Source organism: Pseudomonas mendocina (genome assembly GCF_900636545.1).
Lineage (GTDB): Bacteria > Pseudomonadota > Gammaproteobacteria > Pseudomonadales > Pseudomonadaceae > Aquipseudomonas > Aquipseudomonas mendocina.
Genome location: NZ_LR134290.1, coordinates 2,913,215 through 2,970,885, shown reverse-complemented (window position 1 = coordinate 2,970,885; position 57,671 = coordinate 2,913,215). Strand labels below are relative to the sequence as shown.

45 protein-coding genes, 4 tRNA genes and 3 rRNA genes (2 of these 52 running past the window's edge) are annotated in these 57,671 nt (G+C 61.3%); 40 read left to right on the top strand and 12 right to left on the bottom strand.

Annotated features, from left to right (window positions below; all coding sequences use genetic code 11):
* The 4 genes from EL191_RS13720 to exaA all read right to left on the bottom strand — a co-directional run.
* A protein-coding gene (locus EL191_RS13720; RefSeq protein WP_017363263.1) for a PQQ-dependent sugar dehydrogenase crosses the window boundary here: on the bottom strand, positions 1 to 724 show its 5' portion. 578 nt of this gene lie to the left of the window's left edge; 724 of the gene's 1,302 nt are visible here — the first part of the coding sequence; its start codon is at positions 722 to 724; the stop codon falls past the left edge of the window.
* Complete coding sequence (locus EL191_RS13715; protein WP_041981008.1) at positions 721 to 1,149, bottom strand: DUF2231 domain-containing protein; 429 nt, start codon at positions 1,147 to 1,149, stop codon at positions 721 to 723. Before EL191_RS13715 ends, EL191_RS13720 begins: the two co-directional genes overlap by 4 nt.
* Before the next feature lie 379 nt (positions 1,150 to 1,528).
* A complete protein-coding gene (locus tag EL191_RS13710; RefSeq protein ID WP_041981009.1) occupies positions 1,529 to 2,188 on the bottom strand; it encodes a pentapeptide repeat-containing protein in 660 nt (219 codons plus the stop codon).
* Between the two features lie 99 nt (positions 2,189 to 2,287).
* On the bottom strand, positions 2,288 to 4,150 hold the full coding sequence (gene exaA / locus EL191_RS13705; protein WP_017363266.1) for a quinoprotein ethanol dehydrogenase: 1,863 nt from the start codon (positions 4,148 to 4,150) through the stop codon (positions 2,288 to 2,290).
* Between the two features lie 329 nt (positions 4,151 to 4,479).
* On the opposite strand from exaA, the gene pedF reads away from it, so the two are divergent.
* The 4 genes from pedF (at position 4,480) to EL191_RS13685 (ending at position 7,676) form a co-directional block, all read left to right on the top strand.
* On the top strand, positions 4,480 to 4,899 hold the full coding sequence (gene pedF / locus EL191_RS13700; protein ID WP_017363267.1) for a cytochrome c-550 PedF: 420 nt from the start codon (positions 4,480 to 4,482) through the stop codon (positions 4,897 to 4,899).
* 147 nt (positions 4,900 to 5,046) lie between these two features.
* Positions 5,047 to 5,919, top strand: coding sequence for a substrate-binding periplasmic protein (locus tag EL191_RS13695; RefSeq protein ID WP_041981031.1), 873 nt, complete (start codon positions 5,047 to 5,049; stop codon positions 5,917 to 5,919).
* 21 nt (positions 5,920 to 5,940) lie between these two features.
* Positions 5,941 to 6,690, top strand: coding sequence for a quinoprotein dehydrogenase-associated SoxYZ-like carrier (locus EL191_RS13690; RefSeq protein WP_013716041.1), 750 nt, complete (start codon positions 5,941 to 5,943; stop codon positions 6,688 to 6,690).
* Between the two features lie 56 nt (positions 6,691 to 6,746).
* Positions 6,747 to 7,676 carry a quinoprotein relay system zinc metallohydrolase 1 gene (locus tag EL191_RS13685; protein WP_041981010.1) on the top strand — a complete coding sequence of 310 codons (930 nt, stop codon included), beginning with the start codon at positions 6,747 to 6,749 and terminating at the stop codon, positions 7,674 to 7,676.
* Between the two features lie 222 nt (positions 7,677 to 7,898).
* Here EL191_RS13685 and EL191_RS13680 read toward each other — a convergent pair whose 3' ends face one another.
* Positions 7,899 to 8,285 carry a hypothetical protein gene (locus EL191_RS13680; protein WP_013716039.1) on the bottom strand — a complete coding sequence of 129 codons (387 nt, stop codon included), beginning with the start codon at positions 8,283 to 8,285 and terminating at the stop codon, positions 7,899 to 7,901.
* Positions 8,286 to 8,384: 99 nt separating this feature from the next.
* Positions 8,385 to 9,617 carry an ABC transporter substrate-binding protein gene (locus tag EL191_RS13675; protein ID WP_080764316.1) on the bottom strand — a complete coding sequence of 411 codons (1,233 nt, stop codon included), beginning with the start codon at positions 9,615 to 9,617 and terminating at the stop codon, positions 8,385 to 8,387.
* Between the two features lie 248 nt (positions 9,618 to 9,865).
* Between EL191_RS13675 and EL191_RS13670 the strand changes: the two genes are divergently transcribed.
* The 12 genes from EL191_RS13670 to EL191_RS13615 all read left to right on the top strand — a co-directional run bounded on the left by EL191_RS13670 (position 9,866) and on the right by EL191_RS13615 (position 23,562).
* Complete coding sequence (locus EL191_RS13670) at positions 9,866 to 11,641, top strand: methanol/ethanol family PQQ-dependent dehydrogenase (RefSeq protein ID WP_041981012.1); 1,776 nt, start codon at positions 9,866 to 9,868, stop codon at positions 11,639 to 11,641.
* 328 nt (positions 11,642 to 11,969) lie between these two features.
* Complete coding sequence (exaC, locus tag EL191_RS13665) at positions 11,970 to 13,490, top strand: acetaldehyde dehydrogenase ExaC (RefSeq protein ID WP_013716036.1); 1,521 nt, start codon at positions 11,970 to 11,972, stop codon at positions 13,488 to 13,490.
* A 525-nt stretch (positions 13,491 to 14,015) separates the two neighbouring features.
* On the top strand, positions 14,016 to 14,087 hold the full coding sequence (gene pqqA / locus EL191_RS13660; RefSeq protein WP_003243383.1) for a pyrroloquinoline quinone precursor peptide PqqA: 72 nt from the start codon (positions 14,016 to 14,018) through the stop codon (positions 14,085 to 14,087).
* Between the two features lie 46 nt (positions 14,088 to 14,133).
* Positions 14,134 to 15,048, top strand: a complete 915-nt coding sequence (gene pqqB, locus EL191_RS13655) for a pyrroloquinoline quinone biosynthesis protein PqqB (protein WP_041981014.1) — start codon at positions 14,134 to 14,136, stop codon at positions 15,046 to 15,048.
* Positions 15,049 to 15,071: 23 nt separating this feature from the next.
* Complete coding sequence (gene pqqC, locus EL191_RS13650) at positions 15,072 to 15,824, top strand: pyrroloquinoline-quinone synthase PqqC (RefSeq protein ID WP_017363274.1); 753 nt, start codon at positions 15,072 to 15,074, stop codon at positions 15,822 to 15,824.
* Between the two features lie 85 nt (positions 15,825 to 15,909).
* Positions 15,910 to 16,191 carry a pyrroloquinoline quinone biosynthesis peptide chaperone PqqD gene (gene pqqD, locus EL191_RS13645; RefSeq protein WP_013716033.1) on the top strand — a complete coding sequence of 94 codons (282 nt, stop codon included), beginning with the start codon at positions 15,910 to 15,912 and terminating at the stop codon, positions 16,189 to 16,191.
* Entirely contained in the window at positions 16,163 to 17,317 is a 1,155-nt protein-coding gene (gene pqqE, locus EL191_RS13640; protein WP_041981015.1) for a pyrroloquinoline quinone biosynthesis protein PqqE, read from the top strand. Before pqqD ends, pqqE begins: the two co-directional genes overlap by 29 nt.
* Positions 17,305 to 19,188, top strand: coding sequence for an alpha/beta hydrolase family protein (locus tag EL191_RS13635; RefSeq protein WP_041981016.1), 1,884 nt, complete (start codon positions 17,305 to 17,307; stop codon positions 19,186 to 19,188). The genes pqqE and EL191_RS13635 overlap by 13 nt, the downstream gene beginning before the upstream one ends.
* A gap of 77 nt (positions 19,189 to 19,265) precedes the next feature.
* A complete protein-coding gene (gene ercA / locus EL191_RS13630; RefSeq protein ID WP_013716030.1) occupies positions 19,266 to 20,429 on the top strand; it encodes an alcohol dehydrogenase-like regulatory protein ErcA in 1,164 nt (387 codons plus the stop codon).
* Positions 20,413 to 22,137, top strand: coding sequence for a hybrid sensor histidine kinase/response regulator (locus EL191_RS13625; RefSeq protein WP_041981017.1), 1,725 nt, complete (start codon positions 20,413 to 20,415; stop codon positions 22,135 to 22,137). Before ercA ends, EL191_RS13625 begins: the two co-directional genes overlap by 17 nt.
* A gap of 79 nt (positions 22,138 to 22,216) precedes the next feature.
* The gene (locus EL191_RS13620; protein WP_013716028.1) at positions 22,217 to 22,624 is read left to right on the top strand and encodes a PA2779 family protein; all 408 of its coding nucleotides are present in this window, start codon (positions 22,217 to 22,219) and stop codon (positions 22,622 to 22,624) included.
* A 56-nt stretch (positions 22,625 to 22,680) separates the two neighbouring features.
* A complete protein-coding gene (locus tag EL191_RS13615; protein WP_041981018.1) occupies positions 22,681 to 23,562 on the top strand; it encodes a PA2778 family cysteine peptidase in 882 nt (293 codons plus the stop codon).
* Positions 23,563 to 23,608: 46 nt separating this feature from the next.
* Here the strand turns inward: EL191_RS13615 and EL191_RS13610 are convergent, their stop codons facing one another.
* Positions 23,609 to 24,892 carry an NAD(P)/FAD-dependent oxidoreductase gene (locus EL191_RS13610; RefSeq protein ID WP_041981019.1) on the bottom strand — a complete coding sequence of 428 codons (1,284 nt, stop codon included), beginning with the start codon at positions 24,890 to 24,892 and terminating at the stop codon, positions 23,609 to 23,611.
* Positions 24,893 to 25,076: 184 nt separating this feature from the next.
* Here EL191_RS13610 and EL191_RS13605 point away from each other — a divergent pair.
* The 10 genes from EL191_RS13605 to EL191_RS13560 all read left to right on the top strand — a co-directional run bounded on the left by EL191_RS13605 (position 25,077) and on the right by EL191_RS13560 (position 32,861).
* Positions 25,077 to 25,153 (top strand) — tRNA-Val (locus tag EL191_RS13605).
* A gap of 265 nt (positions 25,154 to 25,418) precedes the next feature.
* Positions 25,419 to 27,341 carry a threonine--tRNA ligase gene (gene thrS, locus EL191_RS13600; protein WP_017363280.1) on the top strand — a complete coding sequence of 641 codons (1,923 nt, stop codon included), beginning with the start codon at positions 25,419 to 25,421 and terminating at the stop codon, positions 27,339 to 27,341.
* A gap of 17 nt (positions 27,342 to 27,358) precedes the next feature.
* Entirely contained in the window at positions 27,359 to 27,892 is a 534-nt protein-coding gene (gene infC, locus EL191_RS13595) for a translation initiation factor IF-3 (protein WP_013716024.1), read from the top strand.
* A gap of 60 nt (positions 27,893 to 27,952) precedes the next feature.
* Positions 27,953 to 28,147: a 50S ribosomal protein L35 gene (rpmI, locus tag EL191_RS13590; RefSeq protein ID WP_003461222.1), complete on the top strand. Its 195-nt coding sequence runs from the start codon at positions 27,953 to 27,955 to the stop codon at positions 28,145 to 28,147.
* A gap of 29 nt (positions 28,148 to 28,176) precedes the next feature.
* On the top strand, positions 28,177 to 28,533 hold the full coding sequence (gene rplT, locus EL191_RS13585) for a 50S ribosomal protein L20 (RefSeq protein ID WP_013716023.1): 357 nt from the start codon (positions 28,177 to 28,179) through the stop codon (positions 28,531 to 28,533).
* Between the two features lie 96 nt (positions 28,534 to 28,629).
* On the top strand, positions 28,630 to 29,646 hold the full coding sequence (pheS, locus tag EL191_RS13580; RefSeq protein WP_017363281.1) for a phenylalanine--tRNA ligase subunit alpha: 1,017 nt from the start codon (positions 28,630 to 28,632) through the stop codon (positions 29,644 to 29,646).
* Between the two features lie 44 nt (positions 29,647 to 29,690).
* Positions 29,691 to 32,069, top strand: a complete 2,379-nt coding sequence (gene pheT / locus EL191_RS13575; protein WP_041981020.1) for a phenylalanine--tRNA ligase subunit beta — start codon at positions 29,691 to 29,693, stop codon at positions 32,067 to 32,069.
* Between the two features lie 3 nt (positions 32,070 to 32,072).
* Positions 32,073 to 32,375, top strand: coding sequence for an integration host factor subunit alpha (gene ihfA, locus EL191_RS13570; RefSeq protein WP_003243414.1), 303 nt, complete (start codon positions 32,073 to 32,075; stop codon positions 32,373 to 32,375).
* Entirely contained in the window at positions 32,356 to 32,712 is a 357-nt protein-coding gene (locus EL191_RS13565; protein WP_013716019.1) for a MerR family transcriptional regulator, read from the top strand. The genes ihfA and EL191_RS13565 overlap by 20 nt, the downstream gene beginning before the upstream one ends.
* A 72-nt stretch (positions 32,713 to 32,784) precedes the next feature.
* Positions 32,785 to 32,861 (top strand) — tRNA-Pro (locus EL191_RS13560).
* Positions 32,862 to 33,012: 151 nt separating this feature from the next.
* On the opposite strand, the gene EL191_RS13555 is transcribed toward EL191_RS13560, so the two are convergent.
* Positions 33,013 to 34,212 carry an MFS transporter gene (locus tag EL191_RS13555; RefSeq protein WP_080764317.1) on the bottom strand — a complete coding sequence of 400 codons (1,200 nt, stop codon included), beginning with the start codon at positions 34,210 to 34,212 and terminating at the stop codon, positions 33,013 to 33,015.
* A gap of 604 nt (positions 34,213 to 34,816) precedes the next feature.
* On the opposite strand from EL191_RS13555, the gene EL191_RS13550 reads away from it, so the two are divergent.
* From EL191_RS13550 to rrf, 10 genes are all read left to right on the top strand, one after another.
* Positions 34,817 to 35,671 carry a helix-turn-helix transcriptional regulator gene (locus EL191_RS13550; RefSeq protein ID WP_041981021.1) on the top strand — a complete coding sequence of 285 codons (855 nt, stop codon included), beginning with the start codon at positions 34,817 to 34,819 and terminating at the stop codon, positions 35,669 to 35,671.
* Between the two features lie 267 nt (positions 35,672 to 35,938).
* A complete protein-coding gene (locus EL191_RS13545) occupies positions 35,939 to 36,262 on the top strand; it encodes a ComEA family DNA-binding protein (protein ID WP_013715876.1) in 324 nt (107 codons plus the stop codon).
* 163 nt (positions 36,263 to 36,425) lie between these two features.
* Positions 36,426 to 39,842 (top strand): exodeoxyribonuclease V subunit gamma, encoded by a 3,417-nt coding sequence (recC, locus tag EL191_RS13540; protein ID WP_041981022.1) that lies wholly within the window; start codon positions 36,426 to 36,428, stop codon positions 39,840 to 39,842.
* Complete coding sequence (gene recB, locus EL191_RS13535) at positions 39,839 to 43,468, top strand: exodeoxyribonuclease V subunit beta (RefSeq protein WP_041981023.1); 3,630 nt, start codon at positions 39,839 to 39,841, stop codon at positions 43,466 to 43,468. The genes recC and recB overlap by 4 nt, the downstream gene beginning before the upstream one ends.
* Positions 43,465 to 45,495, top strand: a complete 2,031-nt coding sequence (recD, locus tag EL191_RS13530) for an exodeoxyribonuclease V subunit alpha (RefSeq protein ID WP_041981024.1) — start codon at positions 43,465 to 43,467, stop codon at positions 45,493 to 45,495. The genes recB and recD overlap by 4 nt, the downstream gene beginning before the upstream one ends.
* 566 nt (positions 45,496 to 46,061) lie before the next feature.
* Positions 46,062 to 47,598, top strand: a 16S ribosomal RNA gene (locus EL191_RS13520).
* An 85-nt stretch (positions 47,599 to 47,683) separates the two neighbouring features.
* Positions 47,684 to 47,760: transfer RNA gene (locus EL191_RS13515), tRNA-Ile, on the top strand.
* A gap of 22 nt (positions 47,761 to 47,782) precedes the next feature.
* Positions 47,783 to 47,858 (top strand) — tRNA-Ala (locus EL191_RS13510).
* Positions 47,859 to 48,114: 256 nt separating this feature from the next.
* A 23S ribosomal RNA gene (locus EL191_RS13505) occupies positions 48,115 to 51,007 on the top strand.
* Between the two features lie 149 nt (positions 51,008 to 51,156).
* A 5S ribosomal RNA gene (gene rrf / locus EL191_RS13500) occupies positions 51,157 to 51,272 on the top strand.
* Together the 16S, 23S and 5S rRNA genes with 2 tRNA genes alongside form the textbook arrangement of a ribosomal RNA operon.
* A 164-nt stretch (positions 51,273 to 51,436) precedes the next feature.
* Here the strand turns inward: rrf and queD are convergent.
* Together queD and EL191_RS13490 are read right to left on the bottom strand one after the other, a co-directional pair.
* Positions 51,437 to 51,793, bottom strand: a complete 357-nt coding sequence (gene queD, locus EL191_RS13495; RefSeq protein ID WP_003461315.1) for a 6-carboxytetrahydropterin synthase QueD — start codon at positions 51,791 to 51,793, stop codon at positions 51,437 to 51,439.
* Positions 51,794 to 51,910: 117 nt separating this feature from the next.
* Positions 51,911 to 52,990, bottom strand: a complete 1,080-nt coding sequence (locus tag EL191_RS13490; protein WP_041978790.1) for a patatin-like phospholipase family protein — start codon at positions 52,988 to 52,990, stop codon at positions 51,911 to 51,913.
* Between the two features lie 146 nt (positions 52,991 to 53,136).
* Here EL191_RS13490 and EL191_RS13485 point away from each other — a divergent pair, with 146 nt between their 5' ends.
* From EL191_RS13485 to EL191_RS13470, 4 genes are read left to right on the top strand one after another with little or no spacing between them, the layout of a single operon-like run.
* The gene (locus tag EL191_RS13485; protein WP_037005640.1) at positions 53,137 to 53,445 is read left to right on the top strand and encodes a PepSY domain-containing protein; all 309 of its coding nucleotides are present in this window, start codon (positions 53,137 to 53,139) and stop codon (positions 53,443 to 53,445) included.
* A complete protein-coding gene (locus EL191_RS13480; protein WP_017362922.1) occupies positions 53,445 to 53,759 on the top strand; it encodes a PepSY domain-containing protein in 315 nt (104 codons plus the stop codon). Before EL191_RS13485 ends, EL191_RS13480 begins: the two co-directional genes overlap by 1 nt.
* Complete coding sequence (locus EL191_RS13475) at positions 53,759 to 54,427, top strand: response regulator transcription factor (protein WP_041978794.1); 669 nt, start codon at positions 53,759 to 53,761, stop codon at positions 54,425 to 54,427. Before EL191_RS13480 ends, EL191_RS13475 begins: the two co-directional genes overlap by 1 nt.
* Positions 54,424 to 55,737: an ATP-binding protein gene (locus EL191_RS13470; protein ID WP_017362924.1), complete on the top strand. Its 1,314-nt coding sequence runs from the start codon at positions 54,424 to 54,426 to the stop codon at positions 55,735 to 55,737. The genes EL191_RS13475 and EL191_RS13470 overlap by 4 nt, the downstream gene beginning before the upstream one ends.
* 135 nt (positions 55,738 to 55,872) lie before the next feature.
* Here the strand turns inward: EL191_RS13470 and EL191_RS13465 are convergent, their stop codons facing one another.
* Both EL191_RS13465 and EL191_RS13460 read right to left on the bottom strand, forming a co-directional pair.
* Positions 55,873 to 56,469 (bottom strand): NADPH-dependent FMN reductase, encoded by a 597-nt coding sequence (locus tag EL191_RS13465; RefSeq protein ID WP_041978796.1) that lies wholly within the window; start codon positions 56,467 to 56,469, stop codon positions 55,873 to 55,875.
* Between the two features lie 86 nt (positions 56,470 to 56,555).
* Positions 56,556 to 57,671, bottom strand: partial view of a methyl-accepting chemotaxis protein gene (locus tag EL191_RS13460; protein ID WP_041978798.1) — the 3' portion only. The gene runs 1,029 nt beyond the window's last position; the window shows 1,116 of its 2,145 coding nt (coding positions 1,030-2,145); its start codon lies off the right edge, out of view; the stop codon is at positions 56,556 to 56,558.

The window sequence follows — 57,671 nt, the reverse complement described above, 5'->3', positions numbered from 1 at the left end:
CGGCGTCCACCTGCCAGACCAGGGCGCGGTCGACTTCGGCTTCCATGCCACGTTCGGTGATGTTGCTGTTGGAGCCAATGCCGACGTACAGGTAGCGGCCGTCCTCGCTGATGGTCAGCGCCTTGGTCCAGTGGTGATTGATCTCAGATGGCAGGTCGGCGACCTTGCTCGGCGGGCCGCTGGCCTTAGTTTGGCCTTCTTCGTAGTCGAAGCGCACCAGCTCGTCCTGGTTGGCCACGTACAGGTTGCCTTCGTGCAGGGCCAGGCCGTAGGGCGCGTTGAGGTCTTCGGCGAACACTGTCTGCAGCTCGTAGCTGCCGTCGCCATCGGCGTCGCGCAGCAGGGTCAGGCGGTTGCCGCTGTCCACCGAGGTGTTGCCGCGTGCCTTGATCACGCCGGCGATTACATCCTTGGGCTTGAGCTTGGCCGCGTTGCCGCCACGGCCTTCGGCGACGAGGATGTCGCCGTTGGGCAGCACCAGGGTTTGCCGTGGAATTTTCAGGTCGGTGGCGATGGCGCTAACGCTGAAGCCTTCGGGTACGGTGGGTCGCTGATCGCCCCAGGGCGTCGGCTCGGCGATGGTCATGCTCGGCAGGATGCCGCGTTCGGGGTCGGGTAAGTCCGGCTGGGCGCCGTAGAACTGCTGGTTGCTGCCGGGCTCTTCGCCGCAGGCGGTCAGCAGCAGGATCAGGGGCAGGGCGGTCAGTGCTAGGTGCGTTTTCATCGGGCATCTCCTGTGCGTGGCTGGGCCATGCCTGCCCAGGTGGCTGCGATGGCCAGCAGGGTGACGATCACCGACAGGGCCAGGCCCATCGGCATAACGGCCCAGGCGTCCTTGGCGTGCTCCAGCGCGTTGATGAAACCCAGCACCCAGGTAACCAGGAGCATCAGAAAGTAGGTGAGCGGGCGCGGGTTGCGTCTACGGAATAGCCCGACCAAGGCGAACAGCAGCGCCAGGCCGGCGAATACCAGGGCGCCGGCGATCAACCAGGAGGCGAAGTTGCTCCATTGGATCTGGTAGCTGCGGTAGTAGGCGATGTCGGCGATCAGGGCGCCGAGAAACAGCGGCACCTGGCCGCACAGCAGGGTGGCGTGCAAGGGGCTGAGAATGTTGGGGTAGGCGTGTGGAGTTGCAGTGGTAGTGGTCACGGCAGATCCCTCTTGGGCAATGACTGATGACGGCCTGGATGCTGCCGCCTCGATCTGGCTGTTCCTAAGAAGGGATTGCCCTGTGTGGGCATGGTTCAGGTTGTTTTGCTGCTGGGCGGGAGAGCGAGGTTTTTGGTGTGAGGTGTTGGATCTGGTGCTCGCCTGGGGAGTAGGAGCGGCTTTAGCCGCGAAGCGCTCTTGAGTATCGCGGCTGAAACGGAATGCCGCCCAGCCGCTCCTACGGGGGAGAGCGTTGAACGGCGTAGGGCGGGTGCAACCCGCCAGAACGCGGATTGGCGTTAGCTGCACTGCCTGTTGGTGGGCTGAAGCGGAGCGCCGCCCGGCCCACCCTACGAATCAGGGCCTTGCGGGATTAGGCTCAGTCCCAACCCTTGGGGCATTGCACGCAGCCGGGCATGTTGGCGTCCTGGAAGTTGCCGAAGCGGGTGCGCGCGCCGGTGAGGTTGGCGTTCTCCAGGTTGGAGCCGCTGAGTTTCACTTCCTGCAGGTTGGCATCCTCGAGCTGCGCGCCCTTGAGGTCGGCTTTGCTCAGCCAGGTCATTTCCAGGTTGGCGGCCTGCAGCTGGACGTTGTGCAGCTTGGCCCCGGAGAGGCGGGCGAACTCCAGATTGGCGGCGCGCATGTCGGCGCCTTCGAATTGCGCAGCCTGGGCGAACAGGGCCCAGCCACTGATGGCCACCAGGCTGGCGCCAGACAGGTCGGCCAGGCGCAGGTTGCTCTGTTGCAGGCTGGCACGGGTGAGGTTGGCGCCGCGTAGTTTGGCTTTTTCCAGGTTGGCCAGGTCGAGGTTGACGTGGCGCAGGTCGGCGCCGGAAAGGTCGGCACCGGACAGGTCCATGCGGCGCATGTCGAGGTTGCGCAGGTCAGCGCCACGCAGGTTGGTGTTGGGGCATTTGCTGTCGGGTTCTATGCGGCAGCCGTTGATTTGCGGCACGCCGTCGTTCTGGGTTTCGGCGCCTATGGCATGGCTGCCGAGTACCAGCAGGACGACCGGGATAAGCAAGGGCAGGTAGTTCATGGCGAGTCCTCGGATGGGATGATGGGTGAGGCAGTCGCGGCTAAAGCCCCTCCCACAGGTAGCGTGCATGGCGCACCAGGTGCGCCATGCGTTCAGCCTTTAGCGCTTGGCGCTGGCGTTATCCCAGCTCGGCAGCTTGAACACCCAGAAGGAACCACCTTGGGCGACCGGCTTGGTCAACTCGGCCATGTCGCCACCCCACAGCGGTACGGCGCCGCCGTAGCCGGCAGTCACGCCGATGTACTGCTCACCGTCCTGTTCCCAGGTGATGGGCGGGGAGATGATTCCGGTACCGACCTGGAACTTCCACAGCTCCTTGCCGTTCTTGGCGTCGAAGGCCTTGAAGTAGCCGTCGCCGGTGCCGGTGAACACCAGGTTGCCCTTGGTGGCCAGTACGCCGGCCCATAGCGGCAGACGCTCCTTGTGTTCCCAGGCGACCTTGCCGGTGGTGGGGTTCATGGCGCGCAGGATGCCGACGTGGTCGTCATACAGTCGCTTGATACGGAAACCCATGCCCAGGTAGGCGGAACCCTTCTTGTAGTGCGCCTCTTCGGCCCAGTAGTCCTCCTTCCAGTGGTTGGCCGGCACGTAGAACAGGCCGGTGTCCTGGCTGTAGGCCATCGGGTTCCAGTTCTTGCCGCCGAGGAAGGGCGGGGAGACTTCGACCACTTGCCCCTTGGTTTCGCCGGCCTTGGGTTTCGGCGGGCGCTGGCCTTCGTTCTCGACCGGGCGACCGGTTTCCAGATCGATGTGGCTGGCCCAGGTGATCTTGTCGACGAAGGGGAAGGCGTTCTTCAGCTTGCCGTTGGCGCGGTCGACTACGTAGAAGAAGCCGTTGCGGTCAGCGTGGGCGGTGGCCTTGGTGACCTTGCCGTCCTTGTCCTTGTAGTCGAACAGCACCAGCTCGTTGTTGCCGGAGAAGTCCCAGGCATCGTTCGGGGTGTGCTGGTAGAACCACTTCACTTCGCCGGTGGTCGGGTCGACGCCAACCTGGCCGGAGGTGTACAGGCTGTCGTAATCCTTGGGATTGCCGCCGTCTGCGGTGCGTGCCCAGCCGTTCCATGGGGCCGGGTTGCCGGCGCCGATGATGATGGTGTTGGTTTCGGCATCGAAACTGGCGCTCTGCCACGGGGCACCGCCGCCCTGGCTCCAGGCTTCCTTCTTGCCGGTCGGGTGGTTGGGATCGTCCGGCCAGCTCGGCGCCTTGATGTCGCCGGTCGGGGTGCTGTCCTTGCCGTTCAGGCGGCCCATGTGGCCTTCGACGAAGGGGCGCATCCAGACTTCTTCGCCGGTGTCCGGGTCGCGGGCGAACAGGCGGCCGACCACGCCGAACTCGTCACCGGAGCTGCCATGGATCAGCAGCACCTTGCCGCTCTTGCCGTCCTTCACGATGGTCGGCGCGCCGGTCATGGTGTAGCCGGCGGAGTGATCGCCGAATTTCTTGTTCCAGACCACCTTGCCGGTGTCCTTGTTCAGCGCCACGACGCGGGCGTCGAGGGTGCCGAAGTAGATCTTGTCGCCATAGATGGCGGCGCCGCGGTTGACCACGTCGCAGCACGGGCGGATGTCGTCGGGCAGGCGGTGGCTGTAGGTCCACAGGCGCTTGCCGGTCTTGGCGTCTAGGGCGAAGACGCGCGAGTAGGAGCCGGTCACGTAGACCACGCCGTCGTGGATGATGGCCTGGGACTCCTGGCCGCGCTGCTTCTCGTCACCGAAGGAATAGCTCCAGGCCGGGGTCAGCTTGAACACGTTGTCGGCGTTCACCTGGGCCAGCGGGCTCCAGCGCTGGGCGTTGGTGCCCATGCCGTACTGCAGTACGTTGCTGGTGGTGGTGTGGTCGTTGGCGATGTCTTCCCAGGTGACCGGTTTGGCGACCGCGCCCTGGCTCAGCGCCAGGCCGCCAGCCAGCATCAGGGCAAGCGCCAGAGGGCGTGGGGTGCTGGGTAGGTTTCTTGTTGTCATCGTTGTGCTTCCCATTGGAGGTGGTAGGTCGCTGCAGTGACACCGCAAGAACGTGGTTCCGGGAATGCCCTGCAGAGGCAAGCCGATGGTGGTACCCGGCCACCTTTGCGCCTACGGAAAAACTCCCGTCTTTGCCGGGAGGATTTCCCGGCCGGCCCATGACTTGGCCTTGCTGCCAAGGCATCGCTGACACTCCCTCACAAGCCCTACTACCAAGGGACTAGAGCGCGACCACCAAAGCAGCATTCGGCGCGTTGCACGGCCTTTCTAAGATGGTCGCCACAAGCTCTGAACGGGCTGTCTTGCGTGCATTAGATGAGGTCCTAGCCATGAACAAGAAGATCCAATCCACCCTGGCGTTGCTGCTGCTCGCCGCGTCGACCAACCTCTGGGCGCACGGCGATGTGGTACCGCAGGCAGTGAACACCGACGGCCTGGAGCCGCTGGGTGAGGAATGGCTGGAAGAGAACCCCTATCGCGACAACCCGCGCGCCATCGAGATTGGCTCCTCGGCCTACAACCAGAACTGCGCAGCCTGCCATGGCCTGGAAGCCAAGTCCGGCGGTATTGCTCCGGACCTGCGCCTGCTGGAGCTCGGTGCCAGCGGCGATGAATGGTTCAAGGAGCGGGTGATCAACGGCGCGGTGCGCGATGGGCGTGTGTACATGCCGAAAATGGCCGATTACCTGAGCCAGGAAGCACTGTGGGCGGTGCGTACCTATCTGGAGAGCGTGCACGTCGAGGAGTAGCGCTTGATGATAAGTCTGCTGCGCTCGGCATCTCGCGCTTCGGCGGTGCTCGCAATGCTCATGTATGCCAATACATTCCGCTTGCTGCGCGCAGGCCCAGCGCGACCTGCCATCGCTCGCGACGATTTCTTCATAAGCGCTCGCGTCATGCGCCAGCTGATCCTCCTGTGTGGCCTGTTGCTTTGCCTGGGTACGGCTCACGCGCAGGTGCGTGACTTCGACCGCATCACCGAGTCGGGCACCCTGCGCGTAGCGCTGTACCAGAACTTCCCGCCGTACAGTTACGAGCAGGATGGTCAGCCGCGTGGCGTCGACTACGAGCTGGCCAAGGCGCTGGCCGAAGGGCTTGGGCTGAAGCTTGAAGTGATGTGGGCGCCGCCAGGCGAAAAGCTCGACGACGACCTGCGCGACTACATCTGGCGTGGCCGGGTGACCGCGCAGGGGCAGTTGGCCGATGTGATGTTGCGTGTGCCCTACGACCGCGACTACGCGCAGATGCGCAATGAGCTGGGCGAGCTGGTCAACGAACGCGTGGTGATGTTCGGCCCCTATCAGCGTGAGCGCTGGCAACTGGCTTTCGATCGTCGGCGTCTGCCCGAGGTGCCGAGCATCGTTGCGTTGCGCCAGCATCCAGTCGGCGTCGAAGTCGAGAGCGTGCCCTCGTTCTACCTGAGTTCGGTGCAGGGCGGCATGCTCAGCCAGGAAACCCGTCATTACCCGACGCCGAAGCTGGCCTTTGCGGCCATGCAGGGTGGTGAAGTGGATGCGGTGATGGCGCTGCGTGGCGAGGTGGACTGGCTGGTGCACGAGGCCGATGACCCGCAACTGGCGCTCGCGGAGAACGCCTACCCGGACATGGGCCGGCAGATCTGGGAAATCGGCATGGCGGTACACGAAACCAATCGGCAATTGGCCTATGCCCTGGAAGAACAGCTGGAAAACATGATCCTCGACGGCTCACTCGAGCGCCTGTACGCGCGCTACGGGCTGCGCTACGAGAAGCCAGAACAATACCAATAAGAGTCGAGCCGGAGGTGGGCGATGGATTGGCGTAGCCTGATGTTGCTGGCCCTGTTTGCCTGGGCCTGGGAAGCGCGGGCCGCCGCGCCCGATCCGGTTACCTCGGTGATGTGGGATTACTACCACCAGCGCCTGCTCAACGGTGAGGCCTTCGTCTTCGACGACAAGGTTCGCCTCGAGGTGCCTCCATTCGCCGAGGATGCGCGCCAGGTACCGATCCAGATCGACGCCAGTGCCTACCGCGGCAAGGTCAAGCGCATTCTGGCCTGGGCCGAGCTCAATCCGATCCCGCGTATTCTCGACTTCGCTCCCGGCGAGCATCTGGAGCCGAGTCTGGCCATTCGCATCCGCGTCGAGCAGGCCACGCCGATTCGCGCGGCAGTGCTCACCGACGATGGTGTCTGGCATATCGGCTCGGCCCGCGTCGAAGCAGCGGGTGGTGGCTGTACTGCGCCCAGCGTGGTGCGCGCCGAGGCCGGCTGGGAGGAGCGCCTGGGCCAGGTGCTGGGCAAGCGCTTCGTACGCGGTGAGGACAGCCGCCTGCGCCTGCAGGTGTCGCACCCGATGGACAACGGCCTGGTCGGTGGCATTCCCGAGTTCTACATCGAAGAAGCCGAGCTGCGCGATACCGATGGCCAGGTGCTGGGGCGCATCGAGTTGTTCCCCGCGGTCAGCGAGAACCCGACGCTGACCTTCGACCTGCGCGACGACCGGCAGGCCGAAGTCTGGCTGCGCGACAACAACGGCAACGAATTCCAGGCCGCGTTCTGAACACCGCGACCCGTAGCGTGCGCCGTGTGCGCACCAATCCCATCTAGGAGGCCTCCATGCGTTGGGTGCTACTGCTGACCTGCCTGTTCGCCAGCCTGGCCCAGGCGCTCGACTACCACCTGCAACCCCGGCTGATCGCCGAGGGCGTCTGGCTGCTGGAAGGTAGTACCGATAATTTTGCGGCGGAAAACGGCGGCAATATCGTCAACATCGGTTTCATCGAAACCGCGGACGGTGTGGTGGTGATCGACACCGGTCCGTCGCGTCGCTACGGCGAGGCGCTGCGCCAGAGCATCGAGAAAGCCACCGGCAAGCCGGTGGTGCGCATATTGCTGACTCACCATCATCCGGATCATGTGCTGGGCAACCAGGCTTTCGCCGGGGTGCCCATCGCGGCGCTACCTGAAACCACCCGGTTGCTGGCCGAACAGGGCGATGCCATGGCGGAGAACATGTACCGCCTGGTCGGCGACTGGATGCGCGGCACCGAAGTGGTGTTGCCCACCGAGGAGGTGCAGGAAGGCACGCTGGAAATTGGCGGCAAGCGCCTGCAACTGCTGGCGCTACGGGGGCATACCGGCGCCGACCTGGCGATCCTCGATGAGCGCACGGGCGTGCTGTTCGCCGGCGATATCCTGTTCTACCAGCGTGCGCTGACTACGCCGAACAGTCCTGGGTTGGATGTATGGCTGGCTGATCTGGATCGACTCGAAGCACTGCCATGGAAGCAGATCGTGCCCGGCCACGGCCCGGTGACCACTAATGCGGCGCCGTTCGTGCAGATGCGTGATTATCTGGGGTGGCTCGATGGTCTGCTGCGCCAGGGGGCGGAGCAGGGCGCGGAGATGAACGAGCTGATCCGCGCACCGATCCCCGAGCGCTTCGCCCAGGTCGACCTGTCGCGCTATGAGCTGATCCGCAGCGTCAGCCACCTGTACCCGCGCTACGAGCGCAACGCCATGGGGCGCGTGGATACCAACCCGTAGGAGCCCGCTTACGGGCGATGGAGTTGGCCGGTTGGCTTTATCGCTGGCAAAGCGGGCTTCTGCAGGAGCAGCAGCTTCGTAGCCCGGATGAAATCCGGGGGAAATATGCTCGCTATCCCCGGATTTCATCCGGGCTACAGGCTGCTCCTGTGGGAGGGGCTTTAGCCGCGACTTGCGTATAAAAGTGTCGCCGCTGAAGCGCCTCCCACATTACGTCTGGGGCTACAGCTCTTCATCGTCACGAATCAGCACGTAATGGCGACCTTGCTCGGTCTCTTCGTGGTCGTAGACGTAATACATCACCACTTCGCCCAGGCCGGACTGCACGGCCACATAATCACCGCTCTCGGGCATGAAGAAATCCCGAGTCGCCGGCTTGGCCAGGCATTCGATATGGGCTGTGACGAAGTGGGTGGGGTCTTCTTCGCCGTAGTAATCCTCGCGCTGGTGCGCATCCCAATCCTGCGGCGGCTCGAAGGCACCGGTGATCAGCACCTTGCCGTCGCCCAGATCCTGCTCTTCGGCATCCGGGTCCTGTTCGTCGGGGCGATAGACAGTGCAGTCCAGTGCATCGGGATGGTTGAGAATTTCCTGGCGAGGGTGGGGCACGGGCGTCTCCGGTCAGAATGTGCGGGCGGCCAAGTGTCGGGCAAAGGCGGGGCCGCCGCAATCATCGTGGAGCCTGTAAAGCCTGCTTGGTGACGGAGCTCACTGCAGACTGAGCACTTCGCCGCGCTCCTGGACCCATTCGTCATGGCTGGGCGCGGCCTGTTCGCCGCTCATGCGGTGGATGATCTCGAAGTAATGTTGCTTGAGGGTGTCACGCATGATCTGGTCACGCTTGCGCACGCGCACGGCGTAGATGCTCTGCAGATTCTGATGGTCGAAGTCGCGCCATTGCTGCTCGTCCTTGAGCAACTGGTAGCGGTGGCCTTCGAGTGCGGCGATCAGGGTTTCGGCGTCGGTGCTGGCGCTGCGGCTGACTGCATCGGCCCATTGCTGGACGACGGTGTAGGCAGAGGCCGCGGTTCCGCCCGGATACTCCTGATGCTCGCGCAGATAGCGTTCGACGAAGCGTTGGCCGGCCTCGCTGTTTTCCAGTTTCGGGGTGTCCCAGGTCCAGGTTTCGGTGCCGATCACGTCTTCCATCACCTGCGGGCCAACCTGCTGGACCAGGCTCTTGGTCAGGTTCGGCACGATGATCTGCATGCGCTGCTTCAGGCCCATGTTGTGAGCCATGCGCATGCTGCGTTGCAGGTTGTCGCCGAGTAGTGCCAGTACCAGCACGTCGGCACCGCTCGCCGCAGCCTTGTCCATGGCGGCGCGGTATTGCTCGCGGCGCAACGGGCCGGGGGGCAGGGCGCTGCGGCCATGACGGGCACGGTCAGCGCTGCCGGTGGCCAGGCGCAGGGTCTGCTCGATGCTGCGACCCCAGGCATCGTCGATGACGATGTAGTGATAACGCTGGCGCGGCAGATGCCAGGACAGGTACTCGCCGAGCACCCGCGCACTCATCCAGGCGCTGCCGGATTCGCGAAACAGGTAGCGCTGGCCGGCCTGGCCGGTGACTTCGTTGGCGTAACCGAGGGTGGCGAAATACAGCAGACCCAACTCGCGGGCCCGTTGCCCAGCGGCGATGGCCTCTTCGCTGGTGGCGCCGCCAAAGACCATGCGTGCACCCTGGCTGGCGAAGTGGTCGACGTTGCGTGTGGCCTGGGCCGCATCGGAGTCGGTGTTCTCGCTGAGCAGCTCCAGCGGCTGGCCGAGCAGGCCCCCTTGCCGGTTGATCGCCTCGACGGCGAGCAGGGCGCCGCGGCGCAGTTCCAGGCCTTCATCCTTGTAGTTGCCGGTTCGCGGATAGTTGAGGCCAATCTTCAGGCTTTCGGCCTGCGCCTGGCCAAGCAACGCGGCCAGTAGCAGTGCGAGCAGTACGCGTCCCATGGGCATTCTCCTTATGGTTGGGAGGTGCCTTTCTACGGGCCGCGTCATTCCTGCACCATGGGCTTTTGGTGGCGCCTGGTTGCTACTTGCGGCGATCTGTCCAGGGGCGGGTACGGCAGGTATTGCTACCAAGGAACGAGGAAAATCGGCTGGGGGTGCAATTGTTGGGTGGCCTGTGCGAGCCAAGAATTTGCGGCAGACCGGGAAAATTTCCCGGCAATAACAATGAACCCGCAGAGGTAGCCGCAATGAAACACGCCGGTCTTCGCCAGCCTTTCCTCCTCACCGCACTCTGTGCCGCCATGCTGTTGCCGTCCGCCGCCGCGCTGGCGGTCACCGACGCCGAGATTCTCAAGGACGCCACCACCACCGACCAGATCGTCACCAACGGTCTCGGCCTGCAGGGCCAGCGCTACAGCCCGCTGAGCATACTCAACGAGCAGAACGTCAAGGAACTGCGCCCGGTCTGGACCATGTCCTTCGGTGGCGAGAAGCAGCGTGGTCAGCAGGCGCAGCCGCTGATCAAGGACGGAGTGATGTACGTCACCGCTTCCTACTCGCGGGTGTTCGCCGTCGATGCGCGCACCGGGCGTGAGCTGTGGCAGTACGAAGCGCGCCTGCCGGACGATATCCGTCCCTGCTGCGACGTGATCAACCGGGGCGTCGCCCTGTATGACGACCTGGTAATCTTCGGCACCCTCGACGCCAAGCTGGTGGCGCTGAACAAGGACACCGGCAAGGTGGTATGGCGCAAAAACGTCGCCGATCACAAGGCGGGGTACTCCATCACCGCGGCGCCGCTGGTGGTCAACGGCAAGCTGATCACTGGCGTCTCCGGTGGTGAGTTCGGCGTGGTCGGCAAGATCGAAGCCTACGATCCGAAGAACGGTGAGTTGCTCTGGAGTCGCCCGACCGTCGAAGGTCACATGGGCTACGTCTACAAGGATGGCAAGGCCATCGAGAACGGCATTAGTGGCGGCGAGGCTGGCAAGACCTGGCCGGGCGACCTGTGGAAGACTGGCGGCGCCGCGCCCTGGTTGGGCGGCTATTACGATGCCGACACCAACCTGCTGTTTTTCGGTACCGGCAACCCGGCACCGTGGAACTCGCACCTGCGCCCTGGCGACAACCTCTATTCCTCCTCGCGCCTGGCACTGAATCCGGATGACGGCAGCATCAAGTGGCACTTCCAGACCACGCCGCACGACGGCTGGGACTTCGACGGCGTCAACGAGCTGATCTCCTTCGACTATCAGGAAGGCGGCAAGACCATCAAGGCAGCTGCGACCGCCGACCGTAACGGCTTCTTCTACGTGCTCGACCGCACCAACGGCAAGTTCATCCGTGGCTTCCCCTTCGTCGACAAGATCACCTGGGCCAAGGGCCTGGACAAGAATGGCCGGCCGATCTACGACGACAGCAACCGTCCCGGCTCGCCGAGTGCGAAGGAGAAGGGCACGAGCGTGTTCTCCGCACCGGCCTTCCTCGGCGCCAAGAACTGGATGCCCATGGCCTACAGCCAGGACACCGGCCTGTTCTATGTGCCGTCCAACGAATGGGGCATGGACATCTGGAACGAGGACATCGCCTACAAGAAGGGCGCGGCCTACCTGGGGGCCGGCTTCACCATCAAGCCGCTGAACGAGGACTACATCGGTGTGCTGCGCGCCATCGACCCGAAGACCGGCAAGGAAGTGTGGCGCCACAAGAACTACGCGCCGCTGTGGGGCGGGGTGCTGACCACCAAGGGCAACCTGGTGTTCACCGGCAACCCGGAAGGCTACCTGCAGGCGTTCAATGCCAAGACCGGCGAGAAAGTCTGGGAATTCCAGACCGGCTCGGGCGTGATCGGCTCGCCCGTGACCTGGGAAATGGATGGCGAGCAGTACGTCTCCGTGTTGTCCGGCTGGGGTGGTGCGGTACCTCTGTGGGGCGGCGAAGTTGCCAAGCGTGTCAAGCACCTGAACCAGGGCGGCATGCTGTGGACTTTCAAGCTGCCGAAGGAGCTGGTGGCCAAGCACTGATGGGCTGATGCATCAGACGATGGCCGGACACTGTCCGGCCATCGTCGTTTCCGGGCTCTGTCGGCGCGCTACTGGCTGCTTCTAAATACCACGGGCGAATTTTCGTACCGGGGAACGCAAGACCAGGCGAACGGGTCTAGCCTTTAGCTTTCATGGCCCGTACCTCGCTGCCAAAAGCCCGGCCCAGACCGCTCGCCGCTCTACTACCAAATGACTAGGCGATCTGTGCCATGGGCGCATACCGAGGTTTTCAGAGGCTTCCTAAGATCGAACCATGACTCGCTTCCCCGATTGGCAGCGGGCTCCGACAACAAGAGAGGTCAGCATCATGATTTACGCGAAACCGGGTACCGCAGGCGCCGTCGTCACCCTCAAGCCGCGCTACGGCAACTACATCGGCGGTGAGTTTGTCGCCCCGCTCAGCGGCCAGTACTTCAGCAACACCAGCCCGGTCGATGGCTCGGTGATCGGCGAATTTCCTCGCTCCAACGCCGCTGATGTCGACAAGGCGCTGGATGCCGCACATGCCGCCGCCGATGCTTGGGGCCGCACCAGCGTGCAGGAGCGTTCGCACATCCTGCTGAAGATCGCCGACCGCATCGAAGCCAACCTCGAGCTGCTGGCCGTGGCCGAAACCTGGGACAACGGCAAGGCCGTGCGTGAGACGCTGAATGCCGACGTGCCGCTGGCTGCCGACCACTTCCGCTACTTCGCCGGTTGCATCCGCGCCCAGGAGGGTAGCACTGCGGAGATCAACGACGGCACCGTGGCCTATCACTTCCACGAACCGCTGGGTGTGGTTGGACAGATCATCCCGTGGAACTTCCCGCTGCTGATGGCCGCCTGGAAGCTGGCGCCGGCCCTGGCCGCCGGCAACGCCATCGTGCTCAAGCCGGCCGAGCAGACGCCGTTGTCGATCACCCTGCTGGTGGAAATCATCGGCGACCTGCTGCCGCCAGGCGTACTCAACATCGTCCAGGGTTTCGGTCGCGAGGCAGGTGAAGCGCTAGCCACCAGCAAGCGCATCGCCAAGATCGCCTTTACCGGCTCCACCCCGGTCGGTTCGCACATCATGAAATGCGCGGCCGAGAACATCATCCCGAGCACCGTCGAGCTGGGCGGCAAATCGCCGAACATCTTCTTCGCCGACATCATGAACGCCGAGCCAGCCTTCATCGAGAAGGCTGCCGAAGGCCTGGTACTGGGCTTCTTCAACCAGGGCGAAGTGTGCACCTGCCCGTCGCGTGCGCTGGTGCAGGAGTCGATCTACGACGCCTTCATGGTCGAGGTGATGAAGAAGGTCAAACAGATCAAGCGCGGCAATCCGCTGGACACCGACACCATGGTCGGCGCCCAGGCTTCGCAGCAGCAGTACGACAAGATCCTCAGCTACCTCGAAATCGCTCAGCAGGAAGGCGCTCAGGTGCTCACCGGCGGTGCGGCCGAGCAACTGCAAGGCGATCTTGCCAGTGGTTATTACATCCAGCCGACCCTGCTCAAGGGCACCAACAAGATGCGCGTGTTCCAGGAAGAAATCTTCGGCCCAGTGATCGGTGTGACCACCTTCAAGGACGAAGCCGAAGCCCTGGCCATCGCCAACGATACCGAGTTCGGCCTGGGCGCCGGCGTGTGGAGCCGCGACATGAACGTCGCCTACCGCATGGGCCGCGCGATCAAGGCTGGCCGCGTATGGACCAACTGCTACCACCTGTACCCGGCGCATGCCGCCTTCGGTGGTTACAAGAAGTCCGGTGTCGGCCGTGAAACCCACAAGATGATGCTCGACCACTACCAGCAGACCAAGAACCTGCTGGTGAGCTATGACATCAATCCTCTCGGCTTCTTCTGATCGCCAGCACACGATCTGCTGCGCGTCGGCCCTACTGCGTTAGAAGCAGGCTCGGCAGGCCGCTTGCGGCCAACGCACTTCAGTGCGGCCCCGGAGGGGCGAGCGAAGCGAGTCATGCGGACAAAAGTACAGTCGCCCGCGACTCCGACCGTTCCTCACCTGCTTCTGCCTTGTAGGTCCCTAGCTCGCAAGATCGTGAGCCGGCTATGTACCAAAGGTGGCGTGCTCGCTCCGGCGCGCCGCCTCTTGCCAGGCGAACAACCCTACCCGGGTGGATCTGCAGGCAGCCATGGGCCTGAACGGCAGCAGATCCTTATCGCGACGCGGCTTCGGCCGCGTTTTTTATTGGCGCATGTTTCAGCTCAGGCGATAACCGGAACCTTCCAGGTGCGAGGCATGCCTACTGATAGCGCCACCTACCAATGCCAGTGCCGATTCATCCCAAAGTACCATTTGGCCTCTTGCCTGGCGGGGGCTTAATGGGGTTGCCGGAATGCCCCGGCTTCATAACAAGAGGACCGCACCATGTGGACTAAACCCGCCTACACCGATCTGCGCATTGGCTTCGAAGTGACCATGTATTTCGCCAACCGCTGATCGCTCCTGGCCCCGGCTCGTCCGGGGCATCCCGCTGGTGACTTCCATGCATATCCAGATTCTCGGTTCCGCTGCTGGCGGCGGCTTTCCCCAGTGGAACTGCAACTGCCGCAACTGCCGTGGCGTGCGGGCCGGCACCCTGCGGGCGCAGCCGCGCACGCAATCGTCCATCGCCATCTCCGACGATGGCGAGCAGTGGATTCTGTGCAATGCCTCGCCTGACATCCGTGCGCAGATCGAGGCCTTTCCGGCGCTGCAACCAGCGCGCAAGCTGCGCGACACCGCCATCGCCGGCATCGTCCTGCTCGATAGCCAGATCGACCATTGCACCGGTCTGCTGACCTTGCGCGAAGGCTGCCCGCATGAGGTCTGGTGTACCGAGATGGTGCATCAGGACCTGACCACCGGCTTTCCGCTGTTCAACATGCTCAGCCACTGGAATGGCGGCCTGCAGCACCAGTTGATCGAGCTGGATGCAAAACCCTTCAGCATTCCTGCCTGTCCGGCGCTGGGCATTACCGCCATCGCCCTGCGCAGTAGTGCGCCGCCATATTCGCCGCACCGTGGCAATCCGCATCCGGGTGACAACATCGGCCTGTTCATCGAGGACCGTCGCAGCGGCCGCAGCCTGTTCTACGCGCCAGGCCTGGGCCAGGTGGACGAGCAGTTGCTGAGCTGGATGCGCCGCGCGGACTGCCTGCTGGTCGATGGCACGCTGTGGCGCGACGATGAGATGCGCGTGTGCGAGGTGGGCGACAAGCTCGGCAGCGAGATGGGCCACCTGTGCCAGAGCGGTCCTGGCGGCATGATCGAGGTGCTCGACGGCCTGCCGTCCGCGCGCAAGATCCTGATCCATATCAACAACACCAACCCGATTCTCGACCTGGACTCGCCCGAGCGCACCGAACTGGACGCCCACGGCATCGAGGTCGCGTTCGATGGCATGAGCATCGTTTTGTAGTCTGTGCGCACCGGGGAGTACTGATGAGCCAAGCTGCCATGACACCTGCCGAATTCGAGCAGGCGCTGCGCGCCAAGGGCGCGCTGTATCACATCCATCACCCGTTCCACCGCGCCATGTACGAAGGGCGCGCCACTCGCGAGCAGATCCAGGGCTGGGTGGCCAATCGTTTCTACTACCAGGTCAACATTCCACTGAAAGATGCGGCGATCCTCGCCAATTGCCCGGATCGCGAAACCCGCCGCGAGTGGATTCAGCGCATTCTCGACCACGATGGCGCACCTGGCGAGGAGGGCGGTATCGAGGCCTGGTTGCGTCTGGCCGAGTCGGTCGGCCTCGACCGCCAGCAGGTGCTGTCGCAGGAACTGGTGCTGCCCGGCGTGCGCTTTGCTGTTGATGCTTACGTCAACTTTGCTCGCCGTGCGAGCTGGCAGGAAGCGGCCAGCAGTTCGCTGACCGAGCTGTTCGCCCCGCAGATCCACCAGTCGCGCCTGGATGCCTGGCCGCAGCATTACCCCTGGATCGATGCCACTGGCTACGACTACTTCCGCAAGCGTCTGAAAGAAGCGCGCCGCGATGTCGAACACGGCCTGCGCATCACCCTCGAACACTACCGCACGCGCGAAGCGCAGGAACGCATGCTGCAGATCCTGCAGTTCAAGCTGGACATCCTGTGGAGCATGCTCGATGCCATGAGCATGGCCTACGAGCTGCAACGCCCGCCCTATCACACCGTGACCAATGAGCGCGTTTGGCATCGGGGTATAGCCTTATGAGTATCGAGCGAGCGGTGCGCACGGCTCACCCTACGGCCGAGTTCTTTATAGGGTGCGCCGCACGCACCAGTCAGGAGCCCGAACAATGACTGCTGTCATCCTCCCGCCCAGCGTACCCGCCATCCGCCGCGGCTTTCGTCTGCAGTTCGAACCGGCACAAGGCTGCCATGTGCTGCTCTATCCGGAAGGCATGATCAAGCTCAACGACAGTGCGGGCGAGATTCTCCAGCAGGTCGATGGCAAGCGTTCGGTGGCCGAGATCATCGACAATCTGCACCAGCGCTTCCCCGATGTGCCCGGTATCGACGAAGACATCCTCGCCTTCATGGAGGTGGCCCATGCTCAGTTCTGGATCGAGCTTCGCTAAGCCGGGTGTACAGGTTGGTCCACCCCTTTGGTTGTTGGCCGAGCTGACCTACCGCTGCCCGCTGCAGTGTCCGTACTGCTCCAACCCGCTGGATTTCGCCCAGCAGGGCGCTGAGCTGTCGACCGCCGAATGGATCGAGGTATTCCGTCAGGCGCGTGAGCTGGGCGCGGCGCAGCTGGGCTTTTCCGGCGGCGAGCCGCTGGTGCGTCAGGATCTGGCCGAGCTGATCGCGGCTGCGCGCGGCCTGGGTTACTACACCAACCTGATCACTTCCGGCATTGGCTTGACCGAAGCGCGTATCGCCGAGTTCGACGAGGCTGGGCTCGATCATATCCAGATCAGCTTCCAAGCCGCCGACGAGGAGGTGAACAACCTGCTGGCCGGCTCGAAGAAGGCCTTCGCGCAGAAGCTGGCCATGGCCCGCGCGGTCAAGGCCCACGGCTACCCGATGGTGCTCAACTTCGTCACCCACCGGCACAACATCGACAACATCGAGCGCATCATCGAACTGTGCCTGGAGCTGGAGGCGGACTTCGTCGAGCTCGCCACCTGCCAGTTCTACGGCTGGGCCGAGCTCAACCGCGCTGGATTGCTGCCAACCCGTTCACAGCTGGAGCGCGCCGAGCGCATCACCAATCAGTGGCGCGACAAACTGGCGGCTGAGAACCACCCGTGCAAGCTGATCTTCGTCACCCCGGATTACTATGAGGAGCGCCCCAAGGCCTGCATGAACGGCTGGGGCAACCTGTTCCTCGATATCACCCCGGACGGCACGGCGTTGCCTTGCCACAGTGCGCGGCAATTGCCGGTGCAGTTCCCCAATGTGCGCGAGCACAGCCTGGAGCACATCTGGCGCCACTCCTTCGGCTTCAACCGCTTCCGCGGCGACGACTGGATGCCCGAGCCCTGTCGTTCATGCGACGAGAAGCACAAGGATTTCGGCGGCTGTCGCTGCCAGGCTTTCATGCTCACTGGAGATGCCAGCAACGCCGACCCGGTGTGCGGCAAGTCGGCGCACCATGGCGTGATTCTCGCGGCACGCCAGCAGGCTGACGACGCTCCGCTGGGCATGGACGCACTGCAATACCGCAACGAGAAGGCCTCACGAATCATATGCAAGGCCTGACCGATCCCGACGCGATCTGGAGTGCCGAGCAGGCTGCCGTGGCCAGCGCCGACTTCGCCGAGCTGCACGCTGCCCACGGCGGCGTGCTATGGGTGGCGTTCGACCCTGCTCTGGCGCGTTGTGGGCTGTTCTTCTGTCGTGACGGTGTCGTCAGTGAACTGACGCCGCCAGGCTTCTCCGTGCGTAGCCGTGTCTATGAGTACGGTGGCGGCGCCTGCTGCGCCACGGAGCAGGGCGTGGCGTTCGTCAATGAGCGTGATCAGCAGGTCTATTGCATCGATATCGGCTTGGACGGCGGTGCGCACGGCGCACCCTACCTGCTCACCAGTCAGTCCCACTGCCGCTATGGCGACCTGGCATTCGTACCCGCCTGGCAGGCATTGCTGGCGGTGGAGGAAAGCCATGAGGGCGGCGCGGTGGTGCATCGTCTGGTGCGCATCGGCCTTACCGGTAAGCGCGATGTTCTGGTGGAGGGTGCCGATTTCTATGCGGCGCCGGTAGCCGACCCCAGCGGCCAGCGTCTGGCTTGGATCGAGTGGGATCGTCCGCATCAACCCTGGGTCGCCACGCGTCTGTGTCAGCGCGAGTCCGGCGAGCGTAGCCGGGTGTTGTCGGGTGAGGCGGGAGATCGATCCCTGCAGCAGCCGCGCTTCGATGCCCAAGGCCGGTTGTGGGTGTTGAGCGACAAGGCTGGTTGGTGGCAACCCGAGTGCGTCGATGGCGACACAACGCTGCACGCCGCGCCCTATGATCACGCGCCGGCGCCCTGGCAACTGGGCAGTCGAACCTTTCTGCCGCTGGAAAACGGTGAACTGTTGCTGACCCGTTTCGAGGAGGGAATAGCCCGCCTCGTAGGGTGCGCCGTGCGCACCGATGCCGCTGTCGGAATCAGCGGTGCGCATAGCCTGTGCGGCCTCGCGACACCCTACGTAGAGAGACAGTTGGCCGAAGGGTTTACGCGTTTCCGTAGTCTGGCTGCCGACAACGAGCATTTCTGCTGCATCGCTGCCGCTCCTGATCGTCTGCCGGCGGTGCTCTCCATTCGCCGCAGCGATGGCGCATTGCAGGTGCTGGCAGGCGGTGAGCAGCCGCTGGCTGAAGCACAGCTATCACTGCCTCAGCCATTCAGCTGCACGGTGGGTGAGGGCGAACATTGTCACGGCTTTTTCTACGCCCCCGTGTCGTCCGCAGAGCGCCCACCGCTGGTGATCTTCCTGCACGGCGGCCCGACCTCGGCCTGCTACCCGGTGTTCGATCCGCGTATCGCTTTCTGGACGCTACGTGGCTACGCCGTGCTCGATCTCAACTATCGCGGCAGCAGTGGTTATGGGCGTGCCTATCGTCTGCGTCTGGCACGGCAGTGGGGCGAGCTGGAAGTGGAAGATATTCGCGCTGCCATCGACTCGCTCGCCAGTAATGGCCGTATCGATCCGCAGCGCGTATTCGTACGCGGTGGCAGCGCGGGCGGCTTCAGCGCGCTACGTGCACTGGTCGAGTTGCCGCAACTGCGTGGCGGCGCCAGTCTCTATGGCGTCAGCGACCCGTTGGCGCTACGTCGGCTGACCCACAAGTTCGAGGCGGATTATCTCGACTGGCTGATCGGCGACCCCGAGCAAGATGCCGAGCGCTACCGAGAGCGCACGCCCTTGTTGCAGGCCGAGCGGATCAAGGTACCGGTGATTTTTTTCCAGGGCGCGCTGGATTCCGTGGTGGTGCCGAGCCAGACCGAAAGCATGGTCGAGGCGCTGCGTAAGCGCGGTTTGCCGGTTGAATATTACCTGTTCGCAGAAGAACGCCACGGTTTCCGTCAGGCCGCGAACCTGGCCGAGGCTCTGCGCGCCGAGCATGCCTTCTATCTACGTCTGGGCTAAGCGCAGGTCGCATTGCATAAACCGGGCAATGCAGTAGGCTGATCGCCATTCCATAACAAGAAATTTCAGGCCGTTGTATGAGCCACGAATTGAATCAGCTGCGAAAGTTCGTTTCCCCCGAGATCATCTTTGGCGCCGGCTCCCGGCATAACGTCGGCAACTACGCCAAGACCTTCGGTGCGCGCAAGGTATTGATCGTCTCCGATCCCGGTGTGGTTGCCGCTGGCTGGGCTGGCGATGTCGAGGCCAGCCTGCAGGCCCAGGGCATCGCCTACTGCCTGTACACCAAGGTATCGCCCAACCCACGCGTGGAAGAGGTGATGGAGGGCGCCGAGCTGTATCGCAGCGAGGGTTGCAACGTCATCGTCGCGGTCGGTGGCGGCAGTCCGATGGACTGCGCCAAGGGCATCGGTATCGTCGTCGCCCACGGTCGCAGCATTCTCGAATTCGAAGGCGTGGACACCATTCGCGTACCCAGCCCGCCGCTGATCCTGATCCCGACCACCGCCGGCACCTCGGCCGACGTGTCGCAGTTCGTAATCATCTCCAACCAGCAGGAGCGGATGAAGTTCTCCATCGTCAGCAAGGCTGTGGTGCCGGACGTGTCGCTGATCGATCCGGAAACCACCCTGAGCATGGACCCGTTCCTCAGCGCCTGTACCGGCATCGACGCCATGGTGCACGCCATCGAGGCGTTCGTTTCCACTGGTCACGGCCCGCTGACCGACCCGCACGCGCTGGAAGCCATGCGCCTGATCAACGGTAACCTGGTGCAGATGATCGCCAACCCGGGCGATATCGCCCTGCGCGAGAAAATCATGCTCGGCAGCATGCAGGCCGGGCTGGCGTTCTCCAACGCGATTCTCGGCGCAGTGCATGCCATGAGCCACAGCCTCGGTGGTTTCCTCGACCTGCCACACGGCCTGTGCAATGCCGTGCTGGTCGAGCATGTGGTGGCGTTCAACTACAGCGCAGCGCCGGAGCGTTTCAAGGTCATCGCCGAAACCCTTGGCATCGACTGCCGTGGGCTCAACCACGCGCAGATTCGCCAGCGTCTGGTCGAGCACCTGATCGCCTTCAAGCACGCCATGGGCTTCCGCGAGACGCTTGGCCTGCACGGCGTCAGCACCTCGGACATTCCGTTCCTGTCCAGCCATGCAATGGACGACCCGTGCATTCTCACCAATCCGCGTGAATCGACTCAGCGTGACGTCGAGGTGGTGTATGGCGAGGCGCTCTGACGAAGCGCTGGCCGGGCTGCTCGGCCTCGGCAGCCAGTCCGCGCGCAAGAGCCACTATCCCGAGCTGCTGGCGCGTTTGGAAGAGTTGGAAATCGAGCGCAACCGCTACAAGTGGCTGTTCGAGCACGCGGTGCACGGCATCATCCAGGCCAGCCTGCAGGACGGCGTACTGGCGGCCAATCCGGCGATGGCGCGCATGCTCGGTTATGACGACCCGCAGCAGGTGCTGTGGTCGCCGAGCGATCTGGCCCGGCACCTGTTCGTGGGCGGCTTCGACGAGCTGGAAGTGATTCGCGAGGGGCTGAGCCAGGGCCAGGCTCTGCTCGGCTACGAGACGCGCCTGCGCAGGCGCGATGGCAGCACCATCGACGTGCTGATGAACCTGCTGCTCAAACCCGAAGGCGAGGGCGTCTTCGAAGGCTTCGTCGCCGACATTACCGAGCGCAAGCAGGCGCAGCAGCGCCTGCAACAACTCAATGACGAGCTGGAGCGCCGCGTCGCTGCGCGTACCTTCGAGCTGCTCGAATCCAACCGCAACCTGCAGCGGCAGATCGAGGAGCGCGAGCGTATCGAGCTGGCCCTGCGCGAGGCGCGCGACGCAGCCGAGGCGGCCAACCGCAGCAAGGACAAGTATCTGGCCGCGGCCAGCCATGATCTGCTGCAGCCGCTCAATGCGGCGCGCCTTTTGATTTCCACACTACGCGAGCGTGAGCTGCCACCTGCCGAACAGAACCTGGTGGAGCGCAGCCACCTGGCCCTGGAAGGCGCCGAGGATCTGCTGGCGGATCTGCTGGATATTTCCAAGCTGGATCAGGCGGCGATCAAGCCGGATCTCGATGTCTATCGCCTAGAAGAGTTGCTCGCTCCGCTGGCATCCGAGTTCGAAAGCGTGGCCTCGGCTAGCGGTTTGCGTCTGCGCGCGCGAATCGCCAGTTATGCGGTGCACACCGATTTCCGCTTGCTGACGCGCATTTTGCGCAACTTCCTCAGCAATGCCTGCCGTTATACCGAACGCGGCGGTGTGCTGCTTGGCGCACGTCGGCGTGGCGCTTTCGTCGAGTTGCAGGTGTGGGATAGCGGGCGCGGCATCGCGTCCGATCAGCTGGACAAGATCTTTCTCGAGTTCAGCCAGCTCGAGGTCGGGCGTGCGGCCGAGCGCAAGGGCGTCGGTCTGGGTCTGGCCATCGTCGAGCGCATCGCGCGCATGCTGGGCTACCCGGTGCAGGTGCGCTCGCAACCGGGGCGTGGTTCGGTCTTCAGCATCCGCGTGCCGCTGGCGCAGGAGACTCCGCGGCGCCAGGTGCAATCCGTGGCGCTGCCGCTGCTGGGTAATCCCTTGCCGGGCCGACGCCTGCTGGTGATCGATAACGAAGTCGACATCCTGCACAGCATGCAGGCGCTGCTCGGGCAGTGGGGGTGCGAGGTGGTCACAGCGGTCAATCTGAGCGAGGCCCTGGAGCGTCTGCAGGGCAGGGCGCCAGAAGTGATCCTGGCGGATTATCACCTCGATCACGGTGTGCTCGGTTGCCAGGTGATTCAGCAGCTACGTGATGAGTTTTCCAGGTCGATTCCCGCGCTGATCATCAGCGCTGATCGCAGTGATGACTGTCGGCGCGAATTGCAGGCGCTGGGTGCGCCTATGCTGAACAAACCGGTCAAGCCGGGCAAGTTGCGTGCGGTGCTCAGCCAACTGCTGACTGAAAACTGAACGAGTGCATCGAGCCAAGTGAACCTGAGTGATTTCGATGGTGTCTATTGGCTACCTCGTCCCTCAGGAGATAACCACAATGACAATTTCCATGAACCCCGTTATGCGCCGTCTGGCAGCTATTACCGCGCTGTTTCACCTATTGCTGGTGGTGCAGATTCCCGCTGCCAACGCCGCGATGATCGGCACCCATGAGGTGATCGCCGAGCAGCAGCACAAGGTCGATCAGGAACAGTTGATGGCCATGCTCGATGACGAGCAGGTGAAGGAGAAACTGGTGTCGATGGGCGTCGACCGTGATCAGGTCGAGTCGCGTATCGCCAGCCTGACCCCGGCCGAACTGGCGCAGTTCAACCAGCAGTTGGATCAGGCACCTGCCGGTGCGGGTGTGGTCGGCATCATCGTGTTGTTTCTGGTGATCTTCATCATCACTGATATGCTGTGCGCCACCAACATCTTCAGTTTCGTCAAATGCATCAATCGCTGATTCGCCTCTGCTGTATCGCTTCGATCGTTCTACTCACAGCCTGCGCTCGGTCTCCGGTGTTATCACCGGAGGCCGAACGCCTGCCTGAGCGTGTAGAGCTCACCGACGTTCCGTTCTTTCCCCAGGACGCTTACCAGTGTGGGCCGGCTGCCCTGGCCACCATGCTCAATCAGCGTGGCGTGCTGACCACGCCCGGTGCGCTCAAGGACAAGGTCTTCATCCCCAGCCGCGAAGGCAGCCTGCAGGTCGAGATGGTCGCTGCGGCTCGCAATCACGAAATGCTGGTGTACCCGTTGCAGCCCCGTCTGGAGGCGGTGCTCGCCGAGGTGGCCGCCGGCAACCCGGTGCTGGTGCTGCAGAACCTGGCGTTCGACTTTTATCCGCAGTGGCATTTCGCGGTGGTTGTGGGTTATGACCGTCGCGAGCGCACGCTGATCCTGCGTTCGGCGACCAAGCGCCGGCTGGAAGACAGCTTCGCCAGTTTCGACAGAACCTGGGCGCGGGGCGGTCGTTGGGCGGTGTTGACCCTGCCGCCGGAGCGTCTGCCGGCGCAGGCGGACATGCATGTCTGGATGAAGGCTGCCAACGATCTGGAGCAAACCGGCAATGCTCAGCCGGCTCGGCGTGCCTATCGCCGCGCTACCGAGGCCTGGCCGGAACAGGCGTTGCCCTGGTTCGCCCTGAGCAATAGCCGTTATGCCGATGATGACCGCAAAGGCGCCGAGCAGGCCCTGCGTGAAAGCCTGAAGCGTGAGCCAGGTTTCGCCGCGGGCTGGTTCAACCTGTCTCAGCTAATGGGCGAGCAGGGCTGTGCACGTGAGGCGCAGCAGGCTCAGGCCTGTGCCAAGCGCCTGGCGCCGGAGGATGCACGCTTCGCTACACCGCCGAAAGCCCGTGGTTCAGGTGGGCAGTGTCAGGCCTTGCCGGTCTGTCCATGAAGCAAATGAAAACGGCGCCCCAGGGCGCCGTTTTTTCGAGCGTCGCTTAGACACCCAGCCTGTCACGCAGCGTGTAGTACCAGGCGCCGATGGCGCTGAACGGCACCTGGAACAGGCGACCGCCCGGGAAGGGGTAGTGCGGCAGATCGGCGAAGGCATCGAAGCGTTCGGCCTGACCACGCAGCGCTTCGGCCAGTACCTTGCCGGCCAGATGGGTGTAGGTCACGCCGTGACCGCTGCAACCCTGGGAGTAGTAGATGTTGTCGCCGATACGGCCGACCTGCGGTAGGCGCGACAGGGTCAGCAGGAAGTTGCCTGTCCAGGCGAAATCGATCTTCACGTTCTTCAGTTGGGGGAAGGTCTTGAGCATTTTCGGCCGGATGATCGCTTCGATATTGGCCGGGTCGCGCGCGCCGTAGACCACGCCGCCGCCGTAGATCAGGCGCTTGTCGCCAGTGAGGCGGTAGTAGTCGAGCAGGTAGTTGCAGTCCTCGACGCAGTAGTCCTGCGGCAACAGGCTGGCAGCGACTTCGTCGGACAGCGGCTCGGTGGTGATCACCTGGGTGCCGCAAGGCATCGACTTGGATGCAAGCTCCGGTACCAGGTTGCCCAGGTAAGCGTTACCCGCGACGACCACGAACTTGGCTTTGATATGACCTTGCGGGGTGTGCACCACCGGGTTGGCGCCGCGCTCGATGCGCGTGGCCGGGGACTGTTCATAGATCACCCCGCCCAGCGATTCCACTGCAGCAGCTTCACCCAGAGCCAGGTTCAGCGGATGGATATGGCCGCCGCTCATGTCCAGCATGCCGCCGACGTAGTTCTCTGTGGCCACCACCTCACGGATCCGTTTGGCGTCCATCAGTTCCAACTGGGTGTGGCCGTAGCGCTCCCACAGCTTCTTCTGCGATTCCAGGTGGCCCATCTGCTTGCTGGTCAGCGCGGCGAACACGCCGCCGTCCTTCAGGTCGCACTGGATGTCGTACTTGGCGATGCGTTCACGGATGATGCGGCCTCCCTCGAACGCCATCTGCCCGAGCAGTTGCGCCTGCTTGGGGCCGACGCTGCGCTCGATCACGTCGATGTCGCGGCTGTAGCTGTTGACGATCTGCCCACCGTTGCGACCCGAGGCGCCGAAGCCGACCTTGGCGGCCTCGACGATGCTGACCTTGAAGCCGTTCTCCAGCAGGAACAGTGCAGTGGACAGGCCGGTGTAGCCCGCACCGATGATGCACACATCGGTTTCCACCTCGCCTTGCAGGGCAGGGCGTTGCGGGACGGGGTTGGCTGAGGCGGCGTAATAGGATTGTGGATAGGCCGTGTGCGCCATCTTGAACCTCTGTTCTTTATTTTTTACGAATGAATCGATGCTACCTGAGTTGAAAATGCCCGGCTAGTGTCCGTGCAAAATATTCAACGTTCCTGCTTCGAATAAAAAATTGGCCTATTTCAGTGAGTTAGCGAAAAAACCTGTTGACGGCCAAAAAGATCTGCGTAGAATGCGCACCCATCGAAGGCACATAGCTCAGTTGGTTAGAGCACCACCTTGACATGGTGGGGGTCGTTGGTTCGAGTCCAATTGTGCCTACCAAATCGATAAAAAGGGGTCGCTAAGCGACCCCTTTTTTATTGCTCGAATTCTTCGGGCAGGCTTTTACGAGTTTGTTTCAAGCGGCAGCTTGTCAGAGCCCAGGCTTTCTGAAAGCATCCGCACTCTTTACTTCCAGTGACTTGGTTCGGTCTGGTTGGCCTTTGGGCTCCTGCCATCGTTAGGTGGGTACACCGCCGAATCGCTTCCTGGCTCATCCCAACCCACGTGACCTTTGGTAGGGGTCACCACTAGGAGAGGAGGCGCCATGCCCATCATTACTCTTCCCGACGGCAGTCAGCGTTCGTTCGATCATCCGGTATCCGTGCTGGAGGTCGCTCAATCCATTGGTGCAGGTCTGGCCAAGGCCACCCTGGCTGGCAAGGTAAACGGCAAGCAGGTCGATGCCTGCGACGTGATCGATACCGACGCCACCCTGCAGATCATCACGCCGAAAGACGAAGAGGGGCTGGAAATCATCCGCCACTCCTGTGCTCACCTTGTTGGGCATGCAGTCAAGCAGCTGTACCCGAATGCCAAGATGGTGATCGGTCCGGTCATCGATGAAGGTTTCTATTACGATATCGCCATTGATCGTCCCTTTACCCCGGAAGACATGGCGGCCATCGAAAAGCGTATGGCCGAGTTGATCGACAAGGACTACGACGTCATCAAGAGGATGACGCCGCGCGCCGAGGTCATCGAGCTGTTCAAGTCGCGTGGCGAGGAATACAAACTGCGCCTGATCGACGACATGCCGGATGAGCAGGCCATGGGCCTTTACTTCCATGAGGAATACGTCGACATGTGCCGTGGCCCGCACGTGCCGAATACCCGCTTCCTCAAGGCCTTCAAGCTCACCCGTATTTCCGGTGCCTACTGGCGCGGCGACTCGAAGAACGAGCAATTGCAGCGCGTTTATGGCACTGCCTGGGCTGACAAGAAGCAGCTGGCTGCCTATATCCAGCGCATCGAAGAGGCCGAGAAACGCGATCACCGTCGCATCGGCAAGCAGCTCGACCTGTTCCATCTGCAGGAAGAAGCGCCGGGCATGGTGTTCTGGCATCCCAATGGCTGGACTGTCTACCAGGTGCTGGAGCAGTACATGCGCCAGGTGCAGCGTGAGCACGGCTATGTGGAGGTGCGTACGCCTCAGGTGGTCGATCGCATCCTGTGGGAGCGTTCCGGCCACTGGTCCAACTACGCCGAAAATATGTTCACCACGGCTTCGGAAAACCGCGACTACGCGGTTAAGCCGATGAACTGCCCGTGCCACGTACAGATCTTCAATCAGGGCCTGAAGTCCTACCGCGACCTGCCGCTGCGCCTCGCCGAGTTTGGTGCTTGCCACCGTAACGAGCCGTCCGGTGCGCTGCACGGCATCATGCGCGTGCGCGGCTTCGTCCAGGATGATGCGCACATCTTCTGCACCGAAGATCAGGTGAAGAAGGAAGCAGCCGATTTCATCAAGCTGACCCTGCAGGTCTACTCGGACTTCGGCTTCACCGATATCGCCATGAAGCTCTCGACTCGTCCTGCCAAGCGTGTGGGTTCCGATGAGTTGTGGGATCGCGCCGAGGGTGCGCTGGCCGAGGCGCTGAACGAATCCGGTCTGGCCTGGGAATATCAGCCGGGCGAGGGCGCCTTCTACGGGCCGAAGATCGAGTTCACCCTGCGTGACTGCCTGGGTCGTAACTGGCAGTGCGGCACGCTGCAGTACGATCCGAACCTGCCGGAGCGTCTGGACGCCAGCTACATCGCCGAAGATAACAACCGCAAGCGCCCGGTCATGCTGCATCGTGCGATCCTTGGTTCGTTCGAGCGCTTCATTGGTATGCTGATCGAGCACTATGCCGGTTCCTTCCCGGCTTGGCTCGCGCCGACCCAGGCAGTGATCATGAATATCACTGATAAACAGGCCGATTTTGCCCGTGAAGCGGAGAAAACTCTCAATCAAAGCGGTTTTCGTGCCAAGGTTGACTTGAGAAACGAAAAGATCGGCTTTAAAATCCGCGAGCATACCTTGCTCAAGGTTCCCTATCTCTTGGTTATTGGAGATCGGGAAGTCGAGACACGATCCGTTGCTGTGCGCACCCGCGAAGGCGTCGACCTGGGGTCAATGCCTATCGAGCAGTTCGCCGCGCAGTTGCAGCAAGCGGTTTCCCGGCGTGGTCGCCAAGATTTGGAGTAAGAACTATTAAGCGTGAAATGAGACAGGACAAGCGGGCCGCCCCTAAGGCGCCGATCAACGAGAACATTACCGCACGCGAAGTGCGCCTGATTGGCGCAGATGGCGAGCAGATTGGTATTGTTTCGATCGATGAAGCATTGCGCGTGGCTGAAGAAGCCAAGCTGGATCTGGTAGAGATCTCGGCTGATGCAGTACCGCCAGTTTGCCGCATCATGGACTACGGCAAGCACCTGTTCGAGAAGAAAAAGCAGGCTGCTATTGCCAAGAAGAATCAGCACCAGCAGCAGATCAAAGAGATCAAGTTTCGTCCAGGGACGGAAGAAGGGGATTACCAGGTAAAACTACGCAACCTGGTACGTTTCCTTGAAGATGGGGACAAGGCCAAGGTATCGCTTCGATTCCGCGGTCGTGAGATGGCTCACCAGGAGCTGGGTATGGAGCTGCTCAAACGGGTCGAACAAGACCTGATCGAGCTCGGCACCGTAGAACAGCATCCTAAGCTGGAAGGACGCCAGCTGATGATGGTCATCGCTCCCAAGAAGCGTAAATAACCTCCCGGGCACTGGCAGGCCTGATGGTTATCAGTTGTTAATGAATGCGGAGTACTAAACATGCCAAAAATGAAAACCAAGAGCGGTGCTGCAAAGCGCTTCCTGAAGACTGCTACAGGCTTCAAGCACAAGCACGCTTTCAAGAGCCACATCCTGACCAAAATGTCCACCAAGCGTAAGCGCCAGCTGCGTGGCAGCTCGCTGATCGGCCCGTCGGACAAAGCTAAAGTCGAGCGCATGCTGCGCGTTCGTTAATCGGTCAAGATACTTAGAGGTAATTACTCATGGCTCGTGTTAAGCGTGGCGTTATCGCTCGTGCTCGTCACAAAAAAATCCTGAAGCTCGCCAAGGGCTACTACGGCGCGCGTTCGCGCGTGTTCCGCGTCGCCAAGCAGGCGGTGATCAAGGCAGGCCAATACGCCTACCGTGACCGTCGTCAGCGCAAGCGTCAGTTCCGTGCACTGTGGATCGCTCGTATCAACGCTGGTGCTCGCATCAACGGTCTGTCCTACAGCCGTCTGATCGCCGGCCTGAAGAAAGCGTCGATCGAAATCGACCGTAAGGTTCTGGCTGATCTGGCAGTGAACGAAAAAGCGGCGTTTGCTGCGATTGTCGAGAAAGCTAAGGCCGTTCTGGCTTAAGTCCCCCGACAATCACCGGGTTTGCCCGGTGGCAACGTCAAAGATAGGGGAAGAGCCTTAACAGCTCTTCCCCTATTTCGTATCTGGAGTCTGTAAATGGAAAATCTGGATGCATTGGTCTCCCAAGCGCTCGAGGCCGTGCAACAAAGCGAAGATATCAATGCCCTGGAACAGCTCCGGGTTCAGTACCTCGGCAAGAAGGGCGAGCTGACGGCCCTGATGCAGACTCTGGGCAAGCTGTCGGCTGAGGAGCGTCCGCAAGCCGGTGCGCTGATCAACGCAGCCAAGAATCAGGTGCAAGATGCCCTGAATGCCCGCAAATCCGTGCTTGAGCAGGCCCTGCTCGCCGAGAAGCTGGCGTCCGAGCGTATCGATGTGACCCTGCCGGGGCGCGGCCAGACCTCTGGTGGTCTGCATCCGGTTACCCGCACGCTCGAGCGTGTCGAGCAGTTCTTCACTCATATCGGTTTCAGCGTTGCCGAAGGTCCGGAAGTCGAAGACGATTACCACAACTTCGAAGCGCTCAACATCCCCGGCCACCACCCGGCGCGGGCGATGCATGACACCTTCTATTTCAATGCGAACATGCTGCTGCGCACCCACACCTCGCCGGTACAGGTGCGCACCATGGAATCGCAGCAGCCGCCGATCCGCATCGTTTGCCCCGGCCGCGTTTACCGCTGCGACTCCGATATCACTCACTCGCCGATGTTCCATCAGGTCGAAGGCTTGCTGGTCGACGAGGACATCAGCTTCGCTGACCTCAAGGGCACCATCGAGGAATTCCTCCGGGTGTTCTTCGAGAAGCCCTTGGGCGTGCGTTTCCGTCCCTCTTTCTTCCCCTTCACCGAGCCGTCGGCCGAAGTCGACATGCAATGCGTGATGTGCTCTGGCAAGGGCTGCCGCGTGTGCAAGCAGACCGGCTGGCTGGAAGTGATGGGCTGCGGCATGGTGCATCCGAATGTGCTGCGTATGAGTGGCATCGACCCGGAAAAATACTCCGGCTTCGCCTTCGGTATGGGCGTCGAGCGCCTGGCCATGCTGCGTTATGGCGTCAATGACTTGCGCCTGTTCTTCGATAACGACCTGCGGTTCCTGGCGCAATTTCGCTAGCAACCGTCCCTCGTGATCGAATTCGTTTAAGGAGAACAGACAACATGAAATTCAGTGAACAGTGGCTGCGCAGTTGGGTGAACCCCGACGTATCCCGCGAGGATCTGGTCGCGCGCCTGTCCATGGTCGGCCTTGAGGTCGATGCCGTGCAACCGGTTGCCGGCGCCTTCAGTGGCGTGGTGGTCGGTGAGATTCTCAGCGCTGAACAGCATCCGGACGCCGACAAGTTGCGCGTGTGCCAGGTGAGCAATGGTGCCGAGACCTTCCAGGTCGTTTGCGGCGCACCCAATGCGCGCGCCGGTATCAAGATTCCGTTTGCCATGATCGGCGCCGAACTGCCGGGCGACTTCAAGATCAAAAAGGCCAAGCTGCGCGGCGTGGAATCCCAGGGCATGCTGTGTTCAGCTTCCGAGCTGCAGATCAGCGACGACAACAGTGGCCTGATGGAGCTAGCGGCCGACGCGCCGGTCGGGCAGGACATCCGTGCCTACCTGAATCTGGATGATGTCAGCATCGAAATCGGCCTGACCCCTAATCGTGGTGACTGCCTGTCGCTCGCCGGTCTGGCCCGTGAAGTCGGCGCCATGTACAGCGCTGCAGTTTCGCCGGTCGTTATTGACGCCGTTGCACCTGCTCATGACGAAGTGCGCCCGGTGGAAGTGCTGGCGCCCAAGGCCTGCCCGCGCTACCTGGGCCGCGTCATCCGCAACGTCGACCTGTCCAGGCCGACGCCGCTGTGGATGGTCGAGCGCCTGCGTCGTTCCGACATTCGCAGCATCGACGCGGCGGTAGATATTACCAACTACGTGATGCTCGAACTGGGCCAGCCGATGCATGCCTTCGATCTTGCCGAGATCAACGGTGGCATTCGTGTGCGCATGGCCGAAGAGGGCGAAAAGCTGGTGCTGCTCGACGGCCAGGAAGTCAGCCTGCGCGCCGACACCCTGGTGATCGCCGATCACAGTCGCGCCCTGGCGATTGCCGGCGTGATGGGCGGCGAGCACAGCGGCGTCAGCGACAAGACCCGCGATCTGTTCCTGGAAAGCGCCTTCTTCGACAACATTGCCGTGGCTGGTAAGGCGCGCTCCTATGGCCTGCACACCGACTCGTCGCACCGTTTCGAGCGTGGCGTCGATTCGCAGCTGGCGCGCAACGCCATGGAGCGTGCCACTGCATTGCTGTTGGAGATTGTTGGCGGCGAAGCTGGACCGATCATCGAGGTCAGCAGCGAGGCCGACCTGCCGAGCGCGGCGCCGATCACTCTGCGTGCCGAGCGTATCAGCCAGATGTTGGGCATGGATATGGACGGCGCCGAAGTCGAACGCTTGCTCACTGCGCTGGGTTTGAGTGTTAGCGCTCAGGGCGCTGGTCAGTGGCAGGTCAGCGTGCCCAGTCACCGTTTCGACATTAGCCTGGAAGTGGATCTGATCGAAGAGCTGGGCCGTTTGTACGGCTACAACCGTCTGCCGGTGCGTTACCCTCAGGCGCGTCTGGCGCCGCAGGTGAAGGCTGAAGCGCGCGCCGAGCTGCCCGCGTTGCGCCGCCTGCTGGTCGCTCGCGGCTATCAGGAAGCGATCACCTATAGCTTCATCGACCCCAAGCTGTTCGAACTCTTCACGCCGGGCGTTGAGCCGCTGCAACTGGCCAATCCGATTTCCGCCGATATGGCCGCCATGCGTTCCTCGCTATGGCCGGGCCTGGTCAAGGCGCTGCAGCACAACCTCAATCGCCAGCAGTCGCGCGTGCGTCTGTTCGAGAGCGGCCTGCGTTTTGTTGGTCAGCTGGAAGGTCTGCAGCAGGAGGCGATGATCGCTGGCGTGATCAGTGGCAGTCGTCTTCCCGAGGGCTGGGCCAATAGCCGCGAGAATGTCGACTTCTATGACCTGAAGGCTGATGTCGAGGCGCTGCTGGGTTATGCCGGTGCGGCCGACGCCTTCAGCTTCGTGCCAGGCGAGCATCCTGCTTTGCACCCAGGGCAGACCGCCCGTATCGAGCGGGGAGGGCGCCTGGTCGGCTTCATCGGTGCCTTGCACCCGGAGCTTGCCAAGACCTTGGGGCTGGATCAGCCGGTTTTCCTCTTCGAACTGGTGCTGGCCGAAGTCGCTGCCGGTCGTATGCCGGCGTTCAGCGAATTGTCGCGCTTCCCCGAAGTGCGTCGTGATCTGGCGCTGCTGGTCGATCGCGAGCAGCCAGCGGATGCCGTGTTGTCGGCAATCCGAGAAAATGCAGGCGAATGGCTGACAGACCTCAAGCTATTTGACGTCTATCACGGTAAAGGTATTGATCCGCATAGAAAAAGCCTTGCCGTCGGCTTGACCTGGCAACATCCATCGCGCACTCTTAATGACGATGAGGTGAGTACTACTACGCAAAACATCCTCACCTGCCTCGAACAAAGGTTCAACGCCACGTTAAGGAAGTAGCGTATGGGGGCTCTGACGAAAGCTGAAATGGCGGAACGTCTGTATGAAGAGCTCGGCCTGAACAAAAGGGAAGCCAAGGAACTGGTGGAGCTGTTTTTTGAAGAAATCCGCCAGGCTCTTGAGCTGAACGAACAGGTCAAGCTTTCCGGGTTCGGCAACTTCGACTTGCGCGACAAGCGCCAGCGACCCGGCCGTAACCCGAAAACAGGGGAAGAGATTCCAATCACGGCTCGCCGTGTGGTCACTTTTCGTCCAGGGCAAAAATTGAAAGCCAGGGTCGAGGCCTATGCTGGAACCAAGTCATAACGACGAACTACCGGCAATTCCCGGCAAGCGTTACTTCACCATTGGTGAGGTTAGCGAGCTCTGCGCGGTCAAGCCCCACGTTCTACGTTACTGGGAACAGGAATTCCCACAGTTGAACCCGGTAAAGCGGCGGGGTAACCGTCGCTACTACCAGCGTCAGGATGTGCTGATGATTCGGCAGATTCGTGCGCTTCTGTACGATCAGGGCTTCACCATCGGCGGCGCACGTCAGCGTCTTTCTGGTGACGAAGCCAAGGACGACACCACCCAGTATCGTCAACTGATCAAACAGATGATTGCCGAGCTCGAGGATGTGTTGCACGTGCTGAAGAAGTAAGAAGAAAAAGTTGCCTTATTTCAAAAGCTTATTGTATAGTTCCTCCCGCTTTCGGTCATCCGGAAGCATTGTCGGGGCGTAGCGCAGCCCGGTAGCGCACTTGCATGGGGTGCAAGGGGTCGAGTGTTCGAATCACTCCGTCCCGACCAAATAACTCCACGATCTAGGCCAGTTCAGAAATGAACTGGCCTTTTTCGTTTTGGGCATGGGACACATTCGGGTTTCATCTCATAGGCGCAGGAGATCATATCTCAGAGGACCTCCGCGGGAGGCTGCTCTATTCTCGAAAGCCTTCTCTACTTAGTCGGAGTGTCCGGCTTGTAGGCCGTTGTTACAGCCCGCTTGACGACGCAGGTTAATGAGCTGCAGTAGCGCGCCCAGCATTGCGACACCTCCGGCACTGGCGGCCAGAGTCCAGGTGGGCATCTGCAACAGCAGCACGAAGCCGCCGGCTGCGGCGCCGATTGCGCTGCCCAGGTAGAGTGCCGATTCGTTTAGCGCGATGGCCAGGTTGCCGTCGCCCTGGGTTTGGCGCGCCAGGATCAGTTGGTTGTTTTGTGGCACCTGCAGCGCCCAGCCAACCGCGCCCCACAGGGCGATAGGCAGCATGACCAGCCAGGTGTTCAGGGTTGCCGCCAACGGCAGCACGAACAGCGACACGGCGAGGATCAGCATGATGGCGAAGGTCAGCACCGGGCCCCTGATGCGATCCACCAGCGGGCCGATCAGGAAGCTGCCCAGCACACCACCGATGCCCCAGATCCACAGGTAGGGGGTGACCGAACGCACAGCGCCATAGTTAGGGTCACCCAGAAGTGGAGCAATGAAGGTATACATGCCCAGGCTGGCGATGGCAGCGAGCAGCGACACCAACAGGATCACCAGTACATGGCGGTCGCCGAGGATTGCCAGCTTCTGGCCCAGCGTGGTGGCGGTGGCTGCCGGGAGGGAAGGGAGCTTCAGCAGCAGGCCGAAGAAGGCCACCAGGCCAAGTAGGGTGACCAGCCATAGGGCTGCCTGCCAGCCCAGCTGTTCGGCGATCAGCAGACTGAGTGGCACGCCGAGCACCACGCCGCTGGCCATGCCACCCATGATGATAGCGATGGCCTTGCCACGGTGTTCCGGGGTGGACACAGCGGCCGAGGCTCCGATGCCCATGGCCAGGTAGACACCAGCACCGATACCGGCGATGGCGCGCCAGGCCGTCAGTGCGGTGAAACTCTCGGCCAGCGCGCTGGCAGCGTTGGCGATGACGAACAGGCCCAGGGCCAGCAGCAAGCCTGCTCGCTGATGATGCGCCGGAGTCAGTGCCACGAAGACCGGCGAGCCCAGGCCGTAAGCCAGAGTGAAGGCTGTTACCAGTTGTGCGGCCACTGCGACGGAGACCGCGAACGAGGCCTCGATCATAGGGATCAACCCAGCGGTGACGTAAGAGGTCATGCCAAGGGCGAAAGCCCCCAGCGCTATGAGATAGATGGGTGGTTGATTGAGAGTGTGCATGCTCGGACTCGCTTGCGTTGCTGGAACGCGTAGGTGGTACAGCGGAGGGATAAGGCCTTGACGTTCTAATCGCTCAGCCAGGTGTTGCCGCCGACCGCCAGCACCATGCCCTTGCGGTCGCAAATAGGTAGGCGCTACGGATTGGTTTGGCCGGGGGGCTGGGGACAGCCGTTATCGAGTCACAGCGTGACCAGCCCGTTACGTTCACGCCTGGATGGTGGCCAGGGCATCACCAAGTTCTGTTCGGCAGGGAGCCAAGATGAGATATGGGCTCTTGAGGTGCTCGCAAATGGATTCCGGCAGCGGTTCGCGTGCCCTCCGCAGAATGCTTTTGTCTCTGGTGCGTCGATGAATTTCATTGTCCAGGGGGTGTTGGCGGCGTGATCGTTCCAGAAGCGCATCCGTTCCTCCGCGTCGACGACCGTTGGGTGTTTCTGAAGAAGTGGGTACATCTTTTTGTCTCCTTGGCGACAGCTAAGTCTCTGTATGGTTTCTCTGCAGGCGAGAGCCCTGGCACGGGTAATTGCGGTCAGGTCGGGCTATTCTTGCTGGCGTTTATAGGGGTTACAATTTGATTAATTATCCTAGTACTGGAGGTAACGGGATGAGCGCACCTCGTTCAGCCGAGCGCACTCGGGTAGAACTAGCTGAATTCCTACGCAGTCGCCGTGAGCGTCTCTCACCAGAGGAGGTGGGGTTACCATCGGGCGGGAGGAGGCGCACGCCGGGGCTACGCCGTGAGGAGGTTGCGGCGTTGGCGGGTGTGGGTTTGTCCTGGTACACATGGTTGGAGCAAGGGCGAGACATCAGCGTTTCCGCTGCTTTCCTCGACAACCTTTCGCGTACGCTCAAGCTGGATGCTACCGAGCGACGTCACCTGTTTCTGCTCGCCCATCAACGCCTGCCACCTGAGCCTGGGAAGACTTGGTGTACGGTGCCAGCACCGATTCATCGGCTGATGGGCGACCTGCCGTTAAGACCAGCCTATGTGCTCAATCTACGTTGGGATGTTCTGGCTTGGAACGGTGCTGCGGATCGGGTGTTTGGCTTCTCCGCTTGGCCGGCGGACCGCCGCAATCTGTTGTGGATGCTGTTTACCAGTCCGGCCATGCGCGAGCTATTCGCCCCCTGGGATGAGCAGGCGCTGCAGATCCTTTCCAGTTTTCGCCGCGACTTCGTGCGCGCTACCCAGGCACCCGATATCGCCGCTTTGGTAAAAGAGCTGGAAAAGGCCTCGCCGGACTTCAGGACATGGTGGCGGCGCCAGGACATCAATGGCCCTTGCCAGGGTATCCGCCACCTGCAGATCGAAGGGGTTGGGCGTGTAGTGTTGGAGCACACCACGCTGACCATCGACGAGGATCGCCATCTTCGACTGGTCTATTACGCAGTAAAGGATGGCACGCCGCAAAGCCATGCTTTCGAACAATGGCTTCAGCAAAAACCCGTGTTGGCATAAGCGTTCGCCGCCTGTCGATTAACCGATTGATGGCGTGCGCCAGCGAGCCCCAGGCTCTCTCCAAATTGTCTTGGACGGGCTTGTCGTTCGGCCTGCGGCGAGTAAGTCCCTGATCAGGTCAGTACGCCAGCGTCTGGGCAAGGGGCGGCTTGGTTTTCTGGATATTCGTGTTCGCCGCGGAGCGGCAGTTTGACACTGAGGAAATAGCGTCTAGGTTGAAGAACGAGCCTAACGTGCTCGTCTTACTCACTTACAAGGAACGTGAAGATGATGAAAATCTACCTCTCCTCTGTGTTGTTCGCCGTTCTCACCTCCCTCTCCCTTGCTGCCTCGGCGGTAGAAACTTCGAAGACCGAACCAGCCGCTACGGCTTCTGCGCAGGTTTCTCAGGCGGTCACCGTCAATCTGAATACCGCTGATGCCGAGACTCTCCAGCGCGAGTTGGCGGGTATCGGGGCGACCAAGGCGCAGGCGATCGTGGCCTATCGCGAGGCTCACGGAAACTTCGCTTCGGTTGACGAGTTACTTGAGGTCAAAGGTATCGGGGAGGCGACTCTGGACAAGAATCGCGACAAGCTCATGGTCGATTGACGTCTCCAGTTGTTCTCATCACTAAGGCCGGTCGTTTGACTGGCCTTTTCGTTCACGAGCAAAGTTCATAAGCTTCATGTCGTTCTCGGTATAGCCGTTGATGACGCACCTTGTCGTCAAATGCTGGCAAACTTGCGCTTCGATTTTCGACAGGAGTCAGTCGATGCCCGCCAGCCCGGAGCTGTCCCCCGGCCTTATCGTCATTCACGGTAACCACCTCGAAGAGTTGCGCACTCTGGCGGTACAGTGGATGCGGCGCTATCCATTGCGGCCTCTGGAGAACGAGGTGCTGCTGGTGCAGAGCAATGGCATCGCCCAGTGGCTCAAGCTGGCGCTGGCCGAGCGTGACGGCTGCGGCATTGCTGCGGCGCTGGATGTCGATCTGCCGGCGCGCTTTCTCTGGCAGGCGTACCGCAACGTATTGGGTAAGGATGCGATTCCGCAGCAGTCGCCGCTGGACAAGGCGCCGCTGACCTGGCGCCTGATGCGGCTGTTGCCGGGTTTGCTGGCGGAGGAAGCGTTCGCCCCTTTGCGCCGCTTCCTCGCCGATGATCAGGATCTGCGCAAGCGTCACCAACTGGCAGAGCGTCTGGCCGATCTGTTCGACCAATACCAGGTCTATCGCGCTGACTGGCTGGCGGACTGGGCCGCCGGGCATGATCGCCTGCGTACCTCACGCGGTGGCGAGCGGCTGTTGGAGGGTGACTCGCGTTGGCAGCCGGCGCTGTGGCGCGCCTTGCTGGCGGATGTCGGCGAGCAGCATCTGGCCGAGAGCCGCGCCGGCGTGCATCCGCGCTTCGTCGCGCGCATGGGCGAGCTGGATGCAGCGCCGCCCGGGCTGCCGCGGCGCATCACCGTTTTCGGTATTTCCTCATTACCGGCTCAGGTGCTGGAAGCGCTGGCGGCCATGGCGCGTTTCAGTCAAGTCATGCTCTACGTGCACAACCCCTGTCAGCACCACTGGGGCGATATCGTCGAAGACAAGGATCTGCTGCGTCACGAGTACCGTCGCCAGCAGCGCAAGGGCAAGCCGGGCGCGCAGATCGGTCTGTTCGAACAGGAGGACATGCACCAGCACGGCCAGCCGCTGTTGGCTGCCTGGGGCAAGCAGGGCCGCGACTACATCAACCTGCTGGATCAGTACGACGAGCCGCAGCGTTACCGCGAGCAGTTCGAGCGCATCGACCTGTTCAGTCCGGCCAACGAGAGCAACCTGCTTGGCCAGCTACAGAACGACATCCTCGACCTACGTCCGCTGACGGAAACGCGCAGCGCCTGGCCGCCGGTCGAGCCCGCGCGTGATCATTCGCTGCGCTTTCATATCGCCCACAGCGCTCAACGCGAGGTTGAGATCCTCCACGATCAGTTGCTCGCCAGTTTCAGCGAGGACGCCACGCTACGACCGCGCGACGTGATCGTCATGGTGCCAGACGTCAACGCCTATGCACCGCATATCCAGGCCGTGTTCGGCCAGTTCGCCAGCGACGACCCGCGTTTCATTCCCTTCACCCTGGCCGACCAGGGCCTGCGCGGGAAGGAGCCAATGATCATCGCGCTGGAGCATTTGCTGCGCCTGCCGGACAGCCGCTTCAGCGTCAGCGAGATTCTCGACCTGCTGGATGTCGCTGCGCTGCGCCAACGTTTCGCCATCGCCGAAGATCAGATGCCCACCCTGCGTCGCTGGCTGGGGGGGGCCGGTGTGCGCTGGGGGTTGAACGCGACTCAGCGGCAGTCGCTCGGCCTCGGCGAGAACCTGGAGCAGAACACCTGGCGTTTCGGCCTGCGGCGCATGCTGCTGGGCTACGCAGTGGGCAAGGCCGACGCCTTTGCCGGTATTGAGCCCTATGACGAGATCGGCGGGCTTGATGCTGCGCTGATCGGCCCGGTGACGCGCCTGCTGGAAACTCTCGACCAGCATCTGCAGCTAATGCGTGAGCCGACCACGCCAGTGCAGTGGGGCGAACGCTTGCGCAGTCTGCTTGATGGCTTCTTCCTTGCGCAGAACGACCGTGAAGAAGTGCTCACGACTCAACTGCTCGATGCACTGGACGCCTGGCTGGAGCTGTGCGAGGCCGCCACGCTGGACGAAGCGCTGACCCTGCCAGTGGTGCGCGAAGCGTGGCTCGGCGGGCTCGATCAGGGCCGGTTGAGTCAGCGTTTTCTCGCCGGTGCAGTAAATTTCTGCACCCTGATGCCGATGCGCGCGATCCCGTTTCGCCAGGTCTGCCTGCTGGGCATGAACGATGGCGACTATCCGCGCAGCCAGGCCCCGCTGGATTTCGACCTGATGGCTGGCGATTACCGTCCCGGTGATCGCTCACGCCGCGAGGATGACCGCTATTTGCTGCTGGAAGCGTTGCTGGCGGCGCGTGATCGCCTTTATATCAGCTGGGTAGGGCGCAGCATTCGCGACAACAGCGAGCGGCCGCCGTCCGTGTTGGTCGGTCAGTTGCGCGACCATCTTGCCAGTGCCTGGACACTGGCTGGTGGCGGCGACCTGCTGCATGGTCTGACCACCGAGCACCCACTGCAGCCCTTCAGTCGTCGCTACTTCGATGGTGAGGCGCAGTTGTTCAGTTATGCCCGCGAGTGGGCCGCCCTGCATGGCCATGCGTTGGCGGGAGAAAACTTTGTTGCACCCTTACCAGCCTGGGAGGAGGGGAGGCAGCTTACGCCTGAGCTATTGCAGTCGTTCCTGCGTGATCCGGTGAAGTGTTTCTTCACCCGCCGCCTGAAGGTGTTTCTCGATGAAGACGAGCAGGCGCAACTCGACAGTGAGCCATTTGCCCTTGACGGTCTGCAGCGCTATCAGTTGCAGGAAACCTTGCTAAAGGCCGCCGTCGCAGGCGATGTGGATAGCGACGATGCGCTAAGGGCGGCAGCCGACCGTCTGCAACGTAGTGGTGTCCTGCCGCTGGCCGGTTTCGGCGAGCAATATCGCAATGCCCTGCTGGAGCCTCTGCCGGCGCAGTTGCGGCGTTATCAGGGGCTCTGCCTGTGCTGGCCGACGCCGGTCGAGTCGCCACAGCGTCTGCTCTTCAGTGCAGCCGGTGTTGATCTCGATGGCTGGCTCGCCGGGTTGCGGCAGAAGGCCGACGGTAGCCTGGCGCGCCTGGAGCTGCTGCCGGGCGCATTGCACAAGGACAAGAGCTGGAAATGGCATCGTCTGCTGCGGCCCTATGTACTGCACGTCATCGCCGCGGCCTGTGGTGTGCCGCTGACCACCTTGCTGGTCGGTGAGGATCGTAGTCTCGTGTTCGACCCCCTGCCTGCGGAGCACGCAGCCCATGTACTGACCGCTTGGCTGGAGGCCTGGAATCTGGGTATGCAGTCGCCGTTGCCGGTCGCGCTGAAAACCTCGTTGGCCTGGTTGCAGGACAACAACGAGGACAAGGCCAGCAGCGTCTACGAGGGGGGCTACAACCTCACCGGTGAAGTCCAGGGCAGCGCCAGTCTGGCTAGGCAGTTCCCGAATTACGCCGCGCTTACCTCCGATGGTCAGTTCCAGCTTTGGAGCGAGCGGCTCTATCAGCCGCTGCTCGACAGCCATCCCCAGGCGCTCGAGGAGGATGCAGCATGAACCAGCAGCGCCCATTGGCCCTGACGTTTCCCCTGCACGGCAGCCGTTTGATCGAGGCCAGTGCCGGTACGGGCAAGACCTTCACCATTTCCGCACTTTACCTGCGGCTGATCCTCGGCCACGGCGGTGAGGCCGCGTTCGGCGAACCTCTGTTGCCGCCGCAGATTCTGGTGGTGACCTTTACCGATGCGGCCACGCGCGAATTGCGCGACCGGATTCGCGCGCGCCTGGTCGAGGCCGCGACCGTATTCCGGGGCGATGCCCAGGGCGATGATCTGCTGCGTGAACTGCGCGGTGATTTCGCCCAGACGCAGTGGGACGAGTGCGCCCGCCGTCTGGAGTTGGCAGCGCAGTGGATGGACGAGGCCGCCGTGTCCACCATCCACGGCTGGTGTCAGCGCATGCTGCGTGAGCACGCTTTCGACAGCGGCAGCCTGTTCAGTCAGACCCTGGAGACCGATCACAGCGAACTGCTGGCCGAAGTGGTTCGCGATTACTGGCGGCAGCACTGTTATCCGTTGCAGGGCGCGGCGCTGCAATGGGTGGCAGGTGTCTGGGGCACACCCGCCGGGCTGGGGACGAAGCTACGACCTTTACTCAGTGAAGAGAGTGAGGCTTCAGTGCAGGTTTTGGGTGAGTTGCTTGATCTCGTTCTGGGGGAGCGTGATCGGCAACTGCAGGTGCTGAAACAGCCTTGGCCGATCTGGGCTGAAGAGCTGGAACTCTTGCTCGATGGCGCGCGCGACGCTAAAGCGTTCAACGGCAGTAAGCTCAAGCAGCCGGACTACAAGCGTTGGTTCGTCAAACTCAAAGAGTGGGCGTTGGGTGATGCAGCGAACCTGGATCTCGGCAAGGGCTTCGAGCGTCTGACCCCTGACGGCTTGGCCGAAGCCTGGAAAGGCGAGCCGCCAGATCATCCGGCATTGGCTGCCATGGCTTTACTCAAGTCTCAGCTCGATGCGCTGCCTGATCCAGCGGACGCGGCTTTGCGCCACGCGGCGGCCTGGGTTCGCCAGCGTTTCGACTGGGAGAAACGCCAGCGCGCGGAGATGGGCTTCGACGACATGCTGGTGCGCCTGGACGCTGCCCTGCAAGGCAGCAATGGTCCGCGCCTGGCCGAGGTGATTCGCCGCCAGTTCCCGGTGGCGATGATCGATGAATTCCAGGACACCGACCCGCTGCAGTACCGCATCTTCGACACGCTCTACGAGGTCGAAGCCAATCGCGATGACTGCGGTCTGTTCATGATCGGCGACCCCAAACAGGCCATCTATTCTTTCCGTGGTGCCGACATTCACACCTACCTGCGCGCGCGCCGAGCCACATTCGGTCGGCACTACAACCTGGAAAAGAACTTCCGCTCCAGTCAGGCAATGGTCGATGCCGTCAATGGCGTTTTCCTCCGGGCTGAAGAGCGTGAGAGCGGCGAGGGGGCGTTCCTGCTGCGCGATGATCTGCCGTTTATCGAGGTGGGCGCGCAGGGGCGAGGTGAAGTCTGGAGTGTCAACGGCCAGGCGCAGCCAGCGCTGACCGTGTGGCAATTGGCGAGCGACGAGCCGGTTGCCAAAGGCGCCTATCTGGATGCCATGGCAGCCGGAGCGGCCAGTGAGATCGTGCGTCTGCTGGATTTGGGCCAGCGCGGACAGGCTGGTTTTAGCAAGGAGGGGGCGCTCAGTGCCCTGCGGCCCAGTGACATCGCGGTGCTGGTGCGAGACTTCAACGAGGCCCAAGCCATTCGTGGCGAGCTGGCTGCACGCGGCGTGCGCAGTGTTTACCTCTCCGACAAGGATTCGGTGTTCGCCGCCCAGGAAGCACGCGATCTGCTGCTGTGGCTGCGTGCCTGCGCCGAGCCGGATCAGGATCGCTCGCTGCGTGCAGCGCTGGCCAGCGCGACGCTGGGGCTGGCGTTGGCTGAGCTGGAGCAGCTCAACCTCCACGAGCGCACCTGGGAGCGCCGCGTCATGCAGTTCCGCGACTATCGTCAGCGCTGGCAGCGACAGGGCGTACTGCCGATGCTGCGCCAACTGCTGCAGGACTTCGAACTGCCGCAACGGCTGATGGGCCGTGACGATGGCGAGCGGGTGCTGACCAATCTGCTACACCTGGCCGAACTGCTGCAGCAGGCCGCCGCCGAGCTGGACGGTGAACTGGCGCTGATTCGGCATTTGAGCGAACTGCTGGCTGGCGAAGGCCAGGCGGCGGATGAGCAGGTGTTGCGCCTGGAGAGCGACGAGGCGCTGGTGCGCGTGGTGACCATCCACAAATCCAAGGGCCTGGAATATCCCCTGGTATTCCTGCCGTTCATCTGCGCCTTCCGTCCGGTGGATGACAAGAAACCGCTGCAGATCCACGACGGCGAACGCCGACGTTTGGTGCTCAAGGCCGATGAGGACAGTCTGGAGCGCGCCGAGCGTGAGCGTCTGGGTGAAGATCTGCGCCTGCTATACGTGGCCCTGACCCGTGCCCGCCACGCCTGCTGGCTGGGCGTGTCGGATCTGAAGATCGGTAACGGCAAGAAGTCGCGTCTGCATGAATCGGCTATCGGTTATCTGCTTGGTGGTGGCGAGCCTCTGGCGGCCAGTGCTGCGCTCGTTGATTGGCTTGCGCCCTTTGCCTCCGGGTTGGAAAGCTCCGTGGCGCCAGTGCCGCCCGCCAGCGAGCAGCGCTATCGCGTGATCGACGATGAGCGGTTCGAGCCGCATTGGCGCACGCCAGCACGACGCGCTGCCGAGCATTGGTGGATTGCCTCCTACAGCGCGCTGCGTTTGGACGAGGACGCGCCCAGCCAGATCAGCCGCCATGAAGATGCCGCACCCGACAGCCCAGCGATGCAGAACGCCATCGACGATGAGAGCCCGTTGCTGGCCCTGGCGCCGTTGCCTGCATCGGCTCAGGGGCTGCATCGCTTCCCGCGCGGGCCCAATCCCGGCACCTTCCTCCACGGTTTGCTGGAAATGGCGGCTCAGGAAGGCTTCGCAATCCTGGCGCGGAATCCAGCGAAACTGCGCGAGGCACTGGCGCGGCGCTGCCAGCGTCGAGGTCTAGAAGGCTGGATCGACCCGTTGCAGGACTGGCTATTGGCGCTGCTGACCCGGCCGCTCCCTCTGGATGGCGCGGATAGCCTGGTGCTGGCGCAACTGACGCAATATCAGTCCGAGCTGGAATTCTGGTTCGAAGCGCGTGGGGTCGATGTCAGGCTGCTGGATCAGTGGGTGCAGCAGTGCGAGTTGCCGGGTATCGCCAGGCAGCCGCTGCGGGCTGACACCCTCAACGGTATGTTCAAGGGCTTCATCGATCTGGTATTCGAACATCAGGGGCGTTACTACGTGGCGGATTACAAATCCAACTGGCTCGGCAGCGACGACAGCGCCTATACCTGTGACGCGATGGAAACGGCCATCGCCAGCCACCGTTATGACCTGCAATACGTGCTCTACGTGCTGGCGCTGCATCGGCAACTGCGCTTGCGCCTGCCGGATTACGACTATGACCAGCATGTTGGTGGCGCGCTCTATCTGTTCCTGCGTGCGCCGCAGCAGGGTGCCTACCTGGCGCGGCCGCCGCGCGAGCTGATCGAGCGACTGGACGCGCTGTTCATGGGTGAAGCCGAGGAGGGGGCTGCATGAGTACGACTCTTGCGCCAGCGCTGCTTGATCGCGCTGAACTCTTCGCCCTGCTTTCCACCTGGAGCGAGCGTGGCTGGTTGCGCGAGTTGGATCGGGCGCTGGCGCAGCTGTTCGCCGAGCTGGATCCGCAGGCTTCACCGCTGCTTCTGCTCGGCGCCGCGCTGGCCAGTCACCAGTTGGGTCAGGGGCATGTCTGCTTGGATCTGGCGGCCACCTTGGCCAACCCGGACTTCACTCTATCCCTGCCACCGGAGGGGGATGATGCGGAAGAGTCGATGATCCTGCCGTCCCAGGTGCTGGCGGGACTCAGCCTGGAATCCTGGTTGGCGGCCTGTGCCGGCAGCGCGCTGCTGGAGTCCGAAGGTGCGCCGTTGGTGCTTAGCGGCACTTGCTTATATATGCGGCGTTACTGGAACTACGAGCGCCAGGTGGCCTACAACATCGCCCAGCGTCTGCAGACGAGCGCTGCAGCACCGACCGATCTGGCCGCGCGCCTTGCTTCACTCTTTCCCGAGGCGCTGATGGTGAACGGTCAGCGCCTGACCGACTGGCAGAAGCTGGCCTGCGCCATGGCCGCACAGGGCCGTTTCACGCTGATCACTGGCGGGCCGGGAACCGGCAAGACGACCACGGTGGTGCGCCTGCTGGCATTGTTGCAGGAAGCTGCCATGGCCACTGGTGAGCCGCTGCGCCTGAGCCTGGCGGCGCCCACCGGCAAGGCGGCTGCACGGTTGACCGAGTCCATCGGCGCACAAGTACAGTCGCTGGCGTTGGACGAGCGCGTGCGAGAGCAGATTCCGACGCTGGTAACGACGCTGCACCGCTTGCTGGGCAGTCGTCCCGGCAGTCGTCATTTTCGTCATGATGCTACTAACCCCCTGCCGCTGGACGTGCTTGTAGTCGACGAGGCATCGATGATCGACCTGGAAATGATGGCCAGTCTGCTGGACGCACTGCCGACGCATGCGCGTCTGATTCTGCTGGGTGACAAGGATCAGCTCGCTTCGGTAGAGGCTGGCGCGGTGTTGGGCGATCTCTGCCGGGAGGCGGAGAGCGGTGGCTACAGTGAGGCGACGCGAGTCTGGCTGGAAAGCCAGACGGGCGAGCGGCTGGACGACCCCGCACTGGTCATGAGTGACAAGGCGCTGGCCCAACACATTGTCATGCTGCGTCACTCGCGCCGCTTCGGCAGTGGCTCAGGTATCGGGCGTTTGGCGCGTGCGGTGAACCAGGGCGATGCGCAAATGGCTCGTGCGACTTTGGCGGCCGGTGCGGATGACCTGCATGTGTTGCGCCTGTCTGGGGAGCAGGATCGCGGATTGGGACGTCTCCTCATCGACGGGCAGGGCGCCGGTGAGTCGCGGCCGCAGGGGTATGCCCATTACCTACAAGTGATGCAGGCGCAGCGCCCCACGTCAGATGCGGGTGAGCAAGCCTGGGACGAATGGGCTGGCAAGGTTTTGGCGGCATTCGATCAGTTCCAGTTGCTGTGCGCCGTTCGCAAGGGCGCCTGGGGTGTGGAGGCTCTCAACGAACGTATCGCCGAAGCGCTGGTGCGCCGTAAGCTGCTGGAGCAAGCATATGGCTGGTATGAGGGGAGGCCAGTGCTGGTAACGCGCAATGACTACAGCCTGGGATTGATGAATGGCGATATCGGTATTGCGCTGCGCCTACCGGAGCCGCCTGAATCTCCGGGCGCGCCTGTACGGGAGGTATTGCGAGTGGTATTCCCGCGTAATGATGGTAGTGGCACCTTGCGCCACATCTTGCCGAGTCGCCTGAGTGCGGTGGAGACAGTGTTCGCCATGACCGTGCACAAGTCGCAGGGCTCCGAGTTCGCTCATTGCGCGCTGATCCTGCCTGATAGTCTCAATCCAGTGCTGACCAAGGAGCTGGTCTATACCGGCATCACCCGGGCGCGCCATTGGTTCAGCCTTATAGAGAGCCGTGCCGGCATCTTCGAGCAGGCCGTACAGCGACGTGTGGAGCGGCGCAGTGGCTTGCGTGAAGCCCTTGAAGCGCTTTAGGTCATAAAACTGCAATTAAAGCTTGACGCGCATTCTGCTGGCGGTAGAATGCGCGCCACTTCAGCGATGAAGCGCTTCAAAAACTTCTTGTTAATCAATAAGTTAAGTTGAATGAAGGGCTTGCAAAGCTGGATCTGGCGTGTAGAATGCGCGCCGGTCGGCAGGGTGTTGGTTTAATCCTGTTGGTGGTTCGGTCAAGTGGATCGAGAGCGGTAGAAAAGAGGTGTTGACAGCGGTTTTGAACGCTGTAGAATGCGCCTCCCGCTGGAGAGAAGAAGTTATGTTCGAAAGCGCAAGTGGTTGAGTAGAAAGAAGTTTCTCCGGAAACAAAATCGAAAAACAGCTTGACAGATAGAAAGGCTGCTGTAGAATGCGCGGCCTCGGTTGAGACGAAAAGCTTAACCAACTGTTCTTTAACAACTGAATCAAGCAATTCGTGTGGGTGCTTGTGAGGTAAGACTGATAGTCGACTGATTATCAGCATCACAAGTAACACTCGTGAATTCGAGAGTTTATTTGCGATTGCTGAGCCAAGTTTAGGGTTTTCTCAAAACCCAAGCAGTATTGAACTGAAGAGTTTGATCATGGCTCAGATTGAACGCTGGCGGCAGGCCTAACACATGCAAGTCGAGCGGATGAAGAGAGCTTGCTCTCTGATTTAGCGGCGGACGGGTGAGTAATGCCTAGGAATCTGCCTGGTAGTGGGGGATAACGTTCCGAAAGGAACGCTAATACCGCGTACGTCCTACGGGAGAAAGCAGGGGACCTTCGGGCCTTGCGCTATCAGATGAGCCTAGGTCGGATTAGCTAGTTGGTGAGGTAATGGCTCACCAAGGCGACGATCCGTAACTGGTCTGAGAGGATGATCAGTCACACTGGAACTGAGACACGGTCCAGACTCCTACGGGAGGCAGCAGTGGGGAATATTGGACAATGGGCGAAAGCCTGATCCAGCCATGCCGCGTGTGTGAAGAAGGTCTTCGGATTGTAAAGCACTTTAAGTTGGGAGGAAGAGCAGTAAGTTAATACCTTGCTGTTTTGACGTTACCGACAGAATAAGCACCGGCTAACTTCGTGCCAGCAGCCGCGGTAATACGAAGGGTGCAAGCGTTAATCGGAATTACTGGGCGTAAAGCGCGCGTAGGTGGTTCGTTAAGTTGGATGTGAAAGCCCCGGGCTCAACCTGGGAACTGCATCCAAAACTGGCGAGCTAGAGTACGGTAGAGGGTGGTGGAATTTCCTGTGTAGCGGTGAAATGCGTAGATATAGGAAGGAACACCAGTGGCGAAGGCGACCACCTGGACTGATACTGACACTGAGGTGCGAAAGCGTGGGGAGCAAACAGGATTAGATACCCTGGTAGTCCACGCCGTAAACGATGTCAACTAGCCGTTGGGTTCCTTGAGAACTTAGTGGCGCAGCTAACGCATTAAGTTGACCGCCTGGGGAGTACGGCCGCAAGGTTAAAACTCAAATGAATTGACGGGGGCCCGCACAAGCGGTGGAGCATGTGGTTTAATTCGAAGCAACGCGAAGAACCTTACCTGGCCTTGACATGCTGAGAACTTTCCAGAGATGGATTGGTGCCTTCGGGAACTCAGACACAGGTGCTGCATGGCTGTCGTCAGCTCGTGTCGTGAGATGTTGGGTTAAGTCCCGTAACGAGCGCAACCCTTGTCCTTAGTTACCAGCACGTTATGGTGGGCACTCTAAGGAGACTGCCGGTGACAAACCGGAGGAAGGTGGGGATGACGTCAAGTCATCATGGCCCTTACGGCCAGGGCTACACACGTGCTACAATGGTCGGTACAAAGGGTTGCCAAGCCGCGAGGTGGAGCTAATCCCATAAAACCGATCGTAGTCCGGATCGCAGTCTGCAACTCGACTGCGTGAAGTCGGAATCGCTAGTAATCGTGAATCAGAATGTCACGGTGAATACGTTCCCGGGCCTTGTACACACCGCCCGTCACACCATGGGAGTGGGTTGCTCCAGAAGTAGCTAGTCTAACCTTCGGGGGGACGGTTACCACGGAGTGATTCATGACTGGGGTGAAGTCGTAACAAGGTAGCCGTAGGGGAACCTGCGGCTGGATCACCTCCTTAATCGAAGACATCAGCTTCTTCATAAGTTCCCACACGAATTGCTTGATTCATAGTCGAAGACGATGCTGTAACGCGACCCTGTTATAGGTCTGTAGCTCAGTTGGTTAGAGCGCACCCCTGATAAGGGTGAGGTCGGCAGTTCAAATCTGCCCAGACCTACCAATTGCTTGGTGCAGAAGATTACGGGGCCATAGCTCAGCTGGGAGAGCGCCTGCTTTGCACGCAGGAGGTCAGCGGTTCGATCCCGCTTGGCTCCACCACTCTCTACGTGTTGCGGTGAGTTAAAGAGTTCAGAAATGAGCGCTTCAGGGTAAGCCTGGCGAGTGCTGATTTCTGGTCTTTTGACCGGTAGAAAATCGTTCTTTAAAAATTTGGATATGTGATAGAAGTGACTGATTAATTGCTTTCACTGGCAATTGATCTGGTCAAGGTAAAATTTGTAGTTCTCAAGACGCAAATTTTCGGCGAATGTCGTCTTCACGATTGAGACAGTAACCAGATTGCTTGGGGTTATATGGTCAAGTGAAGAAGCGCATACGGTGGATGCCTTGGCAGTCAGAGGCGATGAAAGACGTGGTAGCCTGCGAAAAGCTTTGGGGAGTCGGCAAACAGACTGTGATCCAGAGATCTCTGAATGGGGGAACCCACCCGGCACAAGCCGGGTATCTTGTACTGAATCCATAGGTGCAAGAAGCGAACCAGGGGAACTGAAACATCTAAGTACCCTGAGGAAAAGAAATCAACCGAGATTCCCTAAGTAGTGGCGAGCGAACGGGGACTAGCCCTTAAGTTGATTTGAGTGTAGTGGAAGGCTCTGGAAAGTGCCGCCGTAGTGGGTGATAGCCCCGTACACGAAACGCTCTTATCAATGAAATCGAGTAGGACGGGGCACGAGAAACCTTGTCTGAACATGGGGGGACCATCCTCCAAGGCTAAATACTACTGACTGACCGATAGTGAACCAGTACCGTGAGGGAAAGGCGAAAAGAACCCCGGAGAGGGGAGTGAAATAGAACCTGAAACCGTATGCGTACAAGCAGTGGGAGCCTACTTTGTTGGGTGACTGCGTACCTTTTGTATAATGGGTCAGCGACTTATATTCAGTGGCGAGCTTAACCGAATAGGGGAGGCGTAGCGAAAGCGAGTCTTAATAGGGCGCTTTAGTCGCTGGGTATAGACCCGAAACCGGGCGATCTATCCATGGGCAGGTTGAAGGTTAGGTAACACTGACTGGAGGACCGAACCGACTACCGTTGAAAAGTTAGCGGATGACCTGTGGATCGGAGTGAAAGGCTAATCAAGCTCGGAGATAGCTGGTTCTCCTCGAAAGCTATTTAGGTAGCGCCTCGTGTATCACTGCTGGGGGTAGAGCACTGTTTCGGCTAGGGGGTCATCCCGACTTACCAAACCGATGCAAACTCCGAATACCAGCAAGTGTCAGCACGGGAGACACACGGCGGGTGCTAACGTCCGTCGTGAAAAGGGAAACAACCCAGACCGTCAGCTAAGGTCCCAAAGTTATGGTTAAGTGGGAAACGATGTGGGAAGGCTTAGACAGCTAGGAGGTTGGCTTAGAAGCAGCCATCCTTTAAAGAAAGCGTAATAGCTCACTAGTCGAGTCGGCCTGCGCGGAAGATGTAACGGGGCTCAAACCATACACCGAAGCTACGGGTTCATCCTTTGGATGAGCGGTAGAGGAGCGTTCTGTAAGCCTGTGAAGGTGAGTTGAGAAGCTTGCTGGAGGTATCAGAAGTGCGAATGCTGACATGAGTAACGACAATGCGAGTGAAAAACTCGCACGCCGAAAGACCAAGGTTTCCTGCGCAACGTTAATCGACGCAGGGTTAGTCGGCCCCTAAGGCGAGGCAGAAATGCGTAGTCGATGGGAAACGGGTTAATATTCCCGTACTTCTAGTTACTGCGATGGAGGGACGGAGAAGGCTAGGCCAGCACGGCGTTGGTTGTCCGTGTTTAAGGTGGTAGGCTGATTTCTTAGGTAAATCCGGGAGATCAAGGCCGAGAGCTGATGACGAGCGTTCTTTTAGAATGCGAAGTGGTTGATGCCATGCTTCCAGGAAAAGCTTCTAAGCTTCAGGTAACTAGGAACCGTACCCCAAACCGACACAGGTGGTTAGGTAGAGAATACCAAGGCGCTTGAGAGAACTCGGGTGAAGGAACTAGGCAAAATGGCACCGTAACTTCGGGAGAAGGTGCGCCGGTGAGGGTGAAGTATTTACTACGTAAGCCCATGCCGGTCGAAGATACCAGGCCGCTGCGACTGTTTATTAAAAACACAGCACTCTGCAAACACGAAAGTGGACGTATAGGGTGTGACGCCTGCCCGGTGCCGGAAGGTTAATTGATGGGGTTAGCGCAAGCGAAGCTCTTGATCGAAGCCCCGGTAAACGGCGGCCGTAACTATAACGGTCCTAAGGTAGCGAAATTCCTTGTCGGGTAAGTTCCGACCTGCACGAATGGCGTAACGATGGCGGCGCTGTCTCCACCCGAGACTCAGTGAAATTGAAATCGCTGTGAAGATGCAGTGTATCCGCGGCTAGACGGAAAGACCCCGTGAACCTTTACTATAGCTTTGCACTGGACTTTGAGCTTGCTTGTGTAGGATAGGTGGGAGGCTTTGAAGTGGGGACGCCAGTTCTCATGGAGCCATCCTTGAAATACCACCCTGGCAACCTTGAGGTTCTAACTCTGGCCCGTCATCCGGGTCGAGGACAGTGTATGGTGGGTAGTTTGACTGGGGCGGTCTCCTCCCAAAGAGTAACGGAGGAGTACGAAGGTGCGCTCAGACCGGTCGGAAATCGGTCGTAGAGTATAAAGGCAAAAGCGCGCTTGACTGCGAGACAGACACGTCGAGCAGGTACGAAAGTAGGTCTTAGTGATCCGGTGGTTCTGTATGGAAGGGCCATCGCTCAACGGATAAAAGGTACTCCGGGGATAACAGGCTGATACCGCCCAAGAGTTCATATCGACGGCGGTGTTTGGCACCTCGATGTCGGCTCATCACATCCTGGGGCTGAAGCCGGTCCCAAGGGTATGGCTGTTCGCCATTTAAAGTGGTACGCGAGCTGGGTTTAGAACGTCGTGAGACAGTTCGGTCCCTATCTGCCGTGGACGTTTGAGATTTGAGAGGGGCTGACCTTAGTACGAGAGGACCGGGTTGGACGAACCTCTGGTGTTCCGGTTGTCACGCCAGTGGCATTGCCGGGTAGCTATGTTCGGAAAAGATAACCGCTGAAAGCATCTAAGCGGGAAACTTGCCTCAAGATGAGATCTCACTGGAGCCTTGAGCTCCCTGAAGGGCCGTCGAAGACTACGACGTTGATAGGTGGGGTGTGTAAGCGCTGTGAGGCGTTGAGCTAACCCATACTAATTGCCCGTGAGGCTTGACCATATAACACCCAAACAATCTGCGAAGGCATAGGCCGGAGACAGAGGGTGTCGATGGTGAAGTCGACAGAAAGCCGAAAATTTGCAAGAACTACAAATCATCTATCACGTATCCAAGGGATAGCGCCTAACCGCGAGATCCCAACCGAATTGCTTGACGACCATAGAGCGTTGGAACCACCTGATCCCATCCCGAACTCAGTAGTGAAACGACGCATCGCCGATGGTAGTGTGGTGCTTCACCATGTGAGAGTAGGTCATCGTCAAGCTCCTATACGAAACCCCAGATCGCTAACGCGGTCTGGGGTTTCTTCTTTGCGCGGCGGAAAACAACGCTGCGGGCACTGTACGGGGGCGGTCACAGCCAGGTTCAGGTGCGTTGGACCAATAAAAAAGCCACCTCGAAGGTGGCCTTGGTATTTCTGCTGGTTAATCAGTCGCCGCGGTATTCGCAGCCGCTGGTGCAGGTTTCGTGGATGCGTACGCGCGACAGCTCCGGCAGTAAGGGCTTTACCTGTTGCCAGATCCACTTGGCCAGCACTTCGCTGGTTGGGTTTTCCAAGCCGGGGATATCGTTCAGGTAGTTGTGGTCGAGCTGTTCATAGATTGGCTTGAAGATCGCCTTGATCTCGGAGAAGTCGCGAATCCAGCCGGTATAAGGGTCGACTTCACCTTCGATATAAATGGCGACTCGGAAGGAGTGGCCGTGCAGGCGGCCGCATTTGTGGCCTTCCGGTACGTGCGGCAGGCGATGGGCCGCCTCGAAGATGAACTCTTTGAACAATTCCACTGAACAGCGCTCGCGTAAATGATTCCGCCTGACTGGCGTTGAGTTGTACAGTTTATCAGGTCTGAACCGGTGGCCGCCTTATCACGGCTGCACTCCAAGTTGAGCGCTTCGCTGATATCAGAGTGGTTGCAGGCGCTCTGCCAAGCGGCCGTTTTCGACCAGCTCGAGGAATTCGTCACCGAGCCGCGCGCTCTCGGCCATGGCCTGGCGCCAATAGCGTTCACGCCCTTCATCGTTGCCCAGGTAGCGTTTGAAGTCGGTACGATCCGGCAGTTTTCCGTGCGGCAGGCGCGCTAGGTACTCCCGTGAAGGAGCAACCAGCAATGCATTCTGCAGGCGCTTACGGTCGCCACGGCGCCAGGGCATGCTCTTGTCGAACCAACCCGGTATCACCCGGTCGGTGAAGTGCGGATAGAGCACGATGTCTTCACCGTTGTAGGGCAGGTCGAGGTGGTAGTCGAGCAGGCCACCATCGCGATAGGCACCTGGTTCCAGGCCTGGGATCTCGCGGATCGCCTCCATCACCATGGGAATCGAGCCTGATGCCAGCAGCGCGTGACGCAAATTTTCCGCGGTCAGGGCATGGAAGTGCGAGCGGAAGTCACTGAGTTGCGCCAACGGCGGTGTTTGTCGCACATCATGCAGGATAACCCGGTCGAAATGGCGCCCAAGGCGTTGGCGGGCCAGCAGGTTGTTGCCGATCACCGATGACAGGCCGAGGCTCAGTTTGCCGCGATGATCGTGCTGCAGCAGGCCGTGGCTTTTGACCACGACGATATGTAGGCGATAGTGAGGGTTGGTGATGATGGCTGCGTCCTGGCCGGCGAGCAGTTCGTTGAGCATCTGCCGGCAACTGCCCGATACGTCTGCCATGCTCACGCCTTTGGCGAAGCGTTGAGAGGTGTACAACTCGCCGAGTCGTCGAATACCGGCGGCCGGATCGGGCAGGCAGGCACTGGCGAAGCGCCAGGAGCCAATCGAGGCACCGATCAGCGCGCGCTCACGTGGAGCGCGGGGCAACCAGTCAGCAAACATTGCGAGATCCAGCCCCTGAATACCGATGCCTTTGGGGCCACCTGCGGCGCCAGGCAGGATGCCAACGTCCGCCGGGCTAAGACCATCCTGGCGAATCCGTGCCATGGCTCGGGGACCCGCCTTGAGAGTCAGGGCAGGGGATTTGATATGGATCGCGCTCATCGATGCCTCCTTTCGAACAGGCGATTATAGAGCGCTGATGGGGCAGGCCAAGCCACTTCATGGCGTGAATGACGCAAGTGAATTCAGCTTGAATTAAGTGCCTGGGCCTAGAGTGGCACTCACTGATTCATTGCTGGAGAACCCCTATGAAACGATTGCTCAGCCTCGCAACACTTGCCACCCTTGTCAGCGCCGCTACCATTGCCCAAGCGCGTGATCTCGGCCCGGACGAGGCTTTGCGTCTACGCGATGCCGGAACCATCAAGTCCTTCGAGCAGCTCAATGAAGCGGCCCTGGCTCAGCATCCGGGGGCGCGCATCGAGGAAACCGAGCTGGAAGATGAATACGGTCGCTATATCTATCAGATCGAGCTGCGCGACGCTCAAGGCGTGCAATGGGACCTGGAGCTGGATGCCAGCACTGGGGAAATTCTCAAGAACCACCAGGACGATTGATGAAGTTTCAACGTACCACCGCGCTATTGCTGGTTCTGGCCTGCGGTTTTGCCAGTGTGCCAGGCATTGCGCGTGATCTCGACCAGGACGAGGCCCTGCGGTTGCGCCGTGAGGGCATCATCATGCCGTTCGAGCAATTGATGCAGCATATTGGTAAGGCTTATCCCGGCTCCACGCTGCTCGAGGCGGAGTTGGAGGAGGAAGACGGCGTGCTGGTCTATGAAGTCGAGATCCTGACCACCTTGGGCGTGGTACGTGAGCTCGAACTGGATGCCCGCAACGGCAATATTCTGAAGGATGAGGAAGACGACTGATGCGCCTGTTGCTGGTGGAAGACCATGTACCCCTGGCCGATGAGCTGACTGCCAGCCTGGCTCGCCAGGGTTACGCCGTGGATTGGCTGGCCGATGGGCGTGATGCAGCCTACCAGGGCGCCAGCGAACCTTATGACCTGATCATTCTCGACCTCGGTCTACCAGGCAAGCCGGGCCTGGAGGTGCTGCAGGAATGGCGCGCCGGCGGGCTGGCGACACCGGTGCTAGTGCTCACCGCCCGTGGTTCCTGGGCCGAGCGCATCGAGGGGCTTAAGGCCGGTGCCGACGATTACCTGACCAAACCCTTTCATCCCGAGGAGCTGACCCTGCGTATTCAGGCGCTGTTGCGCCGCGCGCATGGCCTGGCCAACCAGCCGCAACTGGAAGCTGCCGGTCTGCAGCTGGACGAGAGCCGCCAGTGCGTGACCTCAGGTGGCGAGGCCATCGACCTGACTGCTGCCGAGTTTCGTCTCCTGCGCTATTTCATGCTGCACCCCGGCCAGATCCTCTCCAAAAGCCATCTTGCCGACCATCTATATGACGGCGAGACCGAGCGCGACTCCAACGTCATCGAAGTGCACGTCAATCGTCTGCGCGGCAAGCTTGGGCGCAATGTGATCGAGACGCGACGCGGGCAGGGCTACCGCTTCACCGGAGACCAGGGTTGAGGTCCATTCAGCGTCGGCTCGGTATTGGCCTGGCCGCGACGCTACTGCTGGCCGGACTGGTTCTGGCGCAGGCCAGCCTCTGGGTATTTGACCGCGGCCTGCGTGCCTACCTGGAAGATGATCTGCGCGACGAGGCCCAGGGGCTGCTGGCGGCGCTGGTGCGCGGGCCTTCAGGTCTGCAACTGGATGAACGACGCCTTGATCCCTCGTTCCAGCGGCAATTCTCCGGGCATTACTTTCGTATCGATTTTTCCGACCGGAGCTGGCGTTCACGTTCGCTATGGGATCGTGAATTGCTCAAGCCCAATGGTACGGGCATGCAGGCCGAGCTGGGCGACGGCCCGCAGGGTCAGTTGCTGTTGATCTACCGCGCCGATTACCGCCGCTATGGCGAAAACCTTTCGATCAGCGTGGCTCAGGACTACCAACCGATACTGCAGAGCTTTCGCCATATGCAGTGGGTTGGACTCGGCCTGGGAGGTGCCGCATTGCTACTGATCCTGATAGCGCAGCGTTATACCGTGCGCCGGGCGTTGCGCCCGCTGGAGCAGGTGCGCCAGCAGATCGTGCAATTGCAGCAAGGACGGCGTACCGAGCTGGATGCCGAAGTGCCCGAGGAGCTGGAATCGCTGGTAGCGCAGATCAACCACCTGTTGGCGCATACCGAAGACACGCTCAAGCGCTCGCGTAATGCGCTGGGCAACCTCGGCCATGCGCTGAAAACCCCGTTGGCAGTACTTATCAGCCTGGCCGGCCGTGAGGAGATGGCCGCCCATCCGGCGCTGCGCGCAAGCATGCGCGAACAACTGGAGCAGATCGAGCAACGTCTCAGCCGCGAGCTTGGGCGTGCGCGTCTGGCCGGCGAGGTACTGCCTGGCGCGCGGTTCGATTGTGCGCAGGAGCTGCCGGGGCTTTTCGCCACCTTATCGATGATTCATGACCGTGGCCTGAGCCTGGATTGGCAGGCGCCGGCGGGGCTGATTCTGCCGCGCGACCGCGAGGACTTGCTGGAGCTGCTCGGAAATTTGCTGGACAACGCCTGCAAATGGGCCGATCAGCACGTGCAGCTGAGGGTAGAGGAGAGTGCCGACGGCTATCGTTTATATGTCGATGACGACGGCCCCGGCATCGATGCAGAACGCCGTGAGGCCGTGCTTGGACGCGGCACACGCCTGGACGAACAAGTGGCAGGCCATGGCCTGGGACTCGGTATCGTGCGCGATATCATCGAGGCCTGGAACGGTCGTATCGAACTGCAGGACAGTCCGCTGGGCGGGTTGCGGGTGATGGTCAGCTTGCCCCGGCGTTGAGCTGAGGCCGAGGTCATGGCCTTGCGCCGGGCAAGCCATCGTTGGTGGGTTACGCGGCGCGATAACTTCGCTGGCGTCTGCAAACGCAATGTTCAACGCCGCTAACCCACCCTACGGGGCGTGCAAGACGATCCCTTACATTCCGTTGGCGAACGCCGGATTGTCGAAGCTGATCGCGGCGCGTACCGGCTGCAGGGCGTGGGCATAACGCACCAGGACGTCGAGCGCATAGTCGATGCGCGCACGGATTCGCTCATCGGCTTCATCAACCGGTTGCGGACCGTTCAGAACCTTCTCGATCTGACGCACGATGAGGTGCTCAGGCAGATAGCACAGGCGGCAATTCTTGTAGCTGGAGGCGCGCAGCTCACCGATGGGATAGGCGCCACCAATGCCGGAGGAAACGCCAACCAGCAGGCCGGGTTTGTGCGCGAGCTCGGCTTTGCTGGCGTAGATGAAGAAATTCTTGATCGCCGGACAGGCCATGCCGTTCCACTCCGGCGCGATGATCACCACCGCATCGGCGGCTGCTAGCTGCTGCTGATACATGGCCCAGGGACCGGCATCTTCCGCCGGCCAAAGCGGCAGCGGGGCCAGGCCCAGGTCGATGATGCTGCTGGTGTCCTGAGTGGTTTGTCCCATTTCGATCAGGCGCTGACGCAGTACGCGGGCGACCTTTCCCGATTGGCTGTTGTTACGGCTGGAGCCGGCGACCAAGGCGATATTGAGCATGCTGCTTCCCCAAAAAAGAACGCAGGCTAGGCGATTGCCTGCCTGCGCTGCAAGGGACGCGCTGCCAGATCAGGGATGATTTGGCGTCAAACACGGAACTGGTCCATCAGGCTCTGCTGGTGATTGGCCAGCCGGTTAAGGTTCTGGCTCACCTGTGCCGATTCATCTGCTTGTGCGGTGATGGCTTCGGTGACGTCGCGGATCGATGCGACGTTGCGATTGATTTCCTCGGCTACCGAACTCTGTTCCTCCGCGGCGCTGGCGATCTGCAGGTTCATGTCGGTAATGGTGCTGACGGCCTGACTGATGCGCTGCAATGCGGCCACGGCCAGTTGCACCTGCTCGACGCTGCCCTGGGCCTGGCGATGGCTGCTGTGCATGGTGCTGACCACTTCGCGCGTGCCGTTCTGCAGTCCTTCGATCACCTGACGAATTTCCTCCACCGAATCCTGGGTGCGTTTGGCCAGGTTGCGCACTTCATCGGCGACCACGGCAAAGCCACGACCAGCTTCACCGGCACGCGCGGCCTCGATGGCGGCGTTGAGGGCGAGGAGGTTGGTCTGTTCGGCAATCGAGCGAATCACCTCGAGCACCGAGCCGATCTGCTCGCTGCTACTGGCCAGGCCCTCGACTTCCTGCATGGCCACGTTCATTTCATTGGCCAGCAGGTCGATGGTGCTGGTGGTGCGGTCGATCACCTGCAGGCCCTCGCGACTGGCCAGATCGGCGTTGCGCGCCGCTTCTGCGGCCTGTGCGGCGTTGTGCGCGACATCTTGTGCGGTGGCGCTCATCTCCTGGAAGGCGGTTGCCACCTGGTCGACTTCGCGGTACTGCTGCTGCATGCCGGCGCTGGTTTGGCTGGCAATGGCCGCGGATTTGTCGGCGGTGCCGCGTGCATCGATCACACTGCTCTTCACGTCGGCGATGATCGGCTGCAACTTGTCGAGGAAGCGGTTGAACCAGCCGGCCAGCTCGCCCAGCTCATCCTGCCTGGCGTACTGCAGGCGACGGGTCAGGTCGCCTTCGCCGCTGGCGATGTCCTTGAGCATGGCGGCCACGCCGAGAATCGGCCGCGTCACGCCGCGCGCCGTCAGCCACATCAGCAGCAAGCCCGCGACCACCGCGACGAGCCCCATCAGCAGCGCTACGAGGCTGTCGCTGGCACGGTTGGCGTCGAGCTGCGCGCCCAGTTTGATGGCGCG

Bases quoted from the DNA above. Each gene is read 5' to 3' on its own strand.
- EL191_RS13710 (WP_041981009.1), bottom strand. From the start codon at position 2,188: ATGAACTACCTGCCCTTGCTTATCCCGGTCGTCCTGCTGGTACTCGGC.
- exaA (WP_017363266.1), bottom strand. From the start codon at position 4,150: ATGACAACAAGAAACCTACCCAGCACCCCACGCCCTCTGGCGCTTGCC.
- pedF (WP_017363267.1), top strand. From the start codon at position 4,480: ATGAACAAGAAGATCCAATCCACCCTGGCGTTGCTGCTGCTCGCCGCG.
- EL191_RS13695 (WP_041981031.1), top strand. From the start codon at position 5,047: ATGCGCCAGCTGATCCTCCTGTGTGGCCTGTTGCTTTGCCTGGGTACG.
- EL191_RS13690 (WP_013716041.1), top strand. From the start codon at position 5,941: ATGGATTGGCGTAGCCTGATGTTGCTGGCCCTGTTTGCCTGGGCCTGG.
- EL191_RS13685 (WP_041981010.1), top strand. From the start codon at position 6,747: ATGCGTTGGGTGCTACTGCTGACCTGCCTGTTCGCCAGCCTGGCCCAG.
- EL191_RS13675 (WP_080764316.1), bottom strand. From the start codon at position 9,617: ATGGGACGCGTACTGCTCGCACTGCTACTGGCCGCGTTGCTTGGCCAG.
- EL191_RS13670 (WP_041981012.1), top strand. From the start codon at position 9,866: ATGAAACACGCCGGTCTTCGCCAGCCTTTCCTCCTCACCGCACTCTGT.
- exaC (WP_013716036.1), top strand. From the start codon at position 11,970: ATGATTTACGCGAAACCGGGTACCGCAGGCGCCGTCGTCACCCTCAAG.
- pqqB (WP_041981014.1), top strand. From the start codon at position 14,134: ATGCATATCCAGATTCTCGGTTCCGCTGCTGGCGGCGGCTTTCCCCAG.
- pqqC (WP_017363274.1), top strand. From the start codon at position 15,072: ATGAGCCAAGCTGCCATGACACCTGCCGAATTCGAGCAGGCGCTGCGC.
- pqqD (WP_013716033.1), top strand. From the start codon at position 15,910: ATGACTGCTGTCATCCTCCCGCCCAGCGTACCCGCCATCCGCCGCGGC.
- pqqE (WP_041981015.1), top strand. From the start codon at position 16,163: ATGCTCAGTTCTGGATCGAGCTTCGCTAAGCCGGGTGTACAGGTTGGT.
- EL191_RS13635 (WP_041981016.1), top strand. From the start codon at position 17,305: ATGCAAGGCCTGACCGATCCCGACGCGATCTGGAGTGCCGAGCAGGCT.
- ercA (WP_013716030.1), top strand. From the start codon at position 19,266: ATGAGCCACGAATTGAATCAGCTGCGAAAGTTCGTTTCCCCCGAGATC.
- EL191_RS13625 (WP_041981017.1), top strand. From the start codon at position 20,413: ATGGCGAGGCGCTCTGACGAAGCGCTGGCCGGGCTGCTCGGCCTCGGC.
- EL191_RS13620 (WP_013716028.1), top strand. From the start codon at position 22,217: ATGACAATTTCCATGAACCCCGTTATGCGCCGTCTGGCAGCTATTACC.
- EL191_RS13610 (WP_041981019.1), bottom strand. From the start codon at position 24,892: ATGGCGCACACGGCCTATCCACAATCCTATTACGCCGCCTCAGCCAAC.
- thrS (WP_017363280.1), top strand. From the start codon at position 25,419: ATGCCCATCATTACTCTTCCCGACGGCAGTCAGCGTTCGTTCGATCAT.
- infC (WP_013716024.1), top strand. From the start codon at position 27,359: ATGAGACAGGACAAGCGGGCCGCCCCTAAGGCGCCGATCAACGAGAAC.
- rpmI (WP_003461222.1), top strand. From the start codon at position 27,953: ATGCCAAAAATGAAAACCAAGAGCGGTGCTGCAAAGCGCTTCCTGAAG.
- rplT (WP_013716023.1), top strand. From the start codon at position 28,177: ATGGCTCGTGTTAAGCGTGGCGTTATCGCTCGTGCTCGTCACAAAAAA.
- pheS (WP_017363281.1), top strand. From the start codon at position 28,630: ATGGAAAATCTGGATGCATTGGTCTCCCAAGCGCTCGAGGCCGTGCAA.
- pheT (WP_041981020.1), top strand. From the start codon at position 29,691: ATGAAATTCAGTGAACAGTGGCTGCGCAGTTGGGTGAACCCCGACGTA.
- ihfA (WP_003243414.1), top strand. From the start codon at position 32,073: ATGGGGGCTCTGACGAAAGCTGAAATGGCGGAACGTCTGTATGAAGAG.
- EL191_RS13565 (WP_013716019.1), top strand. From the start codon at position 32,356: ATGCTGGAACCAAGTCATAACGACGAACTACCGGCAATTCCCGGCAAG.
- EL191_RS13555 (WP_080764317.1), bottom strand. From the start codon at position 34,212: ATGCACACTCTCAATCAACCACCCATCTATCTCATAGCGCTGGGGGCT.
- EL191_RS13550 (WP_041981021.1), top strand. From the start codon at position 34,817: ATGAGCGCACCTCGTTCAGCCGAGCGCACTCGGGTAGAACTAGCTGAA.
- EL191_RS13545 (WP_013715876.1), top strand. From the start codon at position 35,939: ATGATGAAAATCTACCTCTCCTCTGTGTTGTTCGCCGTTCTCACCTCC.
- recC (WP_041981022.1), top strand. From the start codon at position 36,426: ATGCCCGCCAGCCCGGAGCTGTCCCCCGGCCTTATCGTCATTCACGGT.
- recB (WP_041981023.1), top strand. From the start codon at position 39,839: ATGAACCAGCAGCGCCCATTGGCCCTGACGTTTCCCCTGCACGGCAGC.
- recD (WP_041981024.1), top strand. From the start codon at position 43,465: ATGAGTACGACTCTTGCGCCAGCGCTGCTTGATCGCGCTGAACTCTTC.
- EL191_RS13490 (WP_041978790.1), bottom strand. From the start codon at position 52,990: ATGAGCGCGATCCATATCAAATCCCCTGCCCTGACTCTCAAGGCGGGT.
- EL191_RS13485 (WP_037005640.1), top strand. From the start codon at position 53,137: ATGAAACGATTGCTCAGCCTCGCAACACTTGCCACCCTTGTCAGCGCC.
- EL191_RS13480 (WP_017362922.1), top strand. From the start codon at position 53,445: ATGAAGTTTCAACGTACCACCGCGCTATTGCTGGTTCTGGCCTGCGGT.
- EL191_RS13475 (WP_041978794.1), top strand. From the start codon at position 53,759: ATGCGCCTGTTGCTGGTGGAAGACCATGTACCCCTGGCCGATGAGCTG.
- EL191_RS13465 (WP_041978796.1), bottom strand. From the start codon at position 56,469: ATGCTCAATATCGCCTTGGTCGCCGGCTCCAGCCGTAACAACAGCCAA.